Here is a 56626-nt window from a genome sequence, read left to right on the forward strand (position 1 = left end):
GAGGTCGTTGGTCCAGATCGTGGCGGTCGCGTCGCCCGCGGCGAGGTCGGCGACGATGTGGACCTCGCGGTAGCGCATGTCGACGAGTTCGCGGTCCTCGCCGACACCGCCGTTCTTGCAGACCCGGACACCGTTGATGGCGACGTTGAGCCGGTCCGGCTCGAAGGCGGCCTTCGTGGTGCCGATCGCGGACAGCACACGGCCCCAGTTGGGGTCCTCGCCGTGGATCGCGCACTTGAGGAGGTTGTTGCGGGCGATGGAGCGGCCCACCTCGACGGCGTCGTCCTCGGTCGCGGCGTTGATCACCTCGACCTTGATGTCCTTGCTGGCGCCCTCGGCGTCACGGATGAGCTGCTGACCGAGGTCGTCGCAGACCGCGCGTACGGCCTCGGCGAACTCCGCGTACTCCGGGGTGACTTCACTGGCTCCGGAGGCGAGCAGCAGCACGGTGTCGTTGGTGGACATGCAGCCGTCGGAGTCGACGCGGTCGAAGGTGGTGCGGGTGGCGTCGCGCAGCGCCCGGTCGAGGGTCTCGCTGTCCACGTCCGCGTCGGTGGTGAGCACGACGAGCATGGTGGCGAGGCCGGGGGCGAGCATGCCGGCGCCCTTGGCCATGCCGCCGACGGTCCAGCCTCCCCCGGACTCCGCCCCGGGGGACGCGCAGGTCACGACCGAGGTCTTGTGCACGGTGTCGGTGGTCTTGATGGCGATGGCGGCCTTCTCGCCGCCGTGCGGGCCGAGCCCGGCGACGGCCAGGTCGATGCCGGGCAGCAGCTTGTCCATCGGGAGCAGCACGCCGATGAGGCCGGTCGAGCACACGGCGACGCTGCCCGCGCCGATGTCACCGAGCGCGTCGGCGACCTTCTCGGCGGTGGCGTGGGTGTCCTGGAAGCCCTTGGGTCCCGTACACGCGTTGGCGCCACCGGAGTTGAGGACGACGGCGGTCAGCTCGCCGCTCTTGAGGACCTGCTCCGACCACAGGACCGGCGCGGCCTTCACGCGGTTGGAGGTGAAGACGCCCGCGGCGGCGCGGCGGGGCCCGGTGTTGACCACGAGGGCCAGGTCCGGGTTGCCGTTCGCCTTGATCCCGGCGGCGACCCCGGCCGCGGAGAATCCCTGTGCTGCCGTGACACTCACGGTGCGACTCCGATCGTGGAAAGCCCCAGCTCCTCGGGGAGGCCGAGGGCGAGGTTCATGCTCTGGACGGCACCGCCCGCGGTGCCCTTGGTCAGGTTGTCGATGGCGCTGATCGCGATGATGCGGTGCGCGGCGGCGTCGTACGCGACCTGGACCTGAACGGCGTTGGAACCGTAGACGGACGCCGTGGCGGGCCACTGCCCCTCGGGGAGGAGGTGGACGAAGGGCTCGTCGGCGAAGGCCTTCTCGTAGGCGGCGCGTACGGACTCGGCGGTGACTCCCGGCTTCGCCTTGGCGCTGCACGTGGCGAGGATGCCGCGGGGCATCGGCGCGAGAGTCGGTGTGAAGGAGACCGTGACGGGTTCCCCGGCGGCCGCGCCGAGGTTCTGGATCATCTCGGGGGTGTGCCGGTGGACGCCGCCGACGCCGTACGGGGTCATCGACCCCATGACCTCGCTGCCGAGGAGGTGCGCCTTGGGTGTCTTGCCGGCCCCCGAGGTGCCGGAGGCGGCGACGATCACGGCCTCGTTCTCCGCCAGTCCGGCCGCGTACGCCGGGAAGAGGGCCAGCGAGGCGGCCGTCGGGTAGCAACCGGGCACCGCGATGCGCTTGGACCCCTCCAGCGCGGCGCGGGCGCCCGGCAGTTCGGGGAGGCCGTAGGGCCAGGTCCCGGCGTGCGCGGAGGCGTAGAACCGCTCCCAGTCGGCCGGGTTCTTCAGCCGGAAGTCGGCACCCATGTCGACCACGAGGACCTCGGGGCCGAGCCGCTCGGCGACGGCGGCGGACTGCCCGTGGGGCAGGGCGAGGAACACCACGTCGTGGCCGGCCAGCACCTCGGGGGTGGTCTGCGCGAGGACGCGGTCGGCGAGGGGCAGCAGATGCGGCTGGAGCGCGCCGAGCCGCTGGCCCGCGTTGGAGTTGCCGGTCAGGGCGCCGATCTCGATCTCGGGGTGTGCCAGGAGCAGACGCAGCAGTTCCCCGCCCGCGTACCCACTCGCTCCCGCCACCGCCGCGCGTATCGCCATGGAACCCTCCTCTTGGATGGCATGACTATACGTTTCGACGCACGTTTATGCAATCTTGCGCCTCGACCGCATCGACGGCACGCGACCGGGGCTCCCACCGGCTCACGGTGAGCCGTACCCCATCGGCGCGGCCGTCGCCCCTCGGACGCCACATGATCGGACCCGAAGAAACAGCACGGGCCCACCGGATGAATCGCGATCAAACCCTGGCATCCAGAACCGGCGTGACGCGGCTCCCGCACACGTAGGCCCCGGGGATTGACTGAGATCCCCGGGGCCTACGTGTGCGGGCGTTGGCCGGCGGTCCTGGCGGCGCGGCTCGGGTCAGGAACGCTTGGCGGCCTGCTCCTCGTTCTTCTCCTTGATGCGGACCGCTTCCTTGCGGACCTCGGCCTGAGTGGCGCGCTCACGCCGCAGCCATCCGGGGTCCTCGGTCTTCAGCGCCTCGATCTGCTCGGTGGTGAGTGCCTCGCTGACGCCGCCGCGGGCGAGCCCCGCGATGGAGACTCCGAGCTTGGCCGCGACGACCGGCCGCGGGTGCGGGCCGTTGCGGCGCAGCTCCTGGAGCCACTCGGGCGGGTCCGTCTGCAGCGCGTTCAGCTCGGCACGGGAGACGACACCCTCCTGGAACTCGGCGGGGGTGGCCTCGAGGTACACACCCAGCTTCTTCGCCGCGGTGGCGGGCTTCATCGTCTGGGTGGTCTGGTGCGAACTCATGGGGTCAAGGGTATCGAGCGCGCGGGCCCCCGCCGACCATCGCCGGTGCGGCACCCGTGGCCACGCCGGGTAATCTGACGTGGTGACCGGCTCCGAAGCATCCCCCTCGTTCAGGCTCGCCTACGTTCCGGGGGTGACGCCCTCGAAATGGGTGCGGATCTGGAAAGAGCGACTGCCCGGCGTGCCCCTGACCCTCGTCCCGGTGTCCGCCGCCGAGGTGTACGAGGTCCTGCGGAGCGGCGACGCCGACGCGGGCCTCGTCCGGCTGCCGGTCGACCGGGCCGACCTCAGCGCGATCCCCCTCTACACCGAGACGACGGTCGTCGTGGTCCCGAAGGATCACATCGTGGCGGCGGTCGAGCAGGTCTCCGGGGAGGATCTCGCCGACGACATCGTGCTGCACCCCCTCGACGACCCGCTGGACTGGGAGCGCCTGCCGGGCAGGCCGGCGCTGGAACGGCCCGCCAGCACGGCGGACGCCGTCGAGCTCGTCGCGGCGGGTATCGGGGTCGTGGTGGTTCCGCAGTCCCTCGCCCGTCTCCACCACCGCAAGGACCTCACCTACCGGACGGTCACGGACGCCCCCGAGTCGCGCATCGCGCTGGCCTGGCCCGAGGACCGGACCACCGACCTGGTGGACGATTTCATCGGCATCGTGCGCGGCCGGACGGTCAACAGCACACGAGGGCGCTCCCAGACCCCGGCCGCGGCGCAGAAGGACCGGAGCACGGCCAAGCCCACGCGCGGGAAGTCGGACGCGGGCGGCGGCGCACGTCGCAAGCCCGCGCCGGGCAAGGCGGGTGGCAAGGGGGGCAGCAAGGCGGGCGGCAAGGCAACGGGCAAGAACCCCCGGAGCAGCGGTTCCGGCGGCCCGAAGGGCGGCGCGAAGCGCGGCAAGCCCCGCCGCAGCTCCTGACCCGGCTCCGGTACTGGACGGAACGGAGAACGGGACGGCATGGGCGAGTTCTGGCCGGTGCGGGACGTGCTGACGTACCTGACCGGGAACTGGCGGGTGGAGCGCACCGTGCGGGACCTCGCGAGGGACGCGGAGGGACGGTTCACCGGCACGACGGTTTTCGGACCGCTCGCGGACGCGGGGCTGCTGCACCACGAGTCGGGCACGTTCGTGTGGCAGGGCGTCGCACGGCCCGCCGAGCGGACACTGCGGTTCCTGCCGGGGCCGGTCCCGGGGACCGCGCTCGTGCAGTTCTCCGACGGCCGCCCGTTCCACGACCTGGACCTGACGAGCGGGCGGTACGTCGCCGACCATCCGTGCTCGGCGGACCTCTACCGGGGCGAGTTCACCGTCCGCGACGAGCACCACTGGCAGACGGTCTGGCGTGTACGGGGGCCCGCGAAGGATCTGGTCCTCACCACCGGCTACGTACGCCTGGACTGAGCGAACACCCCGTCGAAGCGCAGGTTCCAGCGGCCCGCCCGGCCCGTCACGGTGGTCGCCGACAACGGGCGGACATCGATGTTCCAGTAGGTCGACGGCGGTGCCTTGAGCGCGTAGACCAGCGCGGCCCGGACCACCGACGGCTCGGCCACCGCGACGATGGTGCCGCCTTCGTCCGCGGGCCGGGTGTCGAGCCACGAGCCGACGCGGGAGATGAAGGACAGCAGGCACTCGCCGCCGTGCGGCGTGGAGCGCGGATCGGCCAGCCAGGCGTCCACGGCCTCGGGCTCGCGGGCCATGGCCTCACCCAGGGTGAAGCCGCGCCAGCGGCCCATGTCGCAGTCGCGCAGGGCGAGCTGGACCAGGGGGGCATAGCCGAGGGCGTCACCGGTGGCCCGGCTCCGGGGCGTCGGCGAGCAGTAGCGCAGCTCGGCCGCGGCCAGCGGCACCAGCCCGCCCGCGGCGCGCTGCACTTCTTCCCAGCCCGCCTGGTCCAGCGGCCGGTCGTCCTCGAAGCGGTCCGCGAGCAGCGAGGAGCTGCGCGCGGCGGCGACGAACGTGACCCGATGCATGCGCAGATCGTGGAGCGCGGGACTCCGCAGGTCAAGGGTGTTACGCAGAGTATCCGACTGTTCACTGGCGCGTCGGCTCCCGCCGGTGCGCCGGCTGACCCGGCGTGCGTGATCCGATCTCCTCGCCGAAGCGGTCCCGGGCGGGCGGGGGCAGGCGCGGCGACCGTGAGGCGCGGGATGCGGGGCGGCCCGAGAGATCCGAGGTCGGGGCTCCGCCCTCTGCGGGGCGAGGATCGAGGCCGGGCTCCGCCCGCCGTGGGCTTCGGCTGGGGTTCGGCACGGCCCGGGTCAGGCCCGTACCTCCTCGTAGGCCGCCGTCAGTCTGCGAACCCCCTCCGTGATCTCCTCCGTCCCGGCCACCGCCGCGAAGCTCAACCGGATCTGGGCGGCCGGGGGTTCGGCGCTGAAGTAGGGGCGGCCGGGTGTGACGGCCACGCCCGCGCGGAGGGCGGCGGCGACGAGCGCGGACTCGTCGGTCCCGTCGGGCAGCCGGACCCAGAGGTGGTAGCCGCCGAACGGGATGTGGGGCAGGGCGAGTTCGGGGAGCCGCAGCCGCAACGCGGCGGTCATGGTGTCGCGCCGGACCTTCAACTCGGCGGAAACCGTGCGGAGATGGCGCGGCCAGGCCGGCGAGCCGACGAGTTCGAGCGCGGCCTCCTGGAGCGGGCGCGGCACGAAGAAGGTGTCGACGACCTGGATGGCGCGCAGCCGTTCGAGCACCGGACCGCGCGCGGCCAGCGCGCTCACCCGGAAGCTCGGCGAGGTCGCCTTGGTCAGCGAGCCGACGTGCACCACCACTCCGTCCGGGTCCTCGGCGGCCAGCGGACGCGGCAGCGGGCCCGCGTCCTCGTGCACCAGGCGGCGTACGAAATCGTCCTCGACGACGAAGGCTCCGGCGTCGCGCGCGATGCGCAGCACCTCGCCCCGCCGCTCGGGCGCGAGCACGGCGCCGGTCGGATTCTGGAACAGCGGCTGGCAGACGAAGACCCGGGCGCCGGTCGCCCGGAAGGCGTCGGCGAGGAGCGCGGGCTTCACCCCGTCGGGATCCACCGGGACCGGAACGGGGCGAAGGCCCGCGGCGCGGGCGATGGCCAGCATGCCCGGATACGTGGGTGACTCGACGAGGACCGGGGCGCCGGGAGGCGCGAGCGCGCGCAGAGCGGTCGTCAGGGCGGACTGGCCGCCCGCGGTGACCAGCACCTCGGCGGCGCCGATCGCGCCGCCGATCCCCCGCGCGAACCACTCGCGCAGTTCCGGCAGACCCTCCATGGGCGGCCTGGACCACGCGCCGGGGCGGCGGCCCGCCCGGGAGAGGGCGGCGCCCATCGCCCGCTCCGGCTGGAGCGAGGGGTGCAGATAGCCGCCGTTGAACTCGACGACACCGGGCGGTGGCGCGGCGAGCGAGGCGAGAACGCCGGACGCGTCCACGGTGCGCGGGACGAGTTCGGTCGCGGCGTCCGCGCTGAGCGCGACCTCCTGCCACGACGTGTCCCCGGTGGACGCGGTGGCGGCCCGGGGCTGTGCCCGGAAGGCGCCCGCGCCGGGCCGGGTGACCACGAGTCCCTCGGCGGCCAGCTGCGCCAGCGCCCGCGACACTGTCACCGGACTCACGCGGAACCGCTCGACGAGCGCCCGGCTCGACGGCAGCTTTCCACCTGGAGAGTAGCGGTTCAGTTCCTGCCGCAGCCGATTCGCCAGATCGTCCACACTGCTACGCTCATGCATGAGAGCAGAGAGTAGCGCTATCGACGGGACCGGGATAGCGGTCAGCACCGGCACCGAGCTCACGTCCCCCGCGCACGCCATGTCCCCCGCGCACGCCGGGACCGGCCGGTCCACGGCGGATACGTACGCCGAACGGGGCGGGACCCCGGCCGGATCGCCCGGCCGGACCGCCGGATCCGCGGCGGGCACCCCGCGCCGGACCCCCTCGCCGACGGACCGCCGCTCCGGCACCCTCCAGGCGGCCCTCGGCGTCACCGCCTTCTCCCTCACCTTTCCCGCCACCGCCTGGGGCCTGCAGGGCTTCGGCCCCTGGTCCCTGGTGGCCGTGCGCTGTGTCCTCGCGGCGGTCGTCGCGGGCGGCTGCCTCCTCGCGCTGCGGGTCCCCGTTCCGGCCCGGCGGCACCTGGCGGGCCTCGCCGTCGTCGCCGCCGGTGTCGTCCTCGGCTTCCCTCTGCTGACGACACTCGCCCTCAGGACGTCGACCACCGCCCACGCCGCCGTCGTCGTCGGGCTGCTGCCGCTGACGACGGCCCTGTTCTCGGCGCTGCGCACCGGCGCACGGCCGTCGCGGATGTTCTGGCTGGCGGCCTGCGCGGGCGCAGCCGCCGTGATCGCGTTCACCGTGCAGCAGAGCGGTGGAGCCCTGACCGGTGCGGACGCCTATCTGTTCGCGGCGCTGCTGATCTGCGCCGCGGGCTACACCGAGGGCGGCCGGCTCGCCCGCCTGATGCCGGGCTGGCAGGTCATCGGCTGGGCGCTGGTCCTGTGTCTGCCGCTCAGCGTCCCGGGCGCGCTGGTGGCGCTGTCGTACGAGCCGGTGCGGCTGACGGCGCACAGTGTGACCGGGGTGCTGTGGGTCGCGGTCGGTTCGCAGTTCCTCGGTCTGGTCCTCTGGTACCGGGGGATGGCGTCGATCGGGATCCCGAAGGCCAGCCAGTTGCAGCTCGCCCAGCCGCTGCTCACACTGGTGTGGTCGGTACTGCTCCTGGGCGAGCGGCTCACACCGGCGGCACCCCTGACGGCTGCCGCCGTTCTCGTCTGCATCGCTCTCACCCAGCGGGCCCGGGGCTGACCCGCACGCACGGGCCGGGCCAACCCGCCTCGCCGGCCGTAGACTTGAGACCACGAACCGTTACTCCCGTACAGGACGAGGAGACCGTTCAGATGCACGCAACCAAAGGCGACCAGCTGGTGCAGCACGGCAGGGTTGTCGGCCAGCACGACAAGGTCGCGGAGATCACCGAGGTCATGGGAGCGGAAGGCGCTCCCCCCTACCGCGTGCGGTTCGAGGACGGTCACGAGGCCGTGTGCTCGCCGGGCCCGGACACCGAGATCCGCCACAAGGACATGCCGCAGTAGGACGAACCGAACGGGCGCCGGGAGGCCGGCGGGCTCTCAGCGCGGGGGCTGCGCCGGCCGCCGGTAGTGGTCGGCGACGATCCGTGCCATCGCGCCGAAGCGGTCGGCGCCGACTTCCGTCGCCGAGAAGAAGACATGCCCTCGCACCTCGGCGTGGTCGCGGGCGAACGTGAGATGCCGGGAGAGTTCGGCGGGGTCCTGCCAGGCCGCCGGCTGCCCCGGGGCGCCCGCCTTGTACAGCGCCTCCCCCGCGTACAGCTGCACGCCCGTCCCCCGGGCGACCCGCGCCCACCAGGGCAGCAGCTTCGCGTAGTCGGCGGCGGCGAAGCCGAGGTTCCAGTACAGCTGAGGGCAGATGTAGTCGATCCAGTGCTCCCTGACCCATTTCCTGGTGTCCGCGTACAGATCGTCGTACGTCTCGACACCGGCCCGCGTCGCCGAGCCGAGCGGGTCGCTCGCCGCGTTGCGCCAGACCCCGAAGGGGCTGATCCCGAAGCGGACCCCGGGGCGGACCTTCTTGATGGCCGCCGCCATCTCCAGCACCAGCCGGTCGGTGTTGTGGCGCCGCCAGGCCGCCCGGTTCGGGTGGCCGGCGCCGTGTTCGGCGTACGCCACGTCGTCGTCGAAGGCCTCACCGGCCACGGGGTACGGATAGAAGTAGTCGTCCCAGTGCACGCCGTCGACCGGGTACCGGCGCACCGCGTCGAGCATCGCGGCCTGGACGAACGCCCGGACCGGGGGCAGCCCGGGGTTGTAGTAGAGCTTCCCGCCGTACCGCACGACCCAGTCCGGGTGGACGCGGGCGGGGTGCGAGGCGGCGAGCCTGCCGGGGTCCGGCTGTGACGAGACGCGGTACGGGTTGAACCAGGCGTGCAGTTCCAGACCGCGCGCATGGGCCTCCCGCACGGCGGTGCCCAGCGGGTCCCAGCCGGGGTCCTTGCCCTGGACGCCGGTCAGGTATTGGGACCAGGGCTCGTACGGCGAGGGCCACAGCGCGTCGGCGGCGGGACGGACCTGGAGAATCACCGTGTTGAGGCGCAGGCGTACCGCCGTGTCGAGGTGGGCGAGGAGTTCGGCGCGCTGGCGCGCTGCGCTCAGGCCGGCGCGGGAGGGCCAGTCGCGCTGCGAGGCGGTCGCGATCCACATGCCCCGCACGGCACGCGGGGCCCGGAGCGGCCGGTGCGGCGAGGCCGGGCCCGGGGCGGCCGCGGCGTCCCCCGCCGTACCGAGTCCCGACAGCGTCGCCAGCGCGGCCGCCGCGAACGCCCGGCGTGGCAGTCGACCCATCTCCGAACCCCTTACGCTGCGCATCCGCCCGGCCACGGATCGTCTCGCTGTCCAGCATGCCCCACCCCAACGATCGATCATCGATACTTGGGGGTAACGTGCACGTTCGGAGCAGGCACCGAACAACGGAGGACCTGCCAGGCCGTGCGGATCAGCGAAGGGGACGATGTGACCGACATCGAACGCGTCGGAGTGGTGGGCTGCGGCCAGATGGGAGCGGGCATTGCCGAGGTGTGCGCCCGCGCCGGCCTCGACGTCAAGGTCGCCGAGACCACGGGCGAGGCCCTGGAGATCGGCCGGACCCGGCTCTTCTCCTCCCTGTCCAAGGCGGCCGAGCGCGGAAAGATCTCCGAGGAAGAGCTCAAGGCCACCCAGGACCGGCTGAGCTTCACCACGGACCTCGGCGAGTTCGCCGACCGCGACCTGGTGATCGAGGCCGTCGTGGAGAACGAGCAGGTGAAGACCGAGATCTTCCAGGTACTCGATCAGGTGGTGACCAGGCCGGACGCCATCCTCGCCTCCAACACCTCCTCGATCCCGCTGGTGAAGCTGGCCGTCGCGACCTCGCGTCCCGACCAGGTCATCGGCATCCACTTCTTCAACCCGGCCCCGGTGCAGCAGCTCGTGGAGCTGATCCCGGCGCTGACCACTTCCGAGGGCACCATCGGCCGCGCCCAGCTGTTCGCCGAGAAGGCGCTCGGCAAGCACGCGATCCGCGCCCAGGACCGCTCGGGCTTCGTCGTCAACGCGCTGCTGATCCCCTATCTCCTGTCCGCGATCCGGATGTTCGAGTCGGGTATCGCGAGCCGTGAGGACATCGACAACGGCATGGAGATGGGCTGCGCCCACCCGATGGGCCCGCTCAAGCTGTCCGACCTGATCGGTCTCGACACGGTGGCCTCGGTCGCGTACTCGATGTACGAGGAGTACAAGGAGCCGCTGTACGCCGCTCCCCCGCTGCTCCAGCGCATGGTGGACGCGGGACGCCTGGGCCGGAAGTCGGGCTCGGGGTTCTACACGTACGGCCAGTGACAGCGGAGCGCTGACTACGTTCCGTAGAGCTCGGCGGGCGCGGGCCCGGCACCCTTTCCGGTGCCGGGCCCGCGCCGTTCACACGCCGTGTGCGGGCCGGGCCCGCATATGCCGCTCGCACACGCTCCCCACGTGTCCACCAGGCGAGTTGACTTTCCGTGCGCAGACAAGGGATGTGCCGACTACGGAAAGGAGCGGACCTGTGACCGCCGACCCCGAGCATCCCGTGGCACCGAGGGAACTCGCAGAGTTACGCCGGTCCCTCGAAGTGGGGTTCACCCGCATCGAGGGAGGGCTGGCGCTGCTCACTCAGCGCGACGACCAGACGGCGAAGGATCTCGACGATCTGAGCACACGGATCGTCGCGCTGGAACACACCCGCTGGCCACTGCCCGCCGTCGCCGTCGTCGCGGCCGTGGGCGCACTGGCCGTGGCGGTCTGGCAGGCTCTGGGCCACTAGGACCTGTCCGGCCCCAGGGTGCTGCGAGGGGGGACCGATCAGGGCAACACGTCCTGCCCGAGCCTGAGATGGTGCAGGAGGAGCAGTGCGGCAGCCATGTTGGCGGCCGGGACCTCACCGCGGGCGACCATGTCGGGAACGAGCTTCAGGGGAACCCATTCCCGACGGTCGGACTCGAAGTCGTCCACGGGGTGTCCGATGTACGCACCCTCGTCGGCCCAGTAGATGTGATGCCGGGCGTCGGTGAGCCCGTTGGAGGGCTCGACACTCATCAGATGCCGCAGGGGTCCCGGCCGCCACCCGGTCTCCTCCTCCAGTTCCCGGGCCGCAGCCGCGGCGATGCCCTCGCCGTCCTCCACGACGCCCGCCGCGAGCTCCCATCCCCAGCTGTCGGTGATGAAGCGGTGCCGCCACAGAAGCAGTACCTCGTTGGCCTCGTTCACCACCGTGGCCACGGCGACGGGCCGCAGCCGTATCAGGAAGTGATCGAGGTGCCGCCCGTCCGGCAGCTCCACATCTGCGAGATTGACACTGAACCAGCGGTTTTCATACACAGTTTGTTCGTTCTGTTTCGTCCACTGCACGGTTCTGCCACCTTCCGCCGAGTAGATGGCAATATCGCAGCAGCAACGTCCTGACAGCAGGCTCGCAGCGGTCGGGGCACAGTGCAGTGGCGGTGAACACGATGGGCCCAAGCGGTGGGCGGCGTTCCGGTGGGGGTCGTGAAGCGGCTTTCCGGGGTGCTTCCTACAGCGGTACGCGCAGTGCGCCGTCGATCAGTTCCGCGGCCTCGGTCGTGCCCGCACAGCCGCTGCGCACCAGGTGCTCGCGTACCGCGCGAAGTCTGTCGCGCAGCCGCTGGGACTCCATCCCCCGTGCCTGCTCCGCCATTTGGACGGCGGTCGCCACGGCTTTGTCGGCGTTGCCCTGGCGCAGCTCGATCTGGCTGAGCATGGCCAGCCGGTGCACGCGCCCCCGGTCGTGCGCCGGAGTGTCGACGGCGGCCGCGGCGTGCTCCGCGGCGGCCACCAGGTCGCCGAGGCTGAGCAACGCCTCCGCCACCTGTACGTTGACCAGTCCCGGCTGGACATAGCCGGTCTCGTCGGGCTCGTAACCGCGCCGGATACGCTCGGCGGCCTGCTCCGCACGCCGTATGCAGGACAGCGCGCTGCTGCCGTCGCCGAGGTGTGCGTACGCCTTGGCCTGCATCGCGTACAGGTCGGAGGCGAGCGCCGGGGTGATGTGGCGCCCCGCGGCGCGCAGCGCGGCCTCGGCGAAGGCGACCGACTGCCGGTACTCGCGCATGAACAGCGCCTGGTTGACGAGCAGCGCTATGACGTACGCGCCAAGTCCCCTGTCCCCACTGGCCTTCGCCAGGCGCAGGGCCTGGTGGAAGTACCGCTGGGCGAGTCCGTGCGCGTCGGAGTCGTAGGCACAGATGCCCGCGATGGCCACCAACCCGCCGGTCGCGCGGTGGAGTTGGCGGCCGGTCGCGTCGGTGTAGCTGCCGCGCAGCAGCGGCGCGGTCTCGGAGTTGAGGAAGCCGACGATCCTGGTGCGGGTCGCGATGCCCCCGGCCTTGCGGTACATCTGCTCGTAGTGCGCCCGGGCCGCGCGCAGCATCTCGATGTCGGCCATGCTGACGTGGTGGCGGCCGCCGCGTGAGACGTCCACGTCCTCGGGCGGGTTCTCCCACTCCCACACGGGCATCACCGCGGGCGTTCCGGTGACGGCCGGGGCGCCGAGGATGTGCGGGCGCTGCTGTTCGTCGGAGCGCCATAGAGCGGTGGCGCGTTCGACGAAGCCGGAGAGCGAGCCGGCGTGCGGGGTGGACGGTTCGCCGGGGACCCCGAGGCCGATGTCGTCGAGCGTGACGGGCCGGTGCAGTCGTCCCGCGAGCACTTCGCAGATCAGGTCGGGCACCTGGCCGCGCGGTCGCTGGCCCTTCAACCACCGTGCCACGGCGGTGTGTTCGTAACGGAGCGCGAGACCGCGCGCCCGCCCCGCCTGGTTCACATGGGCGGCGAGTCCCGCGTGCGAGATACCGGCCTCGTCGAGGATCGCGTCGAGCAGAGTGTTGGGCTGCATGGAAGGCCCCCGAGTGGCTCGTTGCCGACGTCGTCGATCGTGCCCGACCGTGCCCGATCGTGCCCGACACAGTAGTGCGTCCCCTTTCACACGGGGTGTGAAGCGAATGCCCGTATCCGCGCTGTACGCGCGCTGTCGCAGAGAGTGTCGTACCGGTTGACTGAAATGCCTCGCAAGAGGCCGGTCGGGCCGCCGGCTCCCCCTCGTACAGTGCGGCGGCCCGCCCCGGCGCCGTCCGCCCAGCTGCCTGCCCGACACTCCGTGGCGGGGCGGACGGCCGACACCGGGGCGACCGCGGGACTCCAGTCGTCCGGGCGCGGGTCCCGTGGCCGGTCGCCCGCGGAATGCGGAACCGCAGGCCGCCGCTCTAGCGGGGAAGGGGGTGGGACACGCGCCCCTGCTGCAGGGCGACCGGTCGGCGGTCGTTGTGCAGCACCAGAAGGGCCACGTCGTCGGCGGGTCGGCCGCCGGCGTGGTGCAGCAGGCCGGCGAAGACCGCGCGGAGCACGGCCTGCGGTACGACGGGCCGCTCGCGGACGGCCTCCGCGAGCGCCGGAAGCAGCGGAAAGAACCGTCCCTGGGCGTCCCGCGCGTCCTCGACACCGTCCGTGTGCAGGAAGAGCCCCTCGCCGGGCCGGAGTTGGCCGCAGGGCTCGGCCGAGAGCCCGGCCGGAAGCGGGAACAGCCCGAGCGGGGGCAGCGGTTCGGCACGGACGAGCGGCCGGACGAGGCCCCTGCCGAGCAGATACGGCCAGGGATGGCCGCAGTTGAGGGCGTACACCTCGCCGTCCGAGCGGATCTCCAGCAGCAGGACGGTGACGAACTCCTCTGCGGTCGGGCTGTCCGGGTCGAGCCCGGCCGTGGAGTGTTCGGCCCGGTCCCGCTCGCGCAGATGCCGGGCCATCGCCCGCTCCAGTCGTCCGAGCACGCCGCCGAGTTCGGGTTCGTCGTGCGCGGCCTCGCGGAAGCTGCCGAGGACGGCGGCGACGGTCCCGATGGCGCCGAGTCCGTGCCCGCGGACATCGCCCATCACGACCCGCACGCCGTGTTCGGTGGCGATCGCCTCGTACAGATCGCCGCCGATGCTCGCGCCGCGGTCCGCGGAGAGCTGGACCGCCGCGATGTTCAGCCCGTCGATGCGCGGCGGCAGCGGGCGCAGCAGGACGTTCTGCGCGGCACCCGCCACCTTGCGGATCTGCCGGAGCTCGCGCAGCAGCGCCCTTCTGACGTGGAGTATCAGACCGGCGCCGACCGCGAAGAAGACGGCGCTGGTGACGATGCGGGCACCGAGCCCGTTCTGCTGCGCGAGCGGACAGGCCATCTTGTACGAGATCGCCAGCGCGCCCCAGACCGCGGGCAGCCCGAGGTTCAGTGCCCGGCGCAGCGGCGGCCGGTCGGCGGTGCGGCGCAGCGTGTGGCCGAGGTCGGCGCGTATGCCGTGGGCGCGGTCCCCCCGGGTGATTCCGGTGCGGGGTCTGGCGCCGCGCACCGCCCGGGTGAATCCCTCCCTCAGCCGGTTGCCCCGGCGCCGGGGCCCGAGAACCACCCGGGCCGGGTCCCGCGAATGCGTCCGGAGCGTCGCCCTGCGGGGAGCCCCAGCCTTGATACGGATCATGCCGATTGGCCCCCCAATAGGCCCTGACAGCGCGGACGGCCTCGGAGAGACCGGTCCGATTCTGTCGAGCGCCCACCCCGACCGGGCCGGATCGCCCGGACATGTCACCCGAATGAGTGAGGTGTCTTCGGAAGCGCGCATTTATGCAGGCAGGAGCCGCGCGAAGCCTCGAAAGGGGAGCGGGGAACCGTGCGCCCGGCCGCGAACGATCCGCGGCCACCGAACGGCGCACAGTTCCCCGGTACTACCGGTGGAGCCCTTGAGGACCTGTCCTAGGCTCCGCGCAACACCGCTCCCGTGCGCTCGGCGGCCAGCGCCACCGCCGCGTCGCGAGCCGCGGAGGCCTCGTCGACGGTCAGCGTGCGGTCGGCGGCACGGAACCGCAGCGCGTAGGCGAGGGACTTCTTGTCCTCGCCGAGCTGCTCGCTCTCGTACTCGTCGAACAGCCGGATGGACTCCAGGAGTTCACCCGCGCCCTCGCGCAGCGCCGACTCGACGTCCGCGTGCGGGACGGTCTTGTCGACGACCAGGGCGACATCCTGCGTGGCGACCGGGAAGGTCGAGATCTTCGGGCCCTTGGGGTGGCCCGAGCTCGCCCGCTCCAGCACGTCCAGGTTCAGCTCCATCGCGCAGGTGCGCGCGGGCAGGCCCAGCGTCTTGACGACACCGGGGTGCAGCTCGCCCGCGTGCCCGATGACCTGCTCCGCACCGTCCACGACGACCGCGAGCTCGGCGCAGCGGCCCGGGTGCCACGGCCCGTACTGGCCGGAGCGGACGAGGAGTTCGGTCCCCGACTCGCGGGCCAGGGTGCGCGCGGCCTCGATCGCGTCGGCCCAGTCGGCCGGACGGCCCTTGCCCCACCAGCCGGCCTGCTCGCGGGCGCCCGCGAGGACGACGGCGGCGTGCCGGGGCTGGACGGGCAGCGCGGCGGTCAGGGAGGCGATCTGCTCGTCGGTGGGACGGCGGTCGACGGGCAGCCGCCCGGCGACGCGCAGTTCCTCCTGCGGGTGGAAGACCAGGCCCGTCTCGAAGAGCGCCAGGTCGTGGCCGCCGCGTCCGTCGTTGCGGCGCAGTGCCTGGAGCAGGCCCGGCAGCAGCGTCGTACGGAGCGCGGGCTCCTCGTCGGAGAGCGGGTTGACCAGCTTGACGACCTTGCGCTTCGGGTCGTCGTCGGCCAGGCCGAACTGGTCGAAGACGTGCTCGCCGATGAACGGGTAGTTCAGCGCCTCCACGTATCCGGCGCCGGCCAGCGCGCGGCCGATCCGGCGGTGCATCCGCTGCCGGGGGGTGAGGCCGAGGCCCGCCGGGGGCTTGGGCAGCGTGGAGGGCAGGTTCTCGTAGCCCTCAAGGCGGATGACCTCTTCCGCGAGGTCGTTCGGGTCCGTCAGGTCGGGCCGCCAGGACGGCATGGTGACGATCAGCTCGTCCTGGCCGTAGACGTCGCAGCCGACCTCCTGGAGCCGGCGGACGACGGTCTCGCGGCCGTAGTCGACACCGGCCACCTTGTCCGGGTGGTTCGCCGGGATGGTGATGGTGTGCGGCGCGGACGGTGCGATCACCTCGGTGACCCCGGCGTCGGCGGTGCCGCCCGCGAGGAGCACGAGCAGGTCGACGGTCCGCTGGGCCGCGGCGGACGCGGCCTGCGGGTCGACGCCGCGCTCGAAGCGCTTGGACGCCTCGGAGGCCAGCTTGTGGCGGCGGGCCGTGCGCGCGATCGAGATCGCGTCGAAGTGCGCGGCCTCGATGACGACCTCGGTCGTGGTGCCCTCGGTGTCGTCGATCTCGGTGTGGGCGCCGCCCATGACGCCCGCGAGGCCGATGGGGCCGCGGTCGTCGGTGATCACCAGGTCTCCGGCGTCCAGCGTGCGCTTGACGCCGTCGAGGGTGGTGATCTTCTCGCCCTGCTCGGCCCGGCGCACACCGATCGTGCCCTGGACCCGGCTGCGGTCGTAGGCGTGCAGCGGCTGGCCGAGCTCCAGCATCACGTAGTTGGTGATGTCGACGGCGAGCGAGATCGGGCGCATGCCGGCCTTCTGCAGACGGCGCCGCAGCCAGATCGGGGAGTGGGCGTCGGGGTCGAGCCCGGTCACCGTGCGCGCGGTGAAGCGGTCGCAGCCCATCGGGTCGGAGACCTGCACCGGGTAGCCGAAGGCGTTCGGGGCCGGTACGTCGAGCAGCGCGGGGTCGCGCAGCGGCAGGCCGTACGCGATGGCGGCCTCGCGGGCCACGCCGCGCAGCGACAGGGCGTAGCCGCGGTCGGGCGTGACGGCGATGTCGAGGACCTCGTCGACGAGCTGGAGCAGCTCGATCGCGTCGGTGCCGACCTCGACCTCGGGCGGCAGCACGATGATGCCGCTGCTGCCGTCGTCGCCCATGCCGAGCTCGTCGCCGGAGCAGATCATGCCGTGCGAGGTCTTGCCGTACGTCTTGCGTGCGGCGATCGCGAAGTTGCCGGGCAGCACGGCGCCGGGCAGGACCACGACGACCTTGTCGCCGACGGCGAAGTTGCGGGCACCGCAGACGATCTCCTGGGGCTCACCGGTGCCGTTGGCCGTACCGACGTCGACGGTGCAGAAGCGGATGGGCTTCTTGAACTCCGTCAGTTCCTCGATGGTGAGCACCTGGCCGACGACCAGGGGGCCCTTGAGGTCGGCGCCGAGCGGCTCGACGGTCTCGACCTCGAGGCCTGCCGAAATGAGCTTGGCCTGGACGTCGCGCCCGGTCTCCGTCGCCGGCAGGTCGACGTACTCCCGCAGCCAAGAAAGCGGGACCCGCATCAGATCTCCATCCCGAACGGCCGGGTGAACCGGACGTCACCCTCGACCATGTCTCGCATGTCTTCTACGTTGTGACGGAACATCAGCATCCGTTCGATGCCGAACCCGAAGGCGAATCCGCTGTACTTCTCCGGGTCGACGCCACAGGCGACCAGCACCCGCGGGTTGACCATGCCGCAGCCGCCGAGCTCGATCCAGCCCTCGGAGGAGCAGGTCCGGCAGGGGCGGTCGGGGTTGCCGACGGACTCGCCCTTGCAGACGTAGCAGAGCATGTCCATCTCGGCGGACGGCTCGGTGAAGGGGAAGTAGTTCGGGCGCAGCCGGGTCTTCATGTCCGAGCCGAAGAGCGACTGGACCATGTGGTCCATGGTGCCCTTGAGGTCGGCCATGGTCAGGCCCTCGTCGACGGCCAGCAGCTCGATCTGGTGGAAGACCGGGGTGTGCGTGGCGTCGAGTTCGTCCGTGCGGTAGACGCGGCCGGGGCACACGACGTAGACGGGCGGCTCACGGTCGAGCAGGGCGCGGGCCTGCACCGGCGAGGTGTGGGTGCGCAGCACGACACCGGACTCGCCGTCGCTGTCTGCACCCTTGGGGCCCTGGACGAAGAAGGTGTCCTGCATCTGCCGGGCCGGGTGGTCCGGGCCGAAGTTCAGGGCGTCGAAGTTGAACCACTCCGCCTCGACCTCGGGCCCTTCGGCGACCTCGTACCCCATGGAGACGAAGACGTCCGCGACGCGCTCCATCATGGTGGTCAGCGGGTGCCGGGCGCCGGCCGGTACGCGGTCGTAGGGCAGTGTGACGTCCACCGCCTCCTCGACCAGTACGCGGGCGTCACGGTCGGCCTCCAGCTCGGTCTGGCGGGCGGCGAGGGCCTTGTTCACTGCGCCGCGGGCCTGGCCGACGAGCTTGCCGGCCGCGGCCTTGGCCTGCGGGGGCAGTGCGCCGATCTCGCGGTTGGCGAGGGCCAGCGGCGAGGTGCCGCCGGTGTGGGCGACCTTGGCCTCCTGGAGCGCGTCGAGGTCACCGGCGGCCGCGAAGGCGGCGAGCGCCTCGTCCCGCATGCGCTCGATCTCTTCCGGTTTCAAGGCCTCGACCTCTACAGGGTCGTACGACTTATTAGGTGCCGACATCTCTTCCCGTGCTTCCGGTTGGCTGGCTGAGGGTCCCCGTCATCGACTCGGAGACGCATCGTCCGCAGATGAGTGGACGCAAAGGTGCCAAAGGCCGAGTCTAACGGGGGTGGGGGCCTGCCCAGGACTGGGCGTCCTCGCGGTGCTCCCGTGCGGATGAGCCCGTGGGGGCCGCTGCGGCGTTACAGGAGATACGCCGGGGTGCCCACGGGCAACGTAAATCGGAACTCCGCTCCCCCGCCGGGGGCGCGGCCGACCGTGATGGTGCCGCCGTGGGCTTCGACGATGCCCTTGACGATGTAGAGCCCGAGGCCGGTGCCGCCGCGCTTGCTGCCCCGCCAGAAGCGGGTGAAGACGCGGTTCATGGACTCCTCCGGGATTCCGGTGCCCTCGTCGCTCACGGTGACCGACGTGACGGCGCTCGCCGTGCCCTCGTCGTCCCGCTCACGCGGGGAGGCCGAGGGTGCCACGTCAATGGTGACGGTTCCCTCGCCGTGCCGCACCGCATTTTCGATCAGGTTGCTGAGCACCTGGTCGATCTTGTCGGGGTCGGCCCAGAGGGCGGGCAGGGGCTGTTCGATGCGCAGCAGGAAACGGTCGGCGGGCTGGCCCGAGGCGACGTACGCCTGGATGTGCCGGCCGACGGCGGCGCCTATGTCGACGGGCTGGCGGCGCACCTCGAGCCGCCCGGAGTCGATGCGGGAGATGTCGAGGAGCTCGGCGATGAGCCGGGTGACGCGGTTCGCGTCGGCGTCGACGGTCTCCAGCATCAGCTTCTTCTGGTCGTCGGTGAAGCGTTCCCACTTGGCGAGCAGGGTCGCCGTGAAGCCCTTGACGGAGGTGAGCGGCGAGCGCAGTTCGTGGGCGACCGTGGCGATCAGCTCGGCGTGGCTGCGCTCGGTGCGGCGGCGTGCCTCGGTGTCGCGCAGCGAGACGACGACGCGGCGGATCGGTCCGGTGGGCCGGGTCCGCACATAGCGCGCGGAGACGAGGACCTCACGGCCGCCGGGGAGCAGCAGGTTGCGCTCGGGCTGGCTGTTGCGGATGGCGAGACCGCCGTACGGGTCGGTCAGCTGCCACCACCGGCGGCCCTCCAGGTCCTCCAGCGGGAGCGCCGATTCGAGCCGGCGGCCGAGGGCCTCGGCCGCGGGGACCGCCGTGATCCGGGCGGCGGCGGCGTTGAAGCAGATCACCCGGCCGTGTTCGTCGGCGACGACGATTCCGTCGGGCAGGTCGTCGGGGTCTATGCCCAGCCCGGCTCCGGGGCCGGCTCCGGCGGTGTCGTCATCGTGCCGGGACGCGGAGGTGCCGCGCACGTCTCGTGCTCGCAGCGCGCCGTGCGCACCACCCGTGCCGACACTCATCCCCGTACCCCACCTCTCGTCCGGCGCAGAGGGCCCCCGAGCCCGTCACCCTACTAGCTGTCGGTGACGGAACGGCACCCTGTGGAGGCGCGCTGTGCACGGGCTGACGCGTAGAGACATACGGCCGCTGCCGTGGCCAGGTTCAGGCTCTCGGCCTTTCCGTGGATCGGAACGCGCACGACGGCATCGGCCAGCGCGCGGGTCTCCTCCGGAAGCCCCCAGGCCTCGTTGCCGAACACCCAGGCGGTGGGTCCGCCCATGGTGCCCTTGTCGAGTTCGTCGTCGAGATCGTCCTCGCCCGCGCCGTCGGCGGCGAGGATGCGGACACCGGCGTTCTTGAGTCCCGCGACGGCCTGCTCGACGGGCACGCCGACGGCCACGGGCAGATGGAACAGGGACCCGACCGAGGCCCGTACGGCCTTGGGGTTGTAGAGGTCGACGGACGCGTCGGTGAGGACGACGGCCTCGGCGCCGGCGGCGTCCGCGCAGCGCAGCACGGTCCCGGCGTTCCCGGGGTCGCGGACGTGCGCGAGCACGGCGACGAGCTTGGGGCCGGCCTTGAGGATCTCCTCGAAGGGGGTGTCGAGGAAGCGGCAGATCCCGACGAGGCCCTGCGGGGTGACGGTGGTGGAGATGTCGGCGATGACCTGCTCTTCGGCGAGGTGCACGCGGGCGCCGGCGTTCCGGGCGTCGCCGACGATGTCGGCGTACCGCTCCGCGGCCTCGACGGTGGCGAACAGTTCCACGAGGGTGGCGGTGCCGTCGGCGCGGTGCGCCGCGGCCTCCCGGACGGACTGCGGCCCCTCGGCGAGAAACAGCCGATCCTTGCCCCGGAAGTTCCGCCTGGCGAGCCGCCGGGCGGCCAGGACACGCGGCGAGCGCGGGGAGATCAGCTCGGGGGCGGCGGGGGGCATGTTCTGGTTCACCTTCGGTATCTGGGGACGACTGCAACCCCGTAGGGGCGCGGGCCTGTGTCGATCTGCGGCTCCGCCGCGATGGGGGTCCCCCCTGTTCGAGCGGAGCCGAGAACTCGGGGGAGCGATCAGCCCCCGACGGCCGGCACCCGAACGGACAACCTCAGCGGGCGTCAGCAGCAAAGGACCCGCAGGCTGAAACCTGCGGGTCCTTCAGTCACGTCGGCTAAGCCAGCGCAGCGTCACGCGGCCTTCGGCGCGTTGACGTCCGACGGCAGCGCCTTCTTCGCGACCTCGACGAGCGAGGTGAACGCGTTGGCGTCGTTGACGGCCAGCTCCGCGAGGATCTTGCGGTCCACCTCGATGTTGGCGGCCTTCAGACCCTGGATGAGGCGGTTGTACGTCATGCCGTTCTGGCGGGCCGCAGCGTTGATGCGCTGGATCCACAGCTGGCGGAAGTCGCCCTTGCGCTTCTTGCGGTCGTTGTAGTTGTAGACCAGCGAGTGGGTGACCTGCTCCTTGGCCTTGCGGTACAGGCGCGAACGCTGACCGCGGTAGCCGGAGGCCGCCTCGAGGATTGCCCGGCGCTTCTTGTGGGCGTTGACTGCCCGCTTGACGCGTGCCACTTTTTAACTCCTTGTAGCGGGGCCGTGGTTGGACTCACACGGCCCGAAATCGATGGGGTCCCGGTTCAGACGTGCGGCGCCGAGGCGCCGGTACGTCACTTGCCGAGAAGCTTCTTGATCTTCGCGGCGTCGCCCGGGGCCATCTCGGCGGTGCCGGTGAGACGACGGGTCACGCGGGACGACTTGTGCTCGAGCAGGTGGCGCTTGCCGGCGCGCTCACGGAGCACCTTGCCGGAGCCGGTGATCTTGAAGCGCTTGCTGGCACCGCTGTGCGACTTGTTCTTCGGCATAGCGCCGTTCTCTCCTCGTCAGTGGCGTTCCGGTGCCCGGTCGCTGGACCGGGCACGGTGGAACGTCATATGTATAGATTGACATCCCGGGGCGGCAGCCCTGGGATCAGGCCTCGGCTGATGCCTCGGCCGGGGCCTCGACGGACTCGACCTCGGTGGACTCGCCCTCGGTGACCTCGTCTTCGGCGATCTCACCGTCGGCGATGTCATCATCGGCGGCGTTCTGCGAGCGACCGGGGTTGGCCTTCGCTTCCGCCTTGCGAGCCGCCTGAGCCTCACGGGCTTCGGCCATCGCCTCGGTCTTCTTCTTGTGCGGACCGAGAACCATGATCATGTTTCGGCCGTCCTGCTTCGGGTTCGACTCGATGAACCCGAGGTCCTCGACGTCCGTCGCGAGACGCTGCAGCAGTCGGTAGCCGAGCTCCGGCCTGGACTGCTCGCGACCACGGAACATGATCGTGATCTTGACCTTGTCGCCCTGCTTGAGGAACCGGACGACGTGACCCTTTTTGGTGTCGTAGTCGTGCGGGTCGATCTTCGGCCGGAGCTTCATTTCCTTGATGACCGTGTGCGCCTGGTTCTTGCGCGCCTCACGGGCCTTCATGGCCGACTCGTACTTGAACTTCCCGTAGTCCATGAGCTTGCAGACGGGCGGGCGAGCGCTCGCCGCCACCTCGACCAGGTCGAGGTCGTACTCCTGAGCAAGCTCAAGGGCCTTGGCAAGCGGAACAATCCCGACCTGCTCGCCGCTGGGACCGACAAGTCGCACTTCGGGAACGCGAATCCGGTCGTTGATGCGGGGCTCGGTGCTGATGGATCCTCCTCGGTAGCACCACACGGCGGTCTGGCGGACAGCCGCGTATGTCTCTGATGACAATGGGACCAACCGCCGTGGCACATGAAAAATGCCCCGGACGGGACACAGGCGGGGCTCCATGAATAACCGGAGCACCGCCGCGGTCAACCGCGGGGCGCACATTCGGGCGACTCCACCGTCCGTACGGAACGGTGGGGGCCGCCTGACCGGGTGACCCGCCGTCCCGGAGGACAGTCGGGTGGGAGATCGGAGCCTCCACTTGTGGGCCGAGCACATACGTGTCCGGCCGGTCGTTACACAAGGTTAGCAGTTCCGCCGGGTACGCGCTAACCGGCGGCCTCCTCGCCGCCGCCCACCCGGCGGAGGACTCCCGCGGACGGGGGCGCGCGCGCCGGGGCCTATCGTGGGAGGCATGAGTGACACCCCTCCCCAGAACCCCGACTACGACACCATGACCCGCGACATCGCCGAGGTCCCCGCGGTCGAGGTCATCGTGACGGTCGCCGTCAACCTGATGAGCGCCGCCGCCGTGAAGCTCGGTCTCACCGAGGAGGGCGACGAGCACAAGGACCTGGACGAGGCGCGCAAGCTGGTCACCGCGCTCGCCGGGCTGCTCGACGCGAGCGCGACCGAGATCAGCTCCTTCCACGCGGCGCCGCTGCGCGACGGCCTGAAGTCGCTCCAGCTGGCCTTCCGCGAGGCGTCGCTCGTCCCGGACGAGCCGGGCCAGGGCCCGGGCGAGAAGTACACAGGCCCCGTCTACGGCTGACCCGTGTCCGTACGTCGTACGGACACGTACCTCCCGGGTATCTACCCGCGTACGTACAGGGGCTCGCCCGGTGGCGTCGCCTCGGCCGGCAGCAGTGCCAGGTCGAGGCCGCGCACCAGGCGGGCCCTCAGTGTTTCGTCGGCCGCGAGGCGCTCGGCCACCGCGTGAGCGGTCTCGGCGGGGGCGGCCGACGGGTCGAGCACGAGGGCGAGGGTGCCGTCGGCCCGGCCGGGGCCGAGATGGGCGCGGACGACCTGGGGCTCGGCGGCGACCGCGGCCCGTACCGCCTCGATCACGGCGGGATCGGCGAGCGGGTCGGCGGTCGTACGCCCCTCGGCGAGCGCCAGCAGAGCGGAGCCCGTCAGCTCGTAGGACACGGGCCCGGCCAGGTCCAGCACGATCGTGTCGGCCTTCTCGTGCGCCGCGGCCTCCAGGACCTGCCGCAGGCGTACGGCTACGGGGCGGGCCTCGGGGTCCCAGCGGGCCAGTGATTCGGTGGACGTGAAGGCGGGCAGGGCCGTGCGGTTCCCCGCCTTGAGCGTGGGCACCGCCATGTCGCTGGTCTTCTCGCGGCGCAGCCCGTTCGCGTCCTCCTCGACCTCGCCGAGGATGGCCACGACGGGCACCAGCAACCGGGCACCCTCCAGTGCCTCCAGGACCGGCGGCACGGCGGTGCGGTCCGCGGACCAGGCGGCGAGCGCCGCGTGCAGCCGGGGATCGGCGGAGCCGTCGTCATCGGAGAAGCCGGAGTCGGGAATGTTCTTGTTCGCCACGGTCCCCGACCCTATCGGGGGGATGCTGCTGCGCTTGTGCGGCCCCTGAAACCCGGCGTTGACGGGATTCATCAGTTTCTCAGTCTTCCCTGACACACCTCTAACACGCGTCTAACCGCGGACACAGCCCGGCCGTCCAGCATCGCGGGATGGACCGTCACAGAGCACGCGGGCGTCGCGCCCGGCCCTCCCGACGCAAGCCACTCCTCTACACCGCGGTGGCCTCCGCCGTCCTCGTCGGCGCCACCGCGGCCGGGACCGTGTACATGAAGGCCCAGGCGCACGACGGCCCGGCCGTCGTATCGTCGGCGGCGTCGGCATCGCCCTCTTCGTCGCCGGCCGTGCGCGAGGAGGCATCGGTGGAACCTGTGGCGGAGCCCTCCGTGGACCGGGACGCGCTGCTCGCGAAGGCGATGAAGTCGGTGACGGTGGCGGAGGGCGCGAAGACGTCGGTGGCCGTCCTGGACGTCGACTCGGGTGAGAGCGCCGCCTACGGTGACGCCGCCTTCGACACCGCGAGCATCGTCAAGGTGAACATCCTGGCCGCGCTGCTGCTCCAGGCGCAGGACGCGGACCGGCATCTCACCGCGCAGGAGAAGACGTACGCCACCGCGATGATCGAGAACAGCGACAACGCGTCGGCGACCACGCTGTGGAAGGCGATCGGCCGGGCCGACGGCCTGGGCTCCGCGAACAAGCGCTTCGGCCTGACGGACACGCAGGGCGGCGACGGCGAGCTGTGGGGGCTGACCCAGACCACGGCGAGCGACCAACTGGCCTTGCTGAGCCAGGTGTTCGGGGACGACTCGGAGCTCAGCGAGACCTCCCGGTCCTATCTCCAGGGGCTCATGGGCGAGATCGAGACCGACCAGCAGTGGGGGGTGTCGGCGGCCGCCGACGGCTCGCAATGGGCGCTGAAGAACGGGTGGTTGGCGCGCAGCACGACCGGGCTGTGGGACATCAACAGCATCGGTCGGGTCTCCGTCGACGGCCACGACTACCTGGTGGCCGCGCTGTCGAACGGGAACTCCACGCAGGCGAAGGGGATTTCGCTGGTGGAAGCGGTGTCGAAGGCCGCGCTGACCGCCTTCCAGGACACGGCCGAGGACTGACGGGGTCCGGCCTACCGGGCGGCGCACTCGGGTGCTGCGACAACGCAACGCGATGAGGTGCGGGGCAGGGCAAGCCCCGTTGCCGCCAGGACCAGTGCCGCCAGGACCGGCGTCGCTAGGACCGGCCGAACGGGTGCGGGCCTCTGCGACCGCGCCACAGGACGACCGCCGTTGCCAGCAGGGCCAGGCCGAGGGCACCCGCGAGGGGGCCGGCCCAGTCGGCGGAACTGCCGCCGTCGTCGGGGGTGTCGGGGCCGGTACCGAAGTACTTCTGGCCGTACGCCGCCGACTTGAGGCCCTCCGGCTTGAGCCGGCCGCCCGCCTTGATGGCGGCGGCGGGGTCGATGAAGCCATAGCCACGGGAGTCGTCGCGGCCCCCGGAGGGAACGTCGCGGGCGGTGTCCTCCAGGAGCTGCTTGATCTGGGCCGGGGACAGGCCCGGGTGGGCGGCCTTGATGAGCGCGACCGCGCCGGAGACGAACGCGGACGCCGCGCTGGTGCCCCAGCCCTCGTAGTACCGGTCGTCCGGGTCGGCGATGACGACATCGACGCCCGGGGCGCTGACGGTGGCGTACCAGCGGCGGGTGGAGAAGGAGGCGCGGGTTCCGTAGCGGTCGACGGCGGTCGCCGCGATCACGCCGGGGTACGCGGCCGGGTACGAGATGTGGTCGCCCTTCTCGCCGCCGTTGCCGGCCGAGGCGACGACGACGGCGCCCTTCTTCAGCGCGTACTGGACGGCTTCGTCCTCGGCGGGCTCGGGGTGGGCGGACTTGGAGTCGTCGCCGAGGGAGAGGTTGATGACGTCGGCGCCGTGGTCGGTGGCCCAGCGGATGCCCTCGGCGAGGGCGTTGCCACGGGTGCTACGGGCCTTGGAGCGGGCCGAGTCGCCGTCCTCGAGGATGACGCGGACGGGCAGGACCTTCGCCTCCGGGGCGATACCCATGACGCCGTCGGCGTCGCCCGCCCCGTGGCCGTGCCCGGCGATGATGCCCGCCATGGCGGTGCCGTGCCGGGCCCAGGCCCGGTCACCCCGGCTCGCGCCGAAACCGACCATGTCCTTGCCGGCGAGCACATTGCCCGCGAGGTCCGGATGCCGGGCGTCGACGCCGGTGTCGAGGACGGCGACGGTGATGCCCTTGCCCTTGGTCGTACGCCACGCCTGCTGTGTGTGCATCGCGTCGAGGCCCCACTGCTGGGCGCGTATGCCGTCGGCGTGGGCGACGGTCGAGGGCACCAGGGCGAGGGAGGCGGCAAGGACAGCGCTGACGACGCCGGACCAGCCGGAGATCCGGGGCCGACGGGCCGTCAGGGCCGTGCGGAGGCGCGGCGCACGGTCGGTTGCGGCAGCCGTGCGGAGGCGTCGGGCCGCGCCGGACGGTCCTGACAGCGGGCTCCGCCCGACCGGGGCGCTGTCCCCGGCCCCGGTGGTCTTCGCGGCCCCGAAAGTCTTCGCGGCGGTCGCGTTCTGCCCGGCCCCGGTGGTCCCTCCGGTCGTGCCGGTCTGCTGAGTACGGCTGACGGGGCCGGTCTTGCGGGTCATGACGGCTTCTCCGTGGCCGAGGTGACGGTCTTGCGGAGGCCTCGCTCGACCCGGTCGGCGAGGCCCTGCGCCTCATGGCCGAGGCCCGCCTGGGCCGGGGCCGTGGTCGAGTCCGGCTTCATGGCGTCGGCGGCGGGCTGCGGGGTGGCGACGGCGCGCCCGTCGGCGAACCCGGAGACGGCGTACACGACGACGGGTGCGTCCGTGAGAACCGACTCGGTCCAGGAGGCACGCTGAGCCTTGCCGAAGCCCTCGGCGGCGGTGCCCTTCGCGGCGTAGGAGCGGGGCATCAGGTCGGTGCGCCGGTCCAGGCCCTCCTTGCGGAAGCGGGCCTTGAGGGAGGTCATGCCCGCCGCGTCCGCCTTGGTGAACAGCAGGCCGACGGTGGTGACATGGCTCCGGGTCGCGTCCACGTAGGTGGCGCGCAGCAGCCGCTGGCAGCCGACGGGGGCGAGGGCCTGGCGCAGCAGCGGGTCGAAGGCGTCCTTGCAGCCGGTGTCCGGGGCGACGGCGATCCGCGTCCAGGTGCGGTCGGAGCCGCCGGGACCCGCCCCGTCACCCAGCACGGTCGGCGGGAAGAGCCGGTCCACGGGCACGCTGTGCCAGAGTCCTCCGGCCGCGGTGAAGGCGCCGCGCGAACCGGGTTCGTCCGTGTCGTCCCCGGTGAGCCAACTCCCGGTCACCGCACCGCCGATGAGCCCGAGTCCGAGAACGACACAGGCCGCGGCGGCCACGGTGCGGGGCCGGGCCCGCCCACGGAACGGGCGCACCCGCGCGGTGGCGCCGCCGTAGGTCTCGGGCTCGGCGAACGACACGAAGGGGCGCTCCACGCCCGGAGCTCCCTCGGCGGACGCCGTCGATGGGGGCGGCGTGAACGGAGGTGTGGCCGCGGAGGGTACGGCGGGTACGGGGGGCTGCTCGGCCCGGACGGGCCGCAGCCGCCGCGTCGTCTCCGCGACGCGCTCCTCGGAAACCGGCGCGCGCCCTGCGGCTCCGGGCCGCGCGGGCTCGGAGGGCCGTACGGGGCTCGGGGGCTCGGAGGGGCGCGACGGCTGGGCGAGGTGCGCGGGCTCGGACGGACGCAGGGGTTCGGCGGGGCGCCGAGGCTCGGCGAGACGCGAGGACTCGGGCAGGCGCGGGGGTTCAGAGGCGTGCGCGGGCACGGACGAACACGGGGGCTCGGCGGGGCGCCGAGGCTCGGCGAGACGCGAGGACTCGGGCAGGCGCGGGGGTTCAGAGGCGTGCGCGGGCACAGACGAACACGGGGGCTCGGCGGGGCGCCGAGGCTCGGACCGGCGCAGGTGCTCGGAGGGACGCGACGGCTCGGAGGGGCGCGACGGCTCGGAGGGAGGCGACGGCTCGGAGGGAGGCCGGGGCCCGGACTCGCGCTGGAGCCGGGACTCCCGCGGGGGCTGGGACTCCCGCGGGGGCTGGGACGGGCGCTCCGGCGCGGCGGGGTGGGACAACCGGGCGGGGCGCTGGCCAGGGTGCTGCCCCGCGCCGGGCTGCGACGACCCGGCGGTGTGCGGCGCAAAACCGGGACGCGCCGGCTCGGCGGACGCGGGCGGCGCGTCCGGGAAGCGTGCGGAGGCCGCGGGAGGCGGCGGGGCCGTCGACCCCGGCCGTACCTCGGGACGCAGAGGGGGGAAGCGGCGGGAATCCGGCCGGGACGCGGACGCGGGACCTTGCGCGGCGGCGTTCGACGCGGGGCGCCGCGAGGCCGACGACGGCGAGGCCGGGCGCTCCGAAGGGGACGCCGCGGAGCCGTAACGGCCGGCTTCCGACGGGGGGCGCTGAGCGGCGAACGGCGCGGTGGGACGCTGCCCGCCAAAGGATGAGTCGCCGGCCGAGGCGGACCTCGGCGTACCCGGCGAGGCGGACCACGGGGCGCCGGAGGAGGCCGACCCCGGCCTGCCCGGCGAAGGGGACCCCGGATTGCCGGGGGAGGCGGACCCGTGAGCGCCCGGCGGGGCGGACCTCAGCGGGCCGGCCGAGGCGGAGCTCGGCGTACCCGGCGAGGCGGACCTCGGAGCGTCGGACGCAGCGGACCCCGGACTGCCTGCTGTGGCGGACCCCGGCGCGCTGCCCGGCGAGGCCGGCCTCGGGGTGTCCGCCGTGCCGGAGGCTTCGCCCGCTTCCGTCGAGGTGTCGAAGAAGTCGAAGGAAGGCGGCGGCGAAGGCACCCGCGAGCCCCGCACGGCTCCCGGCGCGGAAGGCGGCGTGAAGGCGGAAGGCGCGGAGCCGGAGGTAGGCGCGGAACCGTCGTCGGAGGATCGGAACCCGCCTCCGTCCACGGACCGTCCGCCCTTCGAACCGGGCCATTCCCGCGTCGGCGGCGGCCCGACGGGCTGGGGCGGCACCGACGGAGCCGGGCCACTGGGCGGGCTCACGGGGCGCGACGGGATCATCGGGGCGCGGTTCGCCGCGGCCCGCCCGGTCGGGGACGAGGGCCCCTGCCGGGGCGGCGAGGGGGGCTCGGCGGACCAGTCCTCCCCCGCTGACAGAGACTGCGCCGACGGAGACTGCCCCGACGACCGAGCCGGTATCGAGGGAGCCGGCCCGTCGGACGGAGTCGTCCGGGCGGCCGGAGCCGCGGGAGCCGGCGAATGGGCCGGAGCCGGTGGAGTCGGTGAGCCCGTCGGAGCCGACGGGTTCGTCGGAGCCGGTGAGGTCGGCGGGGCGTCGGCGGGTGGGGAGCTGGGGCGCGGGGGAATCGAGGCGCGCCGCGCTTCCGTGCTCATGCACCCCCCCCGTTTCCTCGTACCGGGCTGTCGGCAGCCGCGGAACTCGGCGAGCCGTTTCGTATGCGGAAGGAGACCGCCACGGGCACGCATACCCGCACCGGTGGACCGTCACCCCGGGCAGGGCCCGCCGGAGCAAGGTCGTCCTCCCTGCGTCCGCGTCACTCTACGGGTTGACGCGCGTCCGGCGGGAACCAGTCCGAAGCGCCGGGGCATCTGCCCGGAACGTCCCCCTACCCTGCGGTAATCGAGTCTGGCAGTCTTCGGTCATGACTGCCCGTGCCGCCGACAGGGCCCGCTACGACCGGGCCACCGCTCACCTCGACGCCCCCGTCGCGATCGTGGACCTGGAGGCCTTCGACGCGAACGCGGACGACCTCGTCCACCGGGCCGGCGGCAAGCCGATCCGTGTCGCCAGCAAGTCCGTCCGCTGCCGCACCCTCCTGGAACGCGTCCTGGACCGGGACGGCTTCGCGGGGATCATGTCCTTCACCCTCGCCGAGTCGCTGTGGCTGGCCAGGTCCGGTTTCGACGACGTCCTGCTCGCCTATCCGTCGGCCGACCGGAAGGGCTACGCCGAGCTGACCGGCGACCCCAAGCTCGCCGCCGCGGTGACCGTCATGGTCGACGACCCGGCGCAGCTCCGTCTCATCGACGAGGCGCGCCAGGGTGGCACCGAGGTCGTGCGGGTCTGCCTGGAGCTGGACACCTCGCTCAAGCTGTTCGGCGGCCGGGTCCGGGTCGGAGCGCTGCGCTCGCCGCTGTACTCCCCCGCCCAGGTGGCCGAGATGGCCCGGGCCGTCGTACGCACGCCCGGCTTCAAGCTGGTGGGGATCATGGCGTACGAGGGTCACATCGCGGGCGTCGGCGACGCGATCGCGGGACGGCCGCTGCGCTCGCGTGCCGTACGGCTGATGCAGGCCACCGCCCGCAAGGAGCTCGCCCAGCGGCGCGCGGAGGTCGTCCGGGCGGTACGGGCGGTGGAGCCGGACCTCGAATTCGTCAACGGCGGCGGGACCGGCAGTGTCCAGCACACGGCCGCCGAGGACGCGGTCACCGAGATCGCGGCCGGGTCGGGGCTCTATGTGCCGAGGCTCTTCGACAACTACACGTCCTTCAGCGGACGTCCGGCGGCGCTGTTCGCCCAGCCCGTCGTGCGTCGGCCGGGCGTGGGTGTGGTGACCGTGCTGGGCGGCGGATACCCGGCGTCCGGGGCCCCGGGCGCCGACCGGCTGCCCGTCCCGTATCTGCCGGAGGGGCTGGTGTACGACCCCCAGGAGGGTCCGGGCGAGGTCCAGACCCCGCTGCTCGGCTCCCCGGCGGACGATCTGCTCATCGGCGACAAGGTGTGGTTCCGGCACGCGAAGGCCGGTGAGCTGTGTGAGCGGTTCGACACGCTGCACCTCGTCGAGGGCGACTCGGTCACGGCCACCGTGCCGACGTATCGCGGTGAGGGTCAGACCTTCCTCTGATCCGGTGGCGGCGGCCCGCCGATCCGTACCCCTGCGTCGGGGTCGGTCGGCGGTCACCCGGCCCCGGCCGCGCCGTCACCGCTCACTTCGACGGGCCGATGCTGCTGCCCACACCGCCGTCCCCGTCCTGGTCGCCGACCGACCGGATCCCCTCGGTGATCCGGTCCATGTCGGAGAGCGGGGGCCCGTCCGCACCGGCGTCGAAGGCGAACCGGACGATGACCAGGGACTCCGAGCCGACGCTGGACGGGAAGGCCAGCGACTCGACGTAACCCCCCGGCCCCACACCGGTCTTGACCTTCCAGCGCACGAAGTACCCGGCGCGCCCTGCTACGGCGACCGAGCCGGCCTTCACCAGCCGGTGGGACGTGACACCGCGGAAGGGGCGGCTGTCGACGAGGTCGCGGTCGTACGTGCTGTCGGCGGCGTCCTCGATGTCCCCCTCGGCGAGGGCCTTCGGGGACGTCTCGTCGGTGGCCGTGGCCGTGCGCGAGATGACCCGGCCGTGCCGGCACAGACCGGGGTCGCCGGGGCAGTCGTAGGTGCCGGGCGTCGACATCACCATGTCGTGGTCGGCGGTGTACTTCGGTCGTTCCCAGCCGTCGATCAGCGGAAAGGTGATGCCGTTGAGTTCGTCCACGACGACCGACGGGTCGCCGGCCGAGGGCGAGGGGCCGGCCGACGACGCCGACGGGTCGGCGGTCTCCGTGGGCGACGCGACGGCCGGCGTGGTCCGGGTCGCGGCCTCTTCGCCGCTGTCGTCGCGGCGCAGCAGCACGGCACCCGTGACGATCGCGGCGACGAGGACGACGGCGGCGGTCACGAGCGCGACGGCCTTGGCCCGGCCGGATCCGCCGCCGCTGGGCGACTGAGGCTGTATCAGGGGCTGTTGGGTCGCCTCGGGCTGGCGCCTGTGGTCGGTCCACGCGGTCCCGTCCCACCAGCGCTCGACAAGCGGGTACGACGGGTCGCGGTACCAGCCGGGCGGGGGCGTCATGCTCATCCCGGCACTCTAGGACGTGCCGCGAAGATCAGTACACGGTGTCCGCCAGGTCGGGCACGACCGAGCCGTCCCTTCTGCGCACCGGCCCGGTGGCACCGTCCGGTGCCGTGTACGCGCTCGTCGAGCACGGGTAGAGCGCCTGCTTGCGGGGCAGCGGCTCGATGAACATCGGGTTGACGAGCCAGCGGCCGTCGGCGTCGTCGTACGCCCGGCACATGAGTTCGCCCTTGTTGCGGTTGAGGACGAGATGGGCGCCGGTGGCGTCGCCGACGAAGGTGACGTCGGTGTCGGCGTCACCGGCCGCGATCACGGTCCGGTGCCGGGCGTCCTGCCGCTGCCAGGCGGCGGCGCCGCGCACGCCGTAGATCTCCTGGTTGATCCAGCAGCGTTTGCCGTCGATGTACGGGATGGTCTCTCCGCGGCTCGCGGGGGTGCCGCCGCAGCCCTGGTTGCGGGTGGTGATCCGGCCGTGCCGGTCGAGGACGGAACGGATCGCGATGGTGTGCGCCGCGTCGATGCCGATGCCGCGCGACCAGACCTCGGTGACGGGCTCGGAGCCGGCCGAGACGATGTACACGTCGAATCCGGCCCGCCGGAGCGTACGGATGAGATCGCGCTGCCGGTCGTAGTGGCGGACGTACGCCGGGACGGTGTGGGTGCCGAGCGTGCGGGTCGAGCCGATGGGCGCCGCGAGGGCTTCGGCGCGGGCGCGGCGGGCGTACGAGGACAGTTCGGCGGGTGTGTGTCCGGCGAAGAGCTGGGGCACCCAGGCGTACTGCGGGACGGTGCGCCGGTGGTTCCAGTGACCGGCGAACGCGGCGGCGCCGCTCATGGTCCGGCCGGCCTCGCGGATCTCGAGGATCTCGTCGGCGCAGCGGGGGCGGGTGGCGGTCGGCAGGGGCGCGCCCACCGGCACGCGGGTGCCGCAGGCCGCGGTGAGGGCGCGGTCCGCGGCGTCGGTGAGCCACTCGCTGGTGGCCTTCCAGCTCGCCGGGCGCAGGATCCCGTCGTGGCGCAGCGCCCAGGAGACGGTGGCGTCGGTGACGTCGTTCTTGGTGACCGTGTTGTCCCAGTCGAACGCGGCGACCGGGCGCCCGCCGTCCCGGGTGCCTCCGGCGCAGGTGCCGCGGGCGTCGATGACCTCTTGCAGGCGGGCGCGGTTGTCGCCGTACCAACCGGCGGACAGACGGGGGCAGTTCGGGCGCGTGGAGGGGGTCGTGGGCGGCGCGGCCGCCAGGGCGGCGGCCGCGGCCAGGGTCCAGGCGAGAATGGGCCGGTACGGTCGGAATCGTCGGTGTCGCATGACCTGTGGACCGTACCGGCAGCCGGCCTACAGAGGCGTGACGTACGCGCCCGAGATGCCTCCGTCCACCAGGAAGTCGGTGGCGTTCACGAAGGAGGAGTCGTCGCTGGCGAGGAACGCGACGGCCGCCGCGATCTCGTCCGCCTCGGCGAACCGTCCGACCGGGATGTGCACCAGCCGGCGCGCGGCCCGCTCGGGGTCCTTGGCGAACAGCTCCTGGAGGAGCGGGGTGTTGACGGGGCCGGGGCACAGGGCGTTGACCCGGATGCCCTCCCGGGCGAACTGGACGCCCAGTTCCCGGGACATGGCCAGCACACCGCCCTTGGAGGCCGTGTACGAGATCTGCGAGGTGGCCGCGCCCATCCGGGCCACGAAGGACGCCGTGTTGATGATGGAGCCCCTGCCCTGGCGGCGCATGTAGGGGATGGCGGCCTTGCAGCACAGGTAGACAGAGGTGAGGTTGACCTCCTGGACGCGCTTCCAGGCCTCCAGGCCGGTGTCCAGGATGGAGTCGTCGTCGGGCGGCGAGATGCCCGCGTTGTTGAAGGCGATGTCGACGGACCCGTAGGTGTCGTACGCGGTCCTGAAGAGCGTCTCGACCTGCTCGGGGTCGGTCACGTCGACCTTGACGAAGGTCCCGCCGACTTCCTCGGCCACGGCCTTGCCGTGCTGCTCGTCGATGTCGCCGCAGACGACGTGGGCACCCTCGGAGGCGAGCCGGCGCGCGGTGGCGAGGCCGATGCCGCTGGCGGCGCCGGTGATGACGGCGGTGCGGCCGACCAGGCGGCGGCAGATGGTCTCTGGCGTGTCTGAGGTCACTGTGCGGGGCCCTCCGTGCTGATGAAGACGTTCTTGGTCTCGGTGAAGGCGGTGAGGGCGTCCGGGCCGAGTTCGCGGCCGATCCCCGACTGCTTGAAGCCGCCGAAGGGGGTCCAGTAGCGGACGCTGGAGTGGGAGTTGACGGACAGGTTGCCGGCCCGGACGGCCTGGGAGACGCGCAGGGCGCGGCCGACGTCGCGGGTCCAGATGGAGCCGGACAGGCCGTAGTCGGTGGCGTTGGCGAGCCGGATCGCGTCGGCCTCGTCCTCGAAGGGCAGCAGGACGGCGACGGGTCCGAAGACCTCCTCGACGGCCACGCGCGCGTCGGATGCGACGCCGGTGAGGACGGTGGGCGCGAACCAGAAGCCGGGGCCCTCGGGCGCCTTGCCCCGGATACCGGGCGCGTCGGCGTCGACGTAGGACCGTACGCGCTCCAGTTGAGTCCTGGAGATCAGCGGGCCCATCTGGGTCCGCTCGTCGGAGGGATCGCCCACGACGACGGATTCGACGGCCGGGGCGAGGAGTTCGAGGAAGCGGTCGTGGACGGAGCGCTGGACGAGGATGCGGGTGCGGGCGCAGCAGTCCTGGCCGGAGTTGTCGAGGAAGGCCATCGGAGCCGCTGCGGCGGCGGCCTCGACATCCGCGTCGGCGAAGACGATGTTGGGGCTCTTGCCGCCGAGTTCGAGGGTGACGCGCTTGAGGAGGGCGGAGCCCTTGGCCAGCACCTGTTTGCCCACGGCCGTCGACCCGGTGAAGACGATCTTCGCGACGCCGGGGTGTTCGACGAGCGCGTCGCCCGCGACGGGGCCGGTGCCCGGCAGCACCTGGAAGAGGTGTTCCGGCAGGCCCGCCTCCAGGGCGAGTTCGGCCAGCCTCAGTGCGGTCAGCGGGGTCGTCTCGGCGGGTTTGAGGATGACGGCGTTGCCCGCGGCGAGGGCCGGTGCGGTGCCCCACGCCGCGATGGGCAGGGGGAAGTTCCAGGGCGCGATGACCCCGACGACGCCGAGCGGTTCGAGGAGGGTGATGTCGAGGCCGCCCGCGACGGGGATCTGGCGGCCGGTCAGCCGCTCCACTCCCCCGGCCGCGTAGTCGAGCAGGTCGCGGACGTTGCCCGCCTCCCAGCGGGCGTTGCCGAGGGTGTGGCCTGCCTCGCGGACCTCCAGACGGGCCAGTTCCTCGATGTGGTCGTCGACGACGGCCGCGAAGCGGCGCAGCAGCCGGGCACGGTCGGCCGGCGCGAGGGCGGCCCAGCGGATCTGGGCCTTCGCGGCCCGTACTACGGCGTCCCCGACGTCCTGGGCGGTGGCGGCCGGAACGGTGGCGACGAGCTCCTCGGTGGCGGGGTTCAGTACCTGGAGTTCGTGGTCGTACGGGGGCGACGTGTACGGGTGCGAGGTGTACGGGTGCGACAAGGGGGTCCTCACATGCGTTCGAAGGAGCGGCGCAGCTCCCAGTCGGTCACCGCGGCGTCGAAGGCCTCCAGTTCGACGCGCGCCATGTTGCGGTAGTGCGCGACCACCTCGTCGCCGAAGGCGGCCCGGGCGATCGGGCTGTTCTCCCAGAGCTCGGCGGCCTCGCGCAGGGTGGTGGGGACGTGCGCGTACGCGGAGGTGTAGGCGTTGCCGGTGCACGCCTCGGGAAGTTCCAGCTTCTGCTCGATGCCGTACAGACCGGCCGCGACGAGTCCGGCGACGGCCAGGTGCGGGTTGACGTCGCCGCCGGGGAGCCGGTTCTCGAAGCGCATCGAGCGGCCGTGGCCGACGACGCGGAGCGAGCAGGTGCGGTTGTCGTAGCCCCAGGCGACGGCGGTCGGGGCGAAGGAGCCGGGCTGGAAGCGTTTGTACGAGTTGATGTTGGGCGCGTACAGGAGCGAGAAGTCGCGCAGGGCGGCGAGCTGTCCGGCGAGGAAGTGGCGCATGACGTCGGACATGCCGCCCGGGTCCTGGGCGGAGCCGGCCATCACGTTCGTGCCGTCCGCGTCGGCGAGCGAGAGGTGGATGTGGCAGGAGTTGCCCTCGCGCTCGTTGTACTTCGCCATGAAGGTGAGCGAGACGCCTTCCTGGGAGGCGATCTCCTTGGCGCCGGTCTTGTAGACGGCGTGCTGGTCGCAGGTGACGAGGGCCTCGTCGTACTTGAAGGCGATCTCGTGCTGGCCCGGGTTGCACTCGCCCTTCGCGGACTCGACGGTGAGGCCCGCGGCCTGCATCTCGTTGCGGATGCGGCGCAGCAGGGGCTCGATGCGTCCGGTCCCGAGGACCGAGTAGTCGATGTTGTACTGGTTGGCCGGGGTCAGACCCCGGTAGCCGGTGTCCCAGGCCTGCTCGTAGGTGTCCTTGAAGACGATGAACTCCAGCTCGGTGCCGACCTGGGCGGTGTAGCCGAGTCCGGCGAGGCGGTCGAGCTGGCGGCGCAGGATCTGGCGGGGGGCGGCCACCACCGGGGAGCCGTCGTTCCAGGCGAGGTCGGCGATGAGCAGGGCGGTGCCCTCGTTCCACGGGACACGCCGCAGGGTGCCGAGATCGGGGTGCATGGCGAAGTCGCCGTAGCCCCGGTCCCAGGAGGACATGGCGTATCCGTCGACGGTGTTCATGTCGGTGTCGACGGCGAGGAGGTAGTTGCAGCCTTCCGTGCCGTGTTCCAGGACCTCGTCGAGGAAGAAGGCCGCGGCGAACCGCTTGCCCTGGAGCCGCCCCTGCATGTCGGGGAAGGCCAGGACGACCGTGTCGATGTCCCCGGCCTCGACGAGACGGCGCAGTTCTTCGACGGTGAGCGGGGGTGTGCGGTCTGCCACCGGAAAAGCCTCCTTGGGTCAGCCGAGAGCCATAAGGTATTGCGGAGAACCATTGCTTGGGAAGGGGGCGCGACCGGATGACGCAGGCGGATCCCGACCGCGGGACGGACGACCGGCTGACGCCGGTGCTGCGGCCGGTGCGGGCGGGCAACGGTTTCGAGGAGGCGCTGGAGCAGATCCTCCAGATCGTCCGGCTCGGCTTGGTGCCGGGCGGTGAACGGCTGCCTGCGGAACGGGAGTTGGCCGAGCGGCTCGGTATCAGCCGGGTGACGCTGCGCGAGGTCCTGAAGGTGCTCCAGGACCAGGGGCTTGTCGAGTCGCGGCGCGGCCGCTACGGCGGCACCTTCGTACTGCCGCGCACGGACACACCCGGCGAGCACGAGCTGCGCCGCCGGGTCGCCGCGGTCGACATCGAGGACGTACTGCGTTTCCGCGAGGTCCTGGAGGTGGGCGCGGCCGGGCTGTGCGCGACGCACGGGCTCGACGCGGAGCGGGCCGGCCGGCTGCGCGAGGCGCTGGCCCGGACGAACGACGCCCCGCTGGCCGACTACCGGCGCCAGGACACCCTGCTCCACCTCACCCTCGCGGAGCTGTGCGGCTCCCCCTCCCTCACCGCGCGGTACGCGGCGGTCCGCGCCTCGGTCAACGACCTCCTCGACTGCATCCCGCTCCTCGTACGCAACCTGGAGCACTCGCAGCGCCAGCACACCGCCCTCGTGGAGGCGGTGCTGGACGGGGACGCGGACGGGGCGCGGGAGATGATGCGGGAGCACTGCGCGGGCACGGCGGCGTTGCTGCGAGGGTTCCTGACGTAGGCGAGGGGGACGTGCGTTCCCCTCCCCCACCCCGCAAAGGTATGAGACCTTTCCATTGACGTTCCATGGGTGCTGTGGCGACCCGGATCCGAGGGAGAACAGCGTGGGCAGGCCGCTGATCGGTGTGAGTACGTATCTGGAGTCCCGGGTGCGCTGGGGTGTGTGGGAACTGCCCGCGGCCCTGCTGCCGGCCGGCTATCCGCGGCTCGTGCAGCGGGCGGGCGGACTCGCCGTGATGCTGCCGCCGGACGATCCGGCCCTGGCGCCCGCGACCGTCGCCCGGCTCGACGGGGTGGTCGTCGCGGGCGGCCCCGACGTCGACCCCGCCCGCTACGGCGCCGAGCGCTCCCCGCGTACGGGGCCGCCCGCTCCCCAGCGCGACGCCTGGGAACTCGCCCTGATCCGGGCCGCGTTGGACTCCGGCACCCCGCTCCTGGGCGTCTGCCGGGGCCAGCAGCTCCTGAACGTGGCCCTGGGCGGCACACTCGTCCAGCATCTCGACGGGCATGTGAAGGACGCCGGGGTCTTCGGACACCACGAGGTGACGCCCGTACCGGGGACGCTGTACGCCGGTCTCGTACCGGAGCCGTGCGGTGTGCCGACCCACCACCATCAGGCGGTGGACCGCCTCGGTGACAGCCTCCTGGTCTCCGCGCACGCGGCGGACGGCACCGTGGAGGCGATCGAACTCCCCGGTCCGGCCTGGGCGTTGGGCGTCCAGTGGCACCCGGAGATGGACGACGACCTGCGCGTGATGCGGGGCCTGGTCGCGGCGGCGTCCTGAGCCGGCCGGGCCCGCGCCGATCCGAGCGTTTCAGCCCGTCCGGCGTTTGAGGACAAGGCCGTTCAGCCGGGCGGGGGTGTGCGGGGGCGGCAGCCCCCAGGTACGGGACGGGCAGGGGCGGAAGAGTTTCAGCCCGTCCGGCGTTTGAGGACAAGGCCGTTCAGGTCGGGGCCGGAGCGTGGGGCGGCAGCCCCCAGGTACGGGACGGGCAGGGGCGGAGGGGGCGAAAAACGTATGTACGGCTACGCGGCGCCCCGCGTCAGGGAGAGCAGGTCGCGGGCCGGGCCCGTGGGGCGGTGACCCGTGGGCCAGACGGCCCGCAGGGCGCGGGCGAGCCGGACGTCGGCGAGCGGGATGCTCACCAGACGGTGGGCGGAGAGTTCCTCGCCGAGAGCGAGTTCGCTGAGGACGGCGGGCCCGGCACCGCTGACGGCGGAGGCCTTGACCGCCGTCGTCGAGGACAGCTCGATCAGCGGGCGGGCGAGCCCGCCGAGCGCGGTGTCGAGGACCTGACGCGTGCCCGACCCCTCCTCCCGGAGGATGAGCGGCGTGGCGGCCAGCTCCGCCGCGGCGAGGGGCGCGCGCCGCCGCGCCCAGGGATGCCCGGGTGCCGTCACCACGATCAGGCGGTCGTGCGCGATGACCGTCGCGTCGAGACCGGACGGCACCGACAGCCCTTCGACGAAGCCGAGGTCCGCCTCGCCGGACAGGAGCCGCTCGGCGACGGCCGCCGAGTTCCCGGCGAGCAGCGACACGGCCGTGTCGGGGCGCTGCGCGCGCAGGGCGATCAGCCAGCCGGGCAGCAGGTACTCGGCGATGGTCATACTCGCGGCCACCCGCAGCCGCGAGTCACGCCGGTCCCGCAGTGCCTGCGCCCCGGCGTCGAACGCCTCGGCCGCGTCCACCACCCGCCGCGCCCAGTCCGTGACGAGCGCCCCCTCACGGGTGAGCTGGGACCCGCGCGGTGAACGATCGACGAGCGCCACCCCCAACTGCCGCTCCATGGAACGGATACGGCTGCTGGCCGCCGGCTGGGTGATCCCCAGCTCGCGTGCGGCGCGCCCGAGACTCCCCAGACGCGCCACCGCCAGCAGCAGTTCCAGCGCGCCCAGGTCGGGTACCCGGTGCGCGATCCCGGCGCCGGGCCGATCCTCAGCACTACCCCTACTCATAAACCCAGCTTATGTCGTCATAGGCGCGCACTCCCTGGCGGGGAGCCGCCGGGCCCGCGACCGTGGACTCATGGTCACCGCAGCCCAGCCCCTCACCGCCCATCAGGCGGGAAGCGTCCGCGAAACGAGAACCCCCCGCGTGTCAGGGAACCGCGGCATCGCCGCGGTCCGGCATCTCGGCCCGAACTGGTACGCCTCCGTGATGGGCACCGCGATCGTGGCCACGGCGGGGGCCGGACTGCCCGTCCACGTGCCGGGTCTGCGCACCGTCTGCACCGTCGTGTGGGCCCTCTCGCTCACCCTGCTGGTGTCGCTGCTCGCCGCCCGCGCGCTGCACTGGACGTACCACCGTGACCAGGCCCGCGCCCACCTCCTCGACCCGGCCGTGGCTCCCTTCTACGGCTGCCTCTCGATGGCCCTGCTCGCCGTGGGCGGCGGCACCCTGCTCGTCGGCCGGGACTGGATCGGGATACAGGCGGCGGTCGCCGTGGACACCGTTCTGTTCACCGCCGGAACGGTGGTCGGACTCGCCGCGGCCGTGGCCGTCCCGTACCTCATGGTCGTACGGCATCGCATCGAGCCCGGGCAGGCGTCACCCGTGTGGCTGCTGCCGATCGTCGCCCCCATGGTGTCGGCCGCCCTCGGCCCCCTGCTCGTTCCCCACCTGCCGGCCGGACAGCCCCGGGAGACGCTGCTCCTCGCCTGTGTCGCGATGTTCGGGATCAGCCTGCTGGCCACCTTCGTGATGCTGCCGATGATCTTCGCCCGGCTCATCACCGCGGGTCCGCTGCCCCTCGCGCTCACCCCGACCCTCTTCCTCGTGCTCGGTCCGCTGGGCCAGTCGACGACCGCGGTGGGCAAGTTCGCGGACGTCGCGCCCGGCGTGATGCCCGCCCCCTACGACCAGGGCTTCGCGCTCCTCGCCGTGCTCTGCGGCGTCCCCGTGCTGGGTTTCGCGCTGATGTGGCTCGCGCTGGCCGTCGCGATGGTCGTACGGGCCCGCCGCCAGGGCATGGGTTTCGCGATGACGTGGTGGGCGTTCACCTTCCCCGTGGGAACGTGCGTGACCGGCGCGGCGGGCCTGGCCCGGCACACCGGTCTGGTCGCCTTCGACGCGCTCGCGGTCGCCCTGTACGTCCTGCTGGTGGCCGCCTGGTCGGTGGCCGCCGTCCGCACGGCCCACGGCCTGGTCACCGGCAAGCTCCTCGCAGCGCCTTCGCGAAAGTAGCCTCTCCGCCCGCCTTTGTCTGCCCTTGTTCGCCTTCCCGGTGTCAACCGCACGGATTGATGTGGTCAGAGCTCGTCGTTCGGTGGGTCTTCCAGCAATGCGCGGATCGCATTGAGCTTGCTTACGCGGCGTGCGGTGGCGGGATGGTCGGGGCCCAGCGCGCTCTCGCTGACCGCCAACGCCCGCTCCGCCAGCGGCAACGCCTCCGCATGACGCCCCAGAGCACTGAACGTCGCGGCGAGACTGCTCAGGCGGATGGCGGTGTCCGGGTGGTCGGGGCCCAGCGCGCTCTCGGTCACGGCCAGCGCCCGCTCCTTCAGCGGAAGAGCCTCCGCATGACGCCCCAGAGCACTGAGCGTCGCGGCGAGGTTGTTCAGGCGGATGGCGGTGTCCGGGTGGACGGGTCCCTGCGCGGTCTCGCTGACGGCCAGCGCCCGCTCTGCCATGGGCAACGCCTCCGAGTGACGCCCCAGATCGCTGAACGTTGCCGCGAGGTTGCCCAAGCGGATGGCGGTGGTGGGGTGGTCGGGGCCCAGCGCGCTCTCACTGACGGCAAGCGCCCGCTCCGCCATCGGAAGAGCCTCCGCATGACGCCCCAGAGCACTGAACGTTGCCGCGAGGTTGTTCAGGCGGATGGCGGTGGTGGGGTGGTCGGGACCGAGCGCGGTCTCGCTGACGGCCAGGGCCCGCTCCGCCATCGGCAACGCCTCCGCATGACGCCCCAGAGCACTGAACGTCGCGGCGAGGTTACCCATGCGGATGGCGGTGTCGGGGTGGTCAGGACCGAGCGCGCTCTCGCTGACGGCCAGGGCCCGCTCCTTGAGCGGAAGCGCCTCCGCATGACGCCCCAGATCGCCGAACGTCGTGGCGAGATTGCCCAGGCGGATGGCGGTGGTGGGGTGGTCGGGGCCCAACGCGCTCTCACTGACCGCCAACGCCCGCTCCGCCATCGGAAGAGCCTCCGCATGACGCCCCAGATCGCCGAACGTCGTGGCGAGATTGCCCAGGCGGATGGCGGTGGTGGGGTGGTCGGGGCCGAGCGCGGTCTCACTGACGGCAAGCGCCCGCTCCGCCAGCGGCAACGCCGCCGCGTGACGCCCCAGATCGCTGAACGTCGTGGCGAGGTTGCTCAGGCGGATGGCGGTGGTGGGGTGGTCGGGGCCCAACGCGCTCTCACTGACCGCCAACGCCCGCTCCGCCAGCGGAAGCGCTTGTGAGGCCTGGCCGCGGGCCCTCAGATAGAACGCGGTCTGATTGAGCAGTGTGGCGAGGGTGGAGAGCTCCGCTACGCCGTGGTGGTGCTTGTCCACGGCTTGCACGTGGGGCAGCAGCTCTTGCCATTCCGGCCAGCTCTGCACATCCTCAGGACTGGCTGATGGCATGGCGGCATGGAGCCAGTTCACAGCGGCTTCGCTCGGGCGAGGCGGGTCGACCCGCCGCGACCTGCGCAGCCATCTCCGGATTCCCCTGGGGCTCGGCCTCGGAGCCGGCGCGGGAGTGGTGCTGCGCAGCACTGTCTGCACGAGGCGGTGGACGGTGACGGCTTCGTCGTTGAGGGTGATCATGCTGTAGGCGGCGAGTACGCCCAGCGCGTGATCCACGTCCTGGTCCGCGGGCAAGGAGCCGCTGAGTACGCGTCTTGGCAGCGAATCGGGTGCGAAGTGGGCCAGGATCCGCAGCAGCTCCACTGCGCGGGGATCAGCCGTGTGCAGGGCGTCGAGGGTGACGCTCCACAGCTGGGCGATGGTCCGCTGCTGTGGATCGCCGGGAGCCGTGGTTGCGAGCACATCCGCCGGGTCGGCGCGCAGTCGGGTGATGTAGCCGGCAAGGCTGCTGCGGGTCTGGGCCAGGTAGGCACCGGCCTGCTGCAGAGCCAGGGGCAGATGACCAAGTTCCTCGGCCAGCTCGGCCAGCCGGGCGACGTCACTGTCGGCCCGGAGCCCCGTGATTTCCCGAAGCACTTTCACGGAGGCTTCCGCTGTCAGGGTGTTCAGTAGCAGGGGGAAGCCGAGGTCGCGCCACGAGAGGTCGCGTCGGGTGGTGACCAAGGTCTGGCCGGTGCCCAGACGGCCGAGGTAGGGCTGCAGATCAGCGGGCTCTTCCGCATTGTCGAAGATCAGCAGCCATCCCGTACGGCCCTGCAGCCAGGCAACGGCCCAGTCGGCGCCCTCGTCCAACGGCAGTGCGGCGTGCACCGGACTGACAGCCGCGGCCAGGGAAGCCAGCCCGGCCGAAATGGTGGCCGCCGATGACGCGTCGATCCACCACACCGGACCGTGACCGGCTGCCAGGTACGCGTGGGCGTGGTGCAGGACCAGGGTGCTCTTGCCGACTCCACCCATGCCCCGCACGGTCTGCGTGACGATCCCCGTCCCGGTCGACGGCAGGTCTCGCAAGGCGGCCAGCGCGCTGTCACGGCCCTCGAAGACTCGGCTGTCCGGTGCGAACAGATTGCTCAGCTGGGCAACCGCCTCGTCCACGACCGCCGGCCGCAGGGCACCGGGAGGCAGCACAAGGTTCCGCAGCTCGACCTGGGCCCGGTCGCCGTTGGCGATGACGCCCGAGTTGTTGGCTGCGGCGGCGGATCGGTCTCCTGAGGCGTGTGGTGCGGGTGTCCCGGTCATCGCTGAACGGTGCCGTTGTCCCCCGTGATGATCACCCCGGAGTTGTCCTGAGTGGCCACCGACCGTTCACCCGACGCGGTCGACGTTCCGGGGCTCGCGGCGGTCTGCGGGGCCGGGGGGCCGATCAGGGACGAGGCCCAGGCCCCCAACACGCCCGCGACGACTGCGCCCGCCCCCGCACCCGTCCCGATCCGCGTCGGCTGATCCCACGGCAACAACAGATCACCCAGCAGAACGCACAGCCCGAACACGACCGACGAACCGGCAACCACCAGCAGCCAACGCCCCGTCCGACCCATCTGACGCCCCCTCACGCTCAATCAGCGAACGAACCATGCTTCCACGACGACAAACGTGGGTCACACGGTTCCGGCAAACCGGGGCCGGAGCGGACACTCAGCTCTCCGGCATCCGCCTGTCCTCCTCCGCGAGGTCGAGAGAAGCCTCATCGCAGAGCTGCTCGCAGCGCCTCGCCGAGCCGTGCGGGTGCCTCCGTCAGCGACGGTCCGTACCAGGTCAGCAGGCGGCCGTCGACCAGGGCGCAGGGCACCCCCGGGAAGGCCTCGGGCCCGTCGTCGGCGGTGAAGCGGTACGGCTCGTCGGGCAGCACCACGAGATCCGGGGCCGCCGCGGTCAGCTCGGCGAGCGGGATGCGGGGGTAGCGGTCCTCGTGGCGCGCGTAGACGTTGTCGACGCCCAGCCTGGCCAGGACGTCTCCGGCGAAGGTGTCGCGGCCCAGCACCATCCAGGGCCGCCGCCAGACCGGCACGATCGCGGTCGTACGGCGGGCAGCGGCGGGCGGCTCCGCCCAGGCGGCCTCCGCCGCGTCCAGCCAGCGCGGCCGGCTGCGCGCGCCGCACGCGCGGAGCACCCGGTCCAGTTCGCGAAGGGCCCCCGGCACGTCCCGCACCTCGGTGACCAGCACCTCGACGCCCGCCTCCCGCAGGGCGGCCAGATCCGGTTCCCGGTTCTCCTCCTCATTGGCGACGACGAGGTCGGGCGCGAGCCGCACGACGGCGTCGACGTCGGGGTTCTTGGTGCCCCCGATCCGTACGACGTCGAGGCCCGCGGGACGACTGCACCAGTCGGTCGCGCCGACCAGCGCGGCGGGTACGGACACGGCCACGGCTTCCGTGAGCGAGGGCACGAGGGACACCACCCGCACGCCTGTCCGCCTTTCCCTGTGCCGTCCTCGCCCGAAGTCCTCGCCCGTGCCGCTCAGCGCTTGCCGAAGTTGTGCCGGTCCTCCACCGCGTCGATGTGGTCGGCGACCTCGACGACGATCACCCGGGTGCCCGGCTCGGTGGCGCGCCAGCGGTGCCGCACCCCGCCCGACAGATAGAGCGTGTCGCCTCGCCCGAGGCGATGGGCGCGCCCCTCCGCCTCGACCTCGACGGCACCGTCGGCGACGTACATCAACTTGTCGTTGCGGTGCTGGAGTTCGCGTCCCTCTTCGTGGTCGCCGGTGAACTCGGTGGCGTGCAGCTGGTGGTGACCGCGCACCAGGGGGCGCACTTGGGCATCGGGGGTGAACTCGGCACCGGCGTCGGCGCGCACGACGTCGACACTGCACGCCGGGTCGGCGGCGGCGAGCAGTTCGACGGCGGTCGTGCCGAGGGCGTCGGCGACTCGCTCCAGGGAGCTCTTGCTGGGCCGCGCCCGCTCGTTCTCCACCTGGCTGAGAAAGGGCACCGACAGGCCACTGCGCTCGGCCACGACGGCGAGGGTGAGCCGCAGTGCCCGACGCCGTCGCCGTACGGCCGCGCCCACCCGAAGGGGCTGTTCTTTGTGGTCGCCCATGGCTCCGGCTCCCTCCCTCGCGTCGTCGGTCCGCGAACCGCCCGGATTTCCGGTCCGCTCCTTCTGATGAGTTGTTTGCACCCTACGCATGTTCGGCAAACCGTTTCATGCACCCGTCACATCGCTGTCACGTAGAAGGAGTGTGAGGGTTACAGTTCGCGCCAAGACAGGAGCCGCACGCCTCTGCAGGCGCGACTCTCCCACGCGGGACGAAAAGGGCTGACCAACAGCCCGGACGGCCCGTCCGGACGCGTCGGCGGCCGGATCGGGCCCTGGAGTCCCGCCGCTCGGTGAGCAGTTGGGGTTCCGCGCTGCACCGGACCCCGCCGTGGCAGATGGGTTGGTACGTGCCGCCGCGCACGGAGCTGATGTGCGGCGGGCCCTCGCGGCCGCGCGCGAGGGCGCTCGCACGCCGAACGCGCCGTCCACGTCACGGATCGGAAACGCCTCGGGGCGGTGCGACCGCGCACCGCCCCGCAGTTGTCCGGATCTCTCTCGTACGTCAGTACGCGGGCACCGGCTCCGTCGCCCGCCCGTGCGGACCGGTGACTGCCCGCACGGGGCGGGGCCGCGGCCCCGGGAGCGCGGCGAGGGGTGGCCCTCGCCCGCACGGGTCAAGGGACCCGTGCGAAGAGGACCACCCCTCGGAGTGAACCGCTGACCACCCTCGGAGCGAACGGCCGGCCACCCCTCGGGGTGAACCGCCCACCACGCCTCGGGGTGAACCGCTCGCCGGCTACTGCGGAGTCATGCGCCGCACCATGTCCGGGTGCTCCTTGAGCCACGCGGCGACGGCGTCCTCCTCGTGCCCCTGCCCGCGCCGCTTGATCTCGCCCTCCAGGCTGCCGAGTTCGGCCTCGCTCATCCGGAAGTTCTTGATCCACTCGGTGAGCTTCGGGTACTGGCCCGGGAACTTCTCGCTGGAGATGGTCCGGATCGTGTTGCCCTCGCCGAACAGCTTCCTGTCGTCGGTGAGCTTCGTGAGCCTGTACTCGCTGTACGCCCAGTGCGGGGACCACAGCACGACCGCGACCGGCTCCTTCTTGGCGTACGCGCGCTTCAGCTCGGCCAGCATCGCGGGCGTCGAGCCGTCGACGACCTCGTACTCCTTGTCGAGCCCGTAGCCCGGAAGCACCTTCTTCTTGAGGAGGTTCATCTCACCGGTGCCGGGCTCGATACCGATGATCTTCCCGCCGAAGGTCTTCGCCTTCCCCTTGAGGTCGGCGAGGGACTTGACGTCCTTCACGTACGAGGGGACGGCGATCTCCAGGGAGGTCGGCTCGTACCAGGTGCCCAGGTCCTTGAGGTCGTTCCTGTGCTGCTCCCAGTAGTTGGACTGGGCGTAGGGCAGCCAGGCGTCGAAGTTGAGGTCGAGGTCGCCGGAGGCGAGGCCGGTGTAGACCGGGCCGACGTCCATCTGCTTGAGGTCGATCGTGTAGCCGCGCCGGGCCAGCACGTTCTTCCACAGGTAGGTGACGGCGACGTCCTCGTCCCAGGGGAACCAGGCGACATCCAGCGGGCGCTTCGCCTCGGCCGGGGTGGCGGACGCGGAGCCCTCGACCGGGGCCAGCTTGTCGACGACGCCGGGGTTCTTCTTGAGCCAGGCGCGCACCGCGTCCTGCTGCTTGCCCTTGCCGGCCTTGTTGATCTCCGCTTCGAGACCGGTGAGCTGCTGCTCGGTCATCCGGAAGTTCTTCAGCCACTCGCCGACGACCGGGTTGTCCTGGGCGAAGCCCTTGCGGGAGAGGATGTGCACCCCGTCGCCCTTGCCCCAGGCGCCCTTCGGGTCCTTGAGCTTCTTCAGCTTGTAGTCGCTGTAGGCCCAGTGCGGCGACCAGAGCGTGGCGACGATCGGCGCCTTCTTGGCGTACGCGCGCTTCAGCTCGGCCAGCATCGCGGGCGTCGAGCTGTCGACGACCTTGTACTCCTTGTCGAGCCCGTACGCCTTGAGCACCTTGCTCTTGAGCAGGCCCATCATTCCGGCGCTGGACTCGATGCCGGTGATCCTGCCGCCGAAGGTGCCGGCCTTGCCCTTGAGGTCCTCCAGGGAGTCGATGCCCTTCATGTAGGCGGGCACGGACAGTTCCAGGGACGTCGGGCCGTACCAGGAGCCCAGGTCGTCGAGCTGCTTGCCGTACTTCTTCCAGTACTGCTCGTGCGTGGTCGGCAGCCAGGAGTCGGTCTCGAAGTCGATGTCGCCCTGGGCCAGCGAGGTGTACAGCGGGCCCGCGTCGAACTGCTTGGTCTCCACCTGGAAGCCGCGCTCCTCCAGGATCTCCTGCCAGAGGAAGGTGGAGGCGACGCCCTCGTCCCAGGGGATGTAGCCGATGGTGACCTTCTTGCCCTGGCCGACGTTCTCGCCGTCGGCCGCGGTGGAGGTCGATCCGGCACCGCCGAAGACGCCCATGCCGCCCGCGACCAGGGCGAGCACGACGACGCCCACCATGGCCACGACGGGACGGGGGCGGTACGACCAGATCCTCAGGCCTTGCGCGGCGCGCGCCTTGGCGGCGGCGCGGCGGCCGAGCGGGGAGACCTGGGTGCCGAGCGCGCCGGTCATGCGGTCGAGGTAGATGGCGAGGATGACGATGGCGACGCCGGCCTCGGAGCCGAGGCCGACGTTCAGCTGGCCGATGGCCTCGTTGACGTCGCCGCCCAGGCCGCCGGTGCCGACCATGCCCGCGATGGCGGCCATGGACAGGCCCAGCATGATGACTTGGTTGACGCCCGCCATGACGGTGGGCAGCGCCAGCGGCAGCTGGATGCGCAGCAGGGTGTCGCGCGGGGTGGTGCCGAACGCGTCGGCGGCCTCGACCAGGTCCTTGTCGACCTGGCGGATGCCCAGCTCGGTCATGCGGACACCGGGGGCCAGCGCGAAGATCAGGGTGGCGACGATGCCGGCGGGGGCACCGGTGCCGAAGAACAGGATCGCCGGGATGAGGTAGATCATCGCGGGCAGCGTCTGCATGAAGTCGAGGACCGGCCGGACGATGCCGCTGACCCGGTCGGAGCGGGCCGCCCAGATGCCCACGGGCACGGAGACGACGAGCGCTATGAGCGTCGCGACGAGGACCAGTGACAGGGTCACCATCGCGTCCTCCCACAGGTCGAGGGAGTCGATGAAGGCGAACCCGGCGAAGGTGAGGACACCGGCGGAGGTACCGCGCAGCCAGAAGGCGACGATCGCGAAGATACCCGCGAGGAGCAGGGGTTGGGGCGCCTGGAGGACGGCGTTGATGCCGTCGTAGGTGCCGGAGAAGACGGTCTTGAGGAAGTCGAAGAGCCACGCCATGTGGTTCAGCAGCCAGTCGACCGCGTCGTTGACCCAGTCACCGAAGGGGATCCTAGGCACCGGCGTTCACCGCCTCGTCGCGCGAGGTCGCGCACCGGACCGGGGCGCCCTGCTCGTCCCCGAGGAAGCCGACGAGCCGCTGCCGCGGGACGACTCCGACGAGTGCGCGGTCCTGGTCGAGCACGGCGACCGGGTGGGACAGCCGGGCGCTGATCGCGCAGAGGTCCACGAACGGGGTGTCGGGCGCTGCCGTCTCGCAGGAGCAGTCGGCCTCGTCGCCGCGCAGGTCCGTGTCCATGACGGCGCCCGCGGTCAGCACGCGCGAGCGGTCGACGTCCTGGGTGAAGGAGGCGACGTAGTCGTCGGCGGGCCGGACGAGGATGTCCTCGGCGGTGCCGATCTGGACGATGCGGCCGTCGCGCATGACGGCGATCCGGTCGCCGAGGCGCATGGCCTCGTTGAGGTCGTGCGTGATGAAGACGATGGTCTTCTTGAGCTTCTTCTGGAGCTCGATCAGCTGGTCCTGCATGTCCCGGCGGATCAGCGGGTCGAGCGCGCTGAACGACTCGTCCATGAGCAGCAGATCGGCGTCGGTGGCGAGCGCGCGGGCGAGCCCCACGCGCTGCTGCATCCCGCCGGAGAGTTCGTCGGGCCAGGACTTCTCCCACCCGGCGAGTCCGGCCAGTTCGAGGGCCGTCGTCGCCCGTTCCCTGCGTTCGGCGGCCGGTACGCCCTGGACCTCGAGGCCGTAGGCGGCGTTCTCCAGCACGCTGCGGTGCGGGAACAGCGCGAAGTGCTGGAAGACCATGCTGATCTTGCTGGAGCGGACCTCGCGCAGTTCGCGCGCGCTGAGCGCGGTGAGGTCCTGGCCGTCGAAGCGCACGTGGCCCGCGGTGGGCTCCAGCAGTCCGTTGAGCATGCGCAGCAGCGTGGACTTGCCGGATCCGGACAGGCCCATGACGACGAAGGTCTGCCCCGGCTCCACCGTGAAGGACGCGTCGATCACGGCGGCGGTGGTGCCGTCGGCGCGCAGTTCCTCACGGTCGGCCCCCTGGCGGAGCCGCTCCACGGCCGCTTCCGATCGTCTTCCGAACACCTTGTACAGATGGTCGGCCTCAAGCCTGGATGACACGTGTGCCTCTCGTTCGAACGTGGGGAACGGGCTGAACGAACGCTTTCGGTGTTCCCTACGACGGGTGACGGTTGAATGCACAACCGGGTTCTCTCAGAGGCGGCGCCTGCCCCCGCTTACACGGAGCAAACACGGGAGTGGTCCAGGTCACTGTCAGTGGCGTACGGCATGATGCGGAACGTGACTCTGCAGACTCGACGACTCATGCTTCTCGACACCGCCTCGCTGTACTTCCGCGCCTATTTCGGCATGCCGGAATCCGTGAAGGCCCCCGACGGCACACCGGTGAACGCCGTACGCGGGCTGCTGGAGTTCATCGACCGCCTGGTCAAGGACCACCGCCCCGACGACCTGGTGGCCTGCATGGACGCGGACTGGCGTCCGCAGTGGCGGGTCGACCTGATCCCGTCGTACAAGGCGCACCGGGTCGCCGTGGAGACCGAGGTGGGCCCGGACGAGGAGGAGGTGCCGGACACGCTCTCCCCGCAGGTGCCCGTGATCGAGGACGTCCTGGACGCGCTGGGCATCGCGCGCGTGGGGGTCGAGGGCTACGAGGCGGACGATGTGATCGGCACGTTCACCGGACAAGCCACCGGCTCGGTCGACATCGTCACCGGCGACCGTGACCTGTACCAACTCGTGGACGACAAGCGGGGGGTGCGCGTGCTGTACCCCCTCAAGGGTGTCGGCACGCTCCAGCTCACCGACGAGGCCTGGCTGCGCGAGAAGTACGGCGTGGACGGTCCGGGGTACGCGGATCTGGCGCTGCTGCGCGGCGACCCGAGCGACGGACTGCCCGGAGTGCCCGGCATCGGGGAGAAGACTGCCGCCAAACTGCTCGCCGAGTTCGGCGACCTGGCCGGGATCATGGCCGCGGTCGACGACCCGAAGGCCAGGCTGACCCCTTCTCAGCGCAAGCGTCTCGACGAGTCGCGGCCGTACGTCGCCGTGGCGCCGACGGTCGTCAAGGTCGCCGGTGACGTGCCGCTGCCCGAGGTGGACACGGCGCTGCCGCACGCGCCGCGCGATCCCGCCGCGCTGGACGAACTGGCCGCGCGCTGGGGCCTGGGCGGCTCGCTGCACCGCCTGCTCACGACACTGCAGGCATAGTTGAACGCTTCTGGCACGACTGATACCACTTCACGCCTAGGTGCCGCAGCGGAAGGGATGCTAACTTAGGTAAGCCTAAGCATGTGAATCAGGAGGCAGTCATGGCAGAGCGCCCGGAACGCAAGCCCCGGAAGCCCCACTCCGCGAAGGTCGTGCGGACCGAGCGGCTGACCCCCCACATGCAACGGGTCGTACTGGGAGGCGACGCCTTGGCGGACTTCGCCACGGGCACCAGCACCGACCACTATGTGAAGCTGCTGTTCGGCGCCGAGGGTGTCACCTATCCCGAGCCTTTCGACGTGCAGCGCATTCGCGAGGAGTTCCCGCGCGAGCAGTGGCCGGTGACACGGACGTACACCGTGCGCGCCTGGGACCCCGAAGTGCGCGAATTGACACTGGACTTCGTGGTGCACGGCGACGAGGGACTCGCCGGCCCGTGGGCCCTTCGGGTACAGCCGGGCGAGGTCGTCCGCTTCATGGGCCCCGGTGGCGCCTACGCGCCCGACACGAGCGCCGACTGGCATCTGCTCGCCGGTGACGAGAGCGCGCTGCCCGCGATCGCCGCCGCCCTGGAGTCGCTGCCCGACGGCACCGTCGTCCGCGCCTTCGTCGAGATCTCGGGCCCCGAGGAGGAGCAGAAGATCGACTCCGACGCGGAGGTCGTCTGGCTGCACCGCGGCGACCGGCCCGTCGGCACGGCCCTGGTGGAGGCCGTACGCGCCCTGGAGTTCCCGGAGGGCCGGGTGCACGCGTTCGTGCACGGCGAGGCCGGTTTCGTGAAGGAACTGCGCAAGCTGCTGCGGGTCGAGCGCGCGATCGCGCGTGAGGACCTGTCCATCTCCGGCTACTGGCGCCTCGGCCACAACGAGGACGGCTGGCAGGCGTCGAAGCGCGATTGGAACGCCCAGGTGGAGGCGGAGCAGGAGGCGTCGGCCTGACGCCGGCTCACACCCCGTACGTCACCAGGAGGCGGCACCGCGCGATGCGGGCCGCCTCCTGACGTACGGACGGACACACAGCCGGGCGAATGACCGCCCGCGGGGCGGACCGCCCACCGCCCACGGGTCCGACCCGGCCGACGCCGGTGGGCGAGACCGACCGCCCGACCCTGGGGCTGGACCGAGCGCCGGTACGACCGGAACGTACGGATCGACAGCCACACCGCCGCGACCGCGAGCAGAGCGCCCGACCTGCCGAGCATGTCAAACTGGTCGGGTTGCTCGGACATCCGCCTCGGGCGCTACGTCGAGACGCAGATCGAAGTTGATGGTCACGTCCATGGGACTGCGCCTGCGTCCCGACCATGCGCAGCCGATACGCGGGCTCCACGAGGAAGATCCGGGGCAGCGTCTCGTACAGCTTCTCCAGGCCGCCGCGGGCACTCGTGGCCTGCACCTCGAGGGAGTCGAGCCGCTCCGCGAGCAGCCGTGCGACCTCACGGGGCGGCGGCGCCCCCGCCATCGAGAGCGCGGTCTCGAAGATCGGATGCTCGCGCGCCGGAACGGCCATCGGGCCGGAGAGCTACTCAGCCGTCTCATCCCGCCCGGCCACACATCGATCACGCGATGTATCGCGTCGGAGCGGGCTCGGCAAGCGCGTGAGGACTTCGGCCCGCCGCCGACACGACCGCGTCACGCGGGTGAAACAGGGGCTCCCTAATTTCTGTCACCCGACAGGAATCCCGCTCACCCTTCCGCGCCGAAGGCAGGTGCCGCCGTGACCACCACCGCTCCCTCCGACGTACGCCCCGATCCGCCGGAGTCCCCGGACGACAGCTCCCTGACCGACTTCGGCTACCGACAGGAGCTGCACCGCAGCCTCGGCCGGTACGCCTCGTTCGCCGCCGGGTTCTCCTTCATCTCCGTCCTCACGACGGTCTTCCAGTTCTTCGCCTTCGGGTACGCCTTCGGCGGCCCGGTCTTCTTCTGGACCTGGCCGGCCGTGCTGATCGGCCAGCTCGCGGTCGCCGCGTGCTTCGCGGAACTGGCCGCGCGCTATCCGATCTCCGGCGCGATCTACCAGTGGTCCTCGCGGCTGTCGAACCTCTCATTCGGCTGGTTCGCCGGCTGGATCATGGTGATCGGACAGATCGTGGTGGTCGCCGCGGCGGCACTCGCCCTGCAGATGGTCCTGCCCGCGATCTGGTCGGGCTTCCAGCTGATCGGCGACGATCCGGCCCCGACCAGCCCCGACGGCGCGGCCAACGCGGCCGTCCTGGGCGTGGTCCTGCTCGTCCTGACCACACTGGTGAACGTCCTCGACAACCGCGTGATGTCCGCGGTCAACCGGATCGGCGTCACCGCGGAGATCATCGGCGCGGTCCTGATCATCGTGCTGCTGTTCACCCACTCCGAGCGCTCCCCCGGCATCACCTTCCACACCGGCGAGGGCGGCACGGGTCTGCTGGGTGCCCTGATGGTGGGCTCGTTCATGGCCGCGTACGTGATGATCGGCTTCGACAGCGCCGGCGAGATGAGCGAGGAGACCCACCATCCACGGCGCACCGCGCCCCGCACGATCCTCGTCGCGCTCGGCGCGGCGGGCCTGCTCGGCGGGCTGATCGTGCTCGGCGGACTGCTCGCCGCCCCGAGCCTCACCGACGGCCGCCTCGGCGTGGACGGCCTGAGCTACGTCCTGACCAGCAGCCTCGGTGACGGGGTCGGCCGGGCGCTGCTCGCCGACGTGGTGGTGGCCATCGCGGTGGCGACCCTGGCGATCCAGACCGCCGCCTGCCGCATGCTCTTCTCGATGGCCCGCGACAACCAGCTCCCCTTCTCCGGCCGTCTCGCGAAGGTCGACCCGCGCACCGGTATGCCGAGCGCCCCCGCCCTGGTCGTCGGCGTCCTCGCGGCCGCCCTGCTGCTCCTGAACTTCGCCTCCCCGGACGCGTTCCTGGCGATCGGCACCACCTGCATCGTGATGCTGTACCTCGCCTACGCGATGGTGACCGGGCCGCTGCTGGTACGGCGTCTGCGCGGGCAGTTCACCGCGGACGGCGCCGACGAGACGGGCGCCCCGCTCTTCTCCCTCGGCCGCTGGGGCGTCCCCGTCAACGCGCTCGCCCTCGTCTACGGCCTCTTCATGACGGTCAACCTGGCCTGGCCGCGCGCCGAGGTGTACGACCCGGCGGGCGGGCACTGGTACTTCCGGTGGTTCACCCTGGTGTTCCTCGCCGTGACACTGGTCGCGGGCGCGGGGTACCGGGCGTACCGGGCGCGGGCGACGGCACCGGAGGCTCCCGAGGTGGTCCCGGCCTCGTACGCTTGACCAGGTGAGACGCAAGCCCCGGATCCCGCCCTCCCCCCTCCCGCAGCGCCACGGGGTCGACCCCGTGCGGATCAGACTGCCGCGGGAGGGGAGCTGGGCCACCGTGCGGGAGCATCTGGTGGAGCGGCTCGCGGCGGGCGACGGGGTCATCGACGCGATGATCGACGAGGGACTGATCGTCGGGGAGGGCGGCCGGCCGCTGACGGCCGAAGCCGCCTACGCGCCGGGGATGTTCCTGTGGTTCCACCGGGAGCTGCCGGACGAGGAGCCGGTGCCGTTCCCGCTGGACGTGGTGTACAGGGACGAACACATCGTCGTCGCCGACAAGCCGCACTTCCTCGCCACCACACCGCGCGGCAGCCATGTGGCCGAGACGGCCCTTGCCCGGCTGCGCCGGGATCTGGGCCTTCCGGAGCTGGGCGCCGCGCACCGCCTCGACCGGCTGACCGCCGGGCTCGTGCTGTTCACCGTACGGCCCGGGGAACGCGGCGCGTACCAGTCGCTGTTCCGCGACCGGCTGGTCGGCAAGGAGTACGAGGCCGTGGCCCCGTACGAACCCGGTCTCGGCCTGCCGCGCACGGTCACCAGCCGCATCCTCAAGGAGCGCGGGGTGATGGCCGCGCGCGAGGTGGCGGGCGAACCGAACGCGGTCAGCCACCTCGAACTGGTGGAGCGCCGGGACGGACTGGGGCGCTATCGGCTGACGCCCCGCACCGGGCAGACCCATCAGCTCCGGGTGCACATGAGCGCGTCGGGTGTGCCCATCCTCGGCGATCCGCTGTACCCGGTGGTGACCGGACCGGTGCCGGCCGGTGACTTCCGGCGTCCGCTGCAACTGCTGGCGCGGGTGCTGGAGTTCACCGATCCGGTCACCGGGCGGGCCCATCGGTTCGTCAGTGGACGGGTACTGGAGGCGTGGACCTCGTACGACGGGTGGTCGGCTCGGCCCACCGGGGATCAGTAGCCGCGCCACCACCGCACGAGGCGCTGCCAGGCGCCCGGCCGGTGGGCGGGCTGGGGGGCCGGGGCGGGCGCCGGGGCCACCGGCCGCGGCGCGGAGGCGGCCGGTGCCGATGCGTCGGTCGTGACCTGCCAGTGGGACCGCTGGGCGGGCAGTGCGCGGACGGAGGGCCGCTGCAGGACGTCCTGGGTCGGCCTGGGCTGGAATCGCACGGGCAGTTCGACGAGGTGGCGCGACGACATCGATCCCCGCCAGCGCAGATCGTTCTCGTCGCCGTCGAGTTCGACGTCCGGCAGCCGCAACAGCAGGGCGTCGACGCCGACATCGGCGATGGCACGGCCGATGTCCTGGCCCGGGCACTCGTGGGGACCGCCACCGAAGGCGAGGTGGGAGCGGTTGCCCTGCATGCTGGCGGCCAGGTCGGGACGGATCCGGGGGTCGATGTTGCCCGGCGCGATCCCGAACAGCAGTCCGTCGCCCTTGCGGATGCGCTGGCCGCCCAACTCCGTCTCCTGCTTGGCGAAGTAGCCGAGGACCGCGCTGAACGGCGGCTCGTTCCACAGGGACTGCTCGACCGCCTCGGGCACGGTCATCTGCCCGCCGTTCAGCTGGGCACGAAAGCGCGGGTCGGTGAGCACCATGCGCAGCACGTTGGCGATGAGGTTGGCGGTGGCCTCGTAGGCGGCGAGCAGGACGAGCCGCAGGTGCTGGGCGACCTCGTCGTCGCTGAGCCGGGCCGGGTGGTTGATGAGATGGCTGGTGAAGTCCTCCTCGGGCTCGGCGCGGCGCCGGAGGGTGTGCTGCGTCAGCACGCTCATGACGTACTCGTTGCTGGCGATCGCGGTGTCGGTGCCCTTGAGCAGGTCACGGGTGGCCTGCACCATGCGGTCGTTGTAGTCCTCGGGCATGCCGATGATCTCGCAGAGCACGGACATCGGCAGATGCTCGGCGAACTGTCCGACCAGGTCGGCCTCGCCGAGTTCGCAGAACTCGTTGACCAGGCGCTGGGTCGCGCGGTTGATGTAGCGCCGCAGACTGCGGAAGTCGATGGTCGTCATGGCGCCGGTGACCGCTCCGCGCAGCCGCAGGTGCTCGTCGCCCTCGGCGTGGGAGCAGATGGGCTGCCAGGCGATATGGGGGGCGAGCGGATGGTCGGCGCCCGCCGTGCCGTCCTGGACGGCGGTCCACAGTCGGCTGTCGCGCGCGTAGTGCGAGGGCGTGCTGACCATGTGCAGGTTCTCGGCGTGGCCGAGGACGACCCAGATCGGTACGTCGTTGTGCAATAACACGGGTGCGACGGCGCCGTGTTCGGCGCGGAGCTTCTCGTACAGGGCGCCCAGGTCCTCCGCCTCGGGCCCGTAGAGGCGGCGCAGCCCGCCGGGACCGACGCCGGGGCCGATGCCGTGGGCGGGGCAGCCGGGCGGCGGGCCCAGCGGGTGTTCTTCCGTACCGGTCGGAGAGTGGGATTCAGTCGTCACAATGATCGCTCCGAAGCTGAAATACGTTCTATGGATGGGGAGTTGGCGTTCCGGTGCCGCTCACCGTACGACGTTCAGACGCGCGCCGAAGTCATCGCCAGTGAATGCAGGAACCGCATCAGCGTCATCAAGGTGTCCCGGCTCGAGGCCCTGCGACGCGCGTCGCACTTCACGATCGGAATCTCCTGGGCGAGGTCGAGCGCGGCCCGCAGGTCCTCGACCGGGTACCGGGGTGCGTCGGGAAAGTCGTTTATCGCGACGACGAACGGAACACCGCGCTCCTCCAGGCGGCCGATCACGTCGAAG

General features: G+C 71.9%; 49 protein-coding genes and 1 pseudogene (2 of these 50 cut by a window edge). 16 read left to right on the plus strand and 34 right to left on the minus strand.

The genetic code is table 11. The annotated features are described in order from the left end of the window. The 3 genes from argJ to ABZX90_RS18480 form a co-directional block, all read right to left on the minus strand. Positions 1-1137, minus strand: the 5' portion of a protein-coding gene (argJ, locus tag ABZX90_RS18470) for a bifunctional glutamate N-acetyltransferase/amino-acid acetyltransferase ArgJ (protein WP_355206055.1). The gene continues 42 nt to the left of window position 1, outside the view; 1137 of the gene's 1179 nt are visible here — the first part of the coding sequence; its start codon is at positions 1135-1137; its stop codon lies off the left edge, out of view. Then, positions 1134-2162 carry an N-acetyl-gamma-glutamyl-phosphate reductase gene (argC, locus tag ABZX90_RS18475; RefSeq protein ID WP_355206058.1) on the minus strand — a complete coding sequence of 343 codons (1029 nt, stop codon included), beginning with the start codon at positions 2160-2162 and terminating at the stop codon, positions 1134-1136. The genes argJ and argC overlap by 4 nt, the downstream gene beginning before the upstream one ends. 324 nt (positions 2163-2486) lie before the next feature. After that, positions 2487-2879, minus strand: a complete 393-nt coding sequence (locus tag ABZX90_RS18480; RefSeq protein ID WP_351127132.1) for a DUF5997 family protein — start codon at positions 2877-2879, stop codon at positions 2487-2489. An 82-nt stretch (positions 2880-2961) separates the two neighbouring features. Here ABZX90_RS18480 and ABZX90_RS18485 point away from each other — a divergent pair, with 82 nt between their 5' ends. Together ABZX90_RS18485 and ABZX90_RS18490 are read left to right on the plus strand one after the other, a co-directional pair. After that, positions 2962-3795: a LysR family transcriptional regulator substrate-binding protein gene (locus ABZX90_RS18485; protein ID WP_351127134.1), complete on the plus strand. Its 834-nt coding sequence runs from the start codon at positions 2962-2964 to the stop codon at positions 3793-3795. Between the two features lie 39 nt (positions 3796-3834). Further along, positions 3835-4278 (plus strand): DUF6314 family protein, encoded by a 444-nt coding sequence (locus ABZX90_RS18490; protein WP_351127136.1) that lies wholly within the window; start codon positions 3835-3837, stop codon positions 4276-4278. On the opposite strand, the gene ABZX90_RS18495 is transcribed toward ABZX90_RS18490, so the two are convergent. Both ABZX90_RS18495 and ABZX90_RS18500 read right to left on the minus strand, forming a co-directional pair. Then, positions 4260-4850 (minus strand): histidine phosphatase family protein, encoded by a 591-nt coding sequence (locus ABZX90_RS18495; RefSeq protein ID WP_351127138.1) that lies wholly within the window; start codon positions 4848-4850, stop codon positions 4260-4262. The two genes, ABZX90_RS18490 and ABZX90_RS18495, sit on opposite strands and share 19 nt — an antisense overlap. A gap of 288 nt (positions 4851-5138) precedes the next feature. Next, positions 5139-6575 (minus strand): PLP-dependent aminotransferase family protein, encoded by a 1437-nt coding sequence (locus tag ABZX90_RS18500; protein WP_355206063.1) that lies wholly within the window; start codon positions 6573-6575, stop codon positions 5139-5141. Here ABZX90_RS18500 and ABZX90_RS18505 point away from each other — a divergent pair. After that, a complete protein-coding gene (locus tag ABZX90_RS18505; RefSeq protein ID WP_355206066.1) occupies positions 6574-7647 on the plus strand; it encodes a DMT family transporter in 1074 nt (357 codons plus the stop codon). The genes ABZX90_RS18500 and ABZX90_RS18505 overlap by 2 nt on opposite strands. 92 nt (positions 7648-7739) lie before the next feature. Continuing rightward, a complete protein-coding gene (locus tag ABZX90_RS18510) occupies positions 7740-7934 on the plus strand; it encodes a DUF1918 domain-containing protein (protein ID WP_351127143.1) in 195 nt (64 codons plus the stop codon). A gap of 36 nt (positions 7935-7970) precedes the next feature. Here ABZX90_RS18510 and ABZX90_RS18515 read toward each other — a convergent pair whose 3' ends face one another. After that, positions 7971-9221, minus strand: a complete 1251-nt coding sequence (locus ABZX90_RS18515) for a family 10 glycosylhydrolase (protein ID WP_355206069.1) — start codon at positions 9219-9221, stop codon at positions 7971-7973. Between the two features lie 168 nt (positions 9222-9389). On the opposite strand from ABZX90_RS18515, the gene ABZX90_RS18520 reads away from it, so the two are divergent. Then, the gene (locus tag ABZX90_RS18520; RefSeq protein WP_351127147.1) at positions 9390-10253 is read left to right on the plus strand and encodes a 3-hydroxybutyryl-CoA dehydrogenase; all 864 of its coding nucleotides are present in this window, start codon (positions 9390-9392) and stop codon (positions 10251-10253) included. 202 nt (positions 10254-10455) lie between these two features. Further along, positions 10456-10713, plus strand: a complete 258-nt coding sequence (locus ABZX90_RS18525; RefSeq protein WP_351127149.1) for a hypothetical protein — start codon at positions 10456-10458, stop codon at positions 10711-10713. Between the two features lie 38 nt (positions 10714-10751). Here the strand turns inward: ABZX90_RS18525 and ABZX90_RS18530 are convergent, their stop codons facing one another. The 10 genes from ABZX90_RS18530 to infC all read right to left on the minus strand — a co-directional run bounded on the left by ABZX90_RS18530 (position 10752) and on the right by infC (position 22355). Then, the gene (locus ABZX90_RS18530) at positions 10752-11297 is read right to left on the minus strand and encodes an NUDIX domain-containing protein (RefSeq protein WP_355206071.1); all 546 of its coding nucleotides are present in this window, start codon (positions 11295-11297) and stop codon (positions 10752-10754) included. 163 nt (positions 11298-11460) lie between these two features. Next, positions 11461-12801, minus strand: coding sequence for a transcriptional regulator (locus ABZX90_RS18535; RefSeq protein WP_351127153.1), 1341 nt, complete (start codon positions 12799-12801; stop codon positions 11461-11463). A 367-nt stretch (positions 12802-13168) separates the two neighbouring features. Continuing rightward, on the minus strand, positions 13169-14122 hold the full coding sequence (locus ABZX90_RS18540) for a PP2C family protein-serine/threonine phosphatase (RefSeq protein ID WP_355206273.1): 954 nt from the start codon (positions 14120-14122) through the stop codon (positions 13169-13171). 566 nt (positions 14123-14688) lie between these two features. After that, entirely contained in the window at positions 14689-17193 is a 2505-nt protein-coding gene (pheT, locus tag ABZX90_RS18545; protein ID WP_355206075.1) for a phenylalanine--tRNA ligase subunit beta, read from the minus strand. Then, on the minus strand, positions 17193-18323 hold the full coding sequence (gene pheS, locus ABZX90_RS18550) for a phenylalanine--tRNA ligase subunit alpha (protein WP_351127157.1): 1131 nt from the start codon (positions 18321-18323) through the stop codon (positions 17193-17195). The genes pheT and pheS overlap by 1 nt, the downstream gene beginning before the upstream one ends. Positions 18324-18505: 182 nt before the next feature. Further along, on the minus strand, positions 18506-19687 hold the full coding sequence (locus tag ABZX90_RS18555; RefSeq protein ID WP_351127159.1) for an ATP-binding protein: 1182 nt from the start codon (positions 19685-19687) through the stop codon (positions 18506-18508). A gap of 53 nt (positions 19688-19740) precedes the next feature. Continuing rightward, on the minus strand, positions 19741-20601 hold the full coding sequence (locus ABZX90_RS18560) for an RNA methyltransferase (RefSeq protein WP_355206079.1): 861 nt from the start codon (positions 20599-20601) through the stop codon (positions 19741-19743). 242 nt (positions 20602-20843) lie between these two features. Further along, positions 20844-21227 (minus strand): 50S ribosomal protein L20, encoded by a 384-nt coding sequence (gene rplT, locus ABZX90_RS18565; RefSeq protein ID WP_328454349.1) that lies wholly within the window; start codon positions 21225-21227, stop codon positions 20844-20846. Positions 21228-21322: 95 nt separating this feature from the next. Beyond that, positions 21323-21517, minus strand: a complete 195-nt coding sequence (rpmI, locus tag ABZX90_RS18570) for a 50S ribosomal protein L35 (protein ID WP_006374321.1) — start codon at positions 21515-21517, stop codon at positions 21323-21325. Positions 21518-21623: 106 nt separating this feature from the next. Continuing rightward, positions 21624-22355 carry a translation initiation factor IF-3 gene (gene infC / locus ABZX90_RS18575; RefSeq protein ID WP_351127370.1) on the minus strand — a complete coding sequence of 244 codons (732 nt, stop codon included), beginning with the start codon at positions 22353-22355 and terminating at the stop codon, positions 21624-21626. Between the two features lie 391 nt (positions 22356-22746). On the opposite strand from infC, the gene ABZX90_RS18580 reads away from it, so the two are divergent. After that, positions 22747-23103 carry a DUF1844 domain-containing protein gene (locus ABZX90_RS18580; RefSeq protein ID WP_151468384.1) on the plus strand — a complete coding sequence of 119 codons (357 nt, stop codon included), beginning with the start codon at positions 22747-22749 and terminating at the stop codon, positions 23101-23103. Positions 23104-23144: 41 nt separating this feature from the next. Here the strand turns inward: ABZX90_RS18580 and ABZX90_RS18585 are convergent, their stop codons facing one another. Then, positions 23145-23876, minus strand: coding sequence for an SseB family protein (locus tag ABZX90_RS18585; protein ID WP_351127164.1), 732 nt, complete (start codon positions 23874-23876; stop codon positions 23145-23147). A 149-nt stretch (positions 23877-24025) separates the two neighbouring features. Between ABZX90_RS18585 and ABZX90_RS18590 the strand changes: the two genes are divergently transcribed. After that, positions 24026-24988 carry a serine hydrolase gene (locus tag ABZX90_RS18590; protein ID WP_355206083.1) on the plus strand — a complete coding sequence of 321 codons (963 nt, stop codon included), beginning with the start codon at positions 24026-24028 and terminating at the stop codon, positions 24986-24988. 115 nt (positions 24989-25103) lie between these two features. Here ABZX90_RS18590 and mycP read toward each other — a convergent pair whose 3' ends face one another. Beyond that, positions 25104-26528, minus strand: coding sequence for a type VII secretion-associated serine protease mycosin (mycP, locus tag ABZX90_RS18595; RefSeq protein ID WP_355206086.1), 1425 nt, complete (start codon positions 26526-26528; stop codon positions 25104-25106). Then, positions 26525-27358, minus strand: coding sequence for a hypothetical protein (locus tag ABZX90_RS18600; protein WP_351127170.1), 834 nt, complete (start codon positions 27356-27358; stop codon positions 26525-26527). Before ABZX90_RS18600 ends, mycP begins: the two co-directional genes overlap by 4 nt. Positions 27359-29538: 2180 nt before the next feature. Between ABZX90_RS18600 and ABZX90_RS18605 the strand changes: the two genes are divergently transcribed. After that, positions 29539-30741: an amino acid deaminase/aldolase gene (locus ABZX90_RS18605; RefSeq protein WP_355206090.1), complete on the plus strand. Its 1203-nt coding sequence runs from the start codon at positions 29539-29541 to the stop codon at positions 30739-30741. 82 nt (positions 30742-30823) lie between these two features. Here ABZX90_RS18605 and ABZX90_RS18610 read toward each other — a convergent pair whose 3' ends face one another. Genes ABZX90_RS18610 through ABZX90_RS18630 form a run of 5 tightly spaced genes read right to left on the minus strand, consistent with a single transcriptional unit; the run spans position 30824 to position 36657 of the window. Then, positions 30824-31744 carry a DUF2510 domain-containing protein gene (locus tag ABZX90_RS18610; RefSeq protein WP_355206093.1) on the minus strand — a complete coding sequence of 307 codons (921 nt, stop codon included), beginning with the start codon at positions 31742-31744 and terminating at the stop codon, positions 30824-30826. A 28-nt stretch (positions 31745-31772) separates the two neighbouring features. Continuing rightward, complete coding sequence (locus tag ABZX90_RS18615; RefSeq protein ID WP_355206096.1) at positions 31773-33047, minus strand: haloacid dehalogenase-like hydrolase; 1275 nt, start codon at positions 33045-33047, stop codon at positions 31773-31775. Positions 33048-33074: 27 nt separating this feature from the next. After that, positions 33075-33866 (minus strand): 3-oxoacyl-ACP reductase, encoded by a 792-nt coding sequence (locus ABZX90_RS18620; RefSeq protein ID WP_261702884.1) that lies wholly within the window; start codon positions 33864-33866, stop codon positions 33075-33077. Continuing rightward, positions 33863-35278, minus strand: a complete 1416-nt coding sequence (locus ABZX90_RS18625; RefSeq protein ID WP_351127178.1) for an aldehyde dehydrogenase family protein — start codon at positions 35276-35278, stop codon at positions 33863-33865. The genes ABZX90_RS18620 and ABZX90_RS18625 overlap by 4 nt, the downstream gene beginning before the upstream one ends. Before the next feature lie 8 nt (positions 35279-35286). Continuing rightward, entirely contained in the window at positions 35287-36657 is a 1371-nt protein-coding gene (locus tag ABZX90_RS18630; RefSeq protein ID WP_351127180.1) for a glutamine synthetase family protein, read from the minus strand. Positions 36658-36734: 77 nt separating this feature from the next. Here ABZX90_RS18630 and ABZX90_RS18635 point away from each other — a divergent pair, with 77 nt between their 5' ends. Then, complete coding sequence (locus ABZX90_RS18635; RefSeq protein WP_351127182.1) at positions 36735-37472, plus strand: FCD domain-containing protein; 738 nt, start codon at positions 36735-36737, stop codon at positions 37470-37472. 103 nt (positions 37473-37575) lie between these two features. After that, the gene (locus tag ABZX90_RS18640) at positions 37576-38256 is read left to right on the plus strand and encodes a gamma-glutamyl-gamma-aminobutyrate hydrolase family protein (protein WP_351127184.1); all 681 of its coding nucleotides are present in this window, start codon (positions 37576-37578) and stop codon (positions 38254-38256) included. Positions 38257-38498: 242 nt separating this feature from the next. Here the strand turns inward: ABZX90_RS18640 and ABZX90_RS18645 are convergent, their stop codons facing one another. After that, complete coding sequence (locus tag ABZX90_RS18645) at positions 38499-39428, minus strand: LysR family transcriptional regulator (RefSeq protein WP_351127185.1); 930 nt, start codon at positions 39426-39428, stop codon at positions 38499-38501. 70 nt (positions 39429-39498) lie between these two features. On the opposite strand from ABZX90_RS18645, the gene ABZX90_RS18650 reads away from it, so the two are divergent. Next, positions 39499-40656: a TDT family transporter gene (locus ABZX90_RS18650; protein ID WP_355206102.1), complete on the plus strand. Its 1158-nt coding sequence runs from the start codon at positions 39499-39501 to the stop codon at positions 40654-40656. A 65-nt stretch (positions 40657-40721) separates the two neighbouring features. On the opposite strand, the gene ABZX90_RS18655 is transcribed toward ABZX90_RS18650, so the two are convergent. The 6 genes from ABZX90_RS18655 to ABZX90_RS18680 form a co-directional block, all read right to left on the minus strand. Continuing rightward, entirely contained in the window at positions 40722-43280 is a 2559-nt protein-coding gene (locus ABZX90_RS18655; protein WP_355206105.1) for a tetratricopeptide repeat protein, read from the minus strand. Next, entirely contained in the window at positions 43277-43579 is a 303-nt protein-coding gene (locus ABZX90_RS18660) for a hypothetical protein (RefSeq protein WP_351127191.1), read from the minus strand. The genes ABZX90_RS18655 and ABZX90_RS18660 overlap by 4 nt, the downstream gene beginning before the upstream one ends. 146 nt (positions 43580-43725) lie before the next feature. Then, a complete protein-coding gene (locus tag ABZX90_RS18665; RefSeq protein WP_351127193.1) occupies positions 43726-44445 on the minus strand; it encodes a helical backbone metal receptor in 720 nt (239 codons plus the stop codon). Positions 44446-44498: 53 nt separating this feature from the next. After that, a complete protein-coding gene (locus ABZX90_RS18670; RefSeq protein ID WP_351127195.1) occupies positions 44499-45080 on the minus strand; it encodes an XRE family transcriptional regulator in 582 nt (193 codons plus the stop codon). Between the two features lie 736 nt (positions 45081-45816). After that, entirely contained in the window at positions 45817-48432 is a 2616-nt protein-coding gene (locus ABZX90_RS18675; RefSeq protein ID WP_355206109.1) for an ABC transporter permease/substrate binding protein, read from the minus strand. Beyond that, on the minus strand, positions 48425-49504 hold the full coding sequence (locus tag ABZX90_RS18680) for a betaine/proline/choline family ABC transporter ATP-binding protein (RefSeq protein ID WP_351127199.1): 1080 nt from the start codon (positions 49502-49504) through the stop codon (positions 48425-48427). Before ABZX90_RS18680 ends, ABZX90_RS18675 begins: the two co-directional genes overlap by 8 nt. 171 nt (positions 49505-49675) lie before the next feature. On the opposite strand from ABZX90_RS18680, the gene ABZX90_RS18685 reads away from it, so the two are divergent. After that, positions 49676-50614, plus strand: a complete 939-nt coding sequence (locus tag ABZX90_RS18685; RefSeq protein ID WP_351127372.1) for a 5'-3' exonuclease — start codon at positions 49676-49678, stop codon at positions 50612-50614. A 101-nt stretch (positions 50615-50715) separates the two neighbouring features. After that, on the plus strand, positions 50716-51552 hold the full coding sequence (locus ABZX90_RS18690; protein ID WP_351127201.1) for a siderophore-interacting protein: 837 nt from the start codon (positions 50716-50718) through the stop codon (positions 51550-51552). A 179-nt stretch (positions 51553-51731) separates the two neighbouring features. On the opposite strand, the pseudogene ABZX90_RS18695 reads toward ABZX90_RS18690, so the two are convergent. Beyond that, positions 51732-51842, minus strand: a pseudogene (locus ABZX90_RS18695) (ABC transporter permease); the annotation flags it as partial. Positions 51843-52330: 488 nt separating this feature from the next. On the opposite strand from ABZX90_RS18695, the gene ABZX90_RS18700 reads away from it, so the two are divergent. Together ABZX90_RS18700 and ABZX90_RS18705 are read left to right on the plus strand one after the other, a co-directional pair. Then, positions 52331-53881 (plus strand): amino acid permease, encoded by a 1551-nt coding sequence (locus ABZX90_RS18700; RefSeq protein ID WP_355206114.1) that lies wholly within the window; start codon positions 52331-52333, stop codon positions 53879-53881. A 4-nt stretch (positions 53882-53885) separates the two neighbouring features. After that, complete coding sequence (locus tag ABZX90_RS18705) at positions 53886-54845, plus strand: RluA family pseudouridine synthase (RefSeq protein ID WP_355206117.1); 960 nt, start codon at positions 53886-53888, stop codon at positions 54843-54845. Here ABZX90_RS18705 and ABZX90_RS18710 read toward each other — a convergent pair. Together ABZX90_RS18710 and ABZX90_RS18715 are read right to left on the minus strand one after the other, a co-directional pair. Next, positions 54839-56320 (minus strand): cytochrome P450, encoded by a 1482-nt coding sequence (locus ABZX90_RS18710; RefSeq protein WP_355206120.1) that lies wholly within the window; start codon positions 56318-56320, stop codon positions 54839-54841. The two genes, ABZX90_RS18705 and ABZX90_RS18710, sit on opposite strands and share 7 nt — an antisense overlap. Positions 56321-56394: 74 nt before the next feature. Then, positions 56395-56626 carry the 3' portion of an ATP/GTP-binding protein gene (locus ABZX90_RS18715; protein WP_351127286.1) on the minus strand. The gene runs 389 nt beyond the window's last position, so only the last 232 of its 621 coding nucleotides appear in the window; its start codon lies off the right edge, out of view — the gene reads right to left on this strand; its stop codon occupies positions 56395-56397.

Origin of the sequence: Streptomyces sp. NPDC002935 (genome assembly GCF_040611295.1) — a bacterium.
Classification (GTDB): domain Bacteria; phylum Actinomycetota; class Actinomycetes; order Streptomycetales; family Streptomycetaceae; genus Streptomyces.

What these genes read in the sequence shown, in the direction of transcription:
- argC (WP_355206058.1), bottom strand. Translation starts at nt 2,162, where the DNA reads ATGGCGATACGCGCGGCGGTGGCGGGAGCGAGTGGGTACGCGGGCGGG.
- ABZX90_RS18480 (WP_351127132.1), bottom strand. Translation starts at nt 2,879, where the DNA reads ATGAGTTCGCACCAGACCACCCAGACGATGAAGCCCGCCACCGCGGCG.
- ABZX90_RS18490 (WP_351127136.1), top strand. Translation starts at nt 3,835, where the DNA reads ATGGGCGAGTTCTGGCCGGTGCGGGACGTGCTGACGTACCTGACCGGG.
- ABZX90_RS18495 (WP_351127138.1), bottom strand. Translation starts at nt 4,850, where the DNA reads ATGCATCGGGTCACGTTCGTCGCCGCCGCGCGCAGCTCCTCGCTGCTC.
- ABZX90_RS18505 (WP_355206066.1), top strand. Translation starts at nt 6,574, where the DNA reads ATGAGAGCAGAGAGTAGCGCTATCGACGGGACCGGGATAGCGGTCAGC.
- ABZX90_RS18500 (WP_355206063.1), bottom strand. Translation starts at nt 6,575, where the DNA reads ATGCATGAGCGTAGCAGTGTGGACGATCTGGCGAATCGGCTGCGGCAG.
- ABZX90_RS18510 (WP_351127143.1), top strand. Translation starts at nt 7,740, where the DNA reads ATGCACGCAACCAAAGGCGACCAGCTGGTGCAGCACGGCAGGGTTGTC.
- ABZX90_RS18515 (WP_355206069.1), bottom strand. Translation starts at nt 9,221, where the DNA reads ATGGGTCGACTGCCACGCCGGGCGTTCGCGGCGGCCGCGCTGGCGACG.
- ABZX90_RS18535 (WP_351127153.1), bottom strand. Translation starts at nt 12,801, where the DNA reads ATGCAGCCCAACACTCTGCTCGACGCGATCCTCGACGAGGCCGGTATC.
- ABZX90_RS18540 (WP_355206273.1), bottom strand. Translation starts at nt 14,122, where the DNA reads ATGGCCTGTCCGCTCGCGCAGCAGAACGGGCTCGGTGCCCGCATCGTC.
- pheT (WP_355206075.1), bottom strand. Translation starts at nt 17,193, where the DNA reads ATGCGGGTCCCGCTTTCTTGGCTGCGGGAGTACGTCGACCTGCCGGCG.
- pheS (WP_351127157.1), bottom strand. Translation starts at nt 18,323, where the DNA reads ATGTCGGCACCTAATAAGTCGTACGACCCTGTAGAGGTCGAGGCCTTG.
- ABZX90_RS18555 (WP_351127159.1), bottom strand. Translation starts at nt 19,687, where the DNA reads ATGAGTGTCGGCACGGGTGGTGCGCACGGCGCGCTGCGAGCACGAGAC.
- ABZX90_RS18560 (WP_355206079.1), bottom strand. Translation starts at nt 20,601, where the DNA reads ATGCCCCCCGCCGCCCCCGAGCTGATCTCCCCGCGCTCGCCGCGTGTC.
- rpmI (WP_006374321.1), bottom strand. Translation starts at nt 21,517, where the DNA reads ATGCCGAAGAACAAGTCGCACAGCGGTGCCAGCAAGCGCTTCAAGATC.
- ABZX90_RS18580 (WP_151468384.1), top strand. Translation starts at nt 22,747, where the DNA reads ATGAGTGACACCCCTCCCCAGAACCCCGACTACGACACCATGACCCGC.
- ABZX90_RS18590 (WP_355206083.1), top strand. Translation starts at nt 24,026, where the DNA reads ATGGACCGTCACAGAGCACGCGGGCGTCGCGCCCGGCCCTCCCGACGC.
- mycP (WP_355206086.1), bottom strand. Translation starts at nt 26,528, where the DNA reads ATGACCCGCAAGACCGGCCCCGTCAGCCGTACTCAGCAGACCGGCACG.
- ABZX90_RS18605 (WP_355206090.1), top strand. Translation starts at nt 29,539, where the DNA reads ATGACTGCCCGTGCCGCCGACAGGGCCCGCTACGACCGGGCCACCGCT.
- ABZX90_RS18610 (WP_355206093.1), bottom strand. Translation starts at nt 31,744, where the DNA reads ATGAGCATGACGCCCCCGCCCGGCTGGTACCGCGACCCGTCGTACCCG.
- ABZX90_RS18615 (WP_355206096.1), bottom strand. Translation starts at nt 33,047, where the DNA reads ATGCGACACCGACGATTCCGACCGTACCGGCCCATTCTCGCCTGGACC.
- ABZX90_RS18635 (WP_351127182.1), top strand. Translation starts at nt 36,735, where the DNA reads ATGACGCAGGCGGATCCCGACCGCGGGACGGACGACCGGCTGACGCCG.
- ABZX90_RS18645 (WP_351127185.1), bottom strand. Translation starts at nt 39,428, where the DNA reads ATGAGTAGGGGTAGTGCTGAGGATCGGCCCGGCGCCGGGATCGCGCAC.
- ABZX90_RS18650 (WP_355206102.1), top strand. Translation starts at nt 39,499, where the DNA reads ATGGTCACCGCAGCCCAGCCCCTCACCGCCCATCAGGCGGGAAGCGTC.
- ABZX90_RS18655 (WP_355206105.1), bottom strand. Translation starts at nt 43,280, where the DNA reads ATGACCGGGACACCCGCACCACACGCCTCAGGAGACCGATCCGCCGCC.
- ABZX90_RS18660 (WP_351127191.1), bottom strand. Translation starts at nt 43,579, where the DNA reads ATGGGTCGGACGGGGCGTTGGCTGCTGGTGGTTGCCGGTTCGTCGGTC.
- ABZX90_RS18670 (WP_351127195.1), bottom strand. Translation starts at nt 45,080, where the DNA reads ATGGGCGACCACAAAGAACAGCCCCTTCGGGTGGGCGCGGCCGTACGG.
- ABZX90_RS18685 (WP_351127372.1), top strand. Translation starts at nt 49,676, where the DNA reads ATGCGGAACGTGACTCTGCAGACTCGACGACTCATGCTTCTCGACACC.
- ABZX90_RS18690 (WP_351127201.1), top strand. Translation starts at nt 50,716, where the DNA reads ATGGCAGAGCGCCCGGAACGCAAGCCCCGGAAGCCCCACTCCGCGAAG.